The sequence below is a fragment of the Amycolatopsis sp. NPDC049252 genome (genome assembly GCF_043197175.1).
Lineage (GTDB): Bacteria > Actinomycetota > Actinomycetes > Mycobacteriales > Pseudonocardiaceae > Amycolatopsis.
Window position 1 is genome coordinate 1 of the sequence record NZ_JBICSQ010000010.1, and the last position, 56578, is coordinate 56578.

At 72.2% G+C, this 56578-nt stretch carries 51 protein-coding genes (1 of these 51 cut by a window edge); 16 read left to right on the forward strand and 35 right to left on the reverse strand.

The window, feature by feature from the left end; translation table 11 throughout:
• Positions 1-65 precede the first annotated feature (65 nt).
• Together ACGFMK_RS14900 and ileS are read right to left on the reverse strand one after the other, a co-directional pair.
• On the reverse strand, positions 66-1694 hold the full coding sequence (locus tag ACGFMK_RS14900) for a penicillin-binding transpeptidase domain-containing protein (protein ID WP_392762419.1): 1629 nt from the start codon (positions 1692-1694) through the stop codon (positions 66-68).
• A 133-nt stretch (positions 1695-1827) separates the two neighbouring features.
• Positions 1828-4995 carry an isoleucine--tRNA ligase gene (gene ileS, locus ACGFMK_RS14905; protein ID WP_392762421.1) on the reverse strand — a complete coding sequence of 1056 codons (3168 nt, stop codon included), beginning with the start codon at positions 4993-4995 and terminating at the stop codon, positions 1828-1830.
• A 377-nt stretch (positions 4996-5372) separates the two neighbouring features.
• Between ileS and ACGFMK_RS14910 the strand changes: the two genes are divergently transcribed.
• Both ACGFMK_RS14910 and ACGFMK_RS14915 read left to right on the forward strand, forming a co-directional pair.
• The gene (locus tag ACGFMK_RS14910) at positions 5373-7145 is read left to right on the forward strand and encodes an HSP90 family protein (protein ID WP_392762424.1); all 1773 of its coding nucleotides are present in this window, start codon (positions 5373-5375) and stop codon (positions 7143-7145) included.
• A complete protein-coding gene (locus tag ACGFMK_RS14915; RefSeq protein ID WP_392762426.1) occupies positions 7142-9850 on the forward strand; it encodes a hypothetical protein in 2709 nt (902 codons plus the stop codon). Before ACGFMK_RS14910 ends, ACGFMK_RS14915 begins: the two co-directional genes overlap by 4 nt.
• A gap of 328 nt (positions 9851-10178) precedes the next feature.
• Here ACGFMK_RS14915 and ACGFMK_RS14920 read toward each other — a convergent pair whose 3' ends face one another.
• The 11 genes from ACGFMK_RS14920 to ACGFMK_RS14970 form a co-directional block, all read right to left on the reverse strand.
• A complete protein-coding gene (locus ACGFMK_RS14920; RefSeq protein WP_392762429.1) occupies positions 10179-10859 on the reverse strand; it encodes a hypothetical protein in 681 nt (226 codons plus the stop codon).
• Between the two features lie 135 nt (positions 10860-10994).
• Positions 10995-11843: a DivIVA domain-containing protein gene (locus ACGFMK_RS14925; RefSeq protein WP_392762431.1), complete on the reverse strand. Its 849-nt coding sequence runs from the start codon at positions 11841-11843 to the stop codon at positions 10995-10997.
• Between the two features lie 52 nt (positions 11844-11895).
• Entirely contained in the window at positions 11896-12171 is a 276-nt protein-coding gene (locus tag ACGFMK_RS14930) for a YggT family protein (RefSeq protein ID WP_013224824.1), read from the reverse strand.
• Between the two features lie 115 nt (positions 12172-12286).
• The gene (locus ACGFMK_RS14935; protein ID WP_392762434.1) at positions 12287-12886 is read right to left on the reverse strand and encodes a cell division protein SepF; all 600 of its coding nucleotides are present in this window, start codon (positions 12884-12886) and stop codon (positions 12287-12289) included.
• Between the two features lie 97 nt (positions 12887-12983).
• Positions 12984-13712, reverse strand: coding sequence for a YggS family pyridoxal phosphate-dependent enzyme (locus ACGFMK_RS14940; protein WP_392762435.1), 729 nt, complete (start codon positions 13710-13712; stop codon positions 12984-12986).
• On the reverse strand, positions 13709-14413 hold the full coding sequence (gene pgeF, locus ACGFMK_RS14945; RefSeq protein ID WP_392762438.1) for a peptidoglycan editing factor PgeF: 705 nt from the start codon (positions 14411-14413) through the stop codon (positions 13709-13711). The genes ACGFMK_RS14940 and pgeF overlap by 4 nt, the downstream gene beginning before the upstream one ends.
• 83 nt (positions 14414-14496) lie before the next feature.
• The gene (gene ftsZ, locus ACGFMK_RS14950; protein WP_328451717.1) at positions 14497-15801 is read right to left on the reverse strand and encodes a cell division protein FtsZ; all 1305 of its coding nucleotides are present in this window, start codon (positions 15799-15801) and stop codon (positions 14497-14499) included.
• Positions 15802-16043: 242 nt separating this feature from the next.
• Complete coding sequence (locus tag ACGFMK_RS14955; RefSeq protein WP_392762830.1) at positions 16044-16793, reverse strand: anti-sigma factor domain-containing protein; 750 nt, start codon at positions 16791-16793, stop codon at positions 16044-16046.
• A gap of 11 nt (positions 16794-16804) precedes the next feature.
• Positions 16805-17413: an ECF RNA polymerase sigma factor SigK gene (gene sigK / locus ACGFMK_RS14960; protein ID WP_392762441.1), complete on the reverse strand. Its 609-nt coding sequence runs from the start codon at positions 17411-17413 to the stop codon at positions 16805-16807.
• Positions 17406-18140, reverse strand: a complete 735-nt coding sequence (locus tag ACGFMK_RS14965; RefSeq protein WP_392762833.1) for a DUF1365 domain-containing protein — start codon at positions 18138-18140, stop codon at positions 17406-17408. The genes sigK and ACGFMK_RS14965 overlap by 8 nt, the downstream gene beginning before the upstream one ends.
• On the reverse strand, positions 18134-19402 hold the full coding sequence (locus ACGFMK_RS14970) for an NAD(P)/FAD-dependent oxidoreductase (RefSeq protein ID WP_392762444.1): 1269 nt from the start codon (positions 19400-19402) through the stop codon (positions 18134-18136). The genes ACGFMK_RS14965 and ACGFMK_RS14970 overlap by 7 nt, the downstream gene beginning before the upstream one ends.
• Before the next feature lie 82 nt (positions 19403-19484).
• On the opposite strand from ACGFMK_RS14970, the gene ACGFMK_RS14975 reads away from it, so the two are divergent.
• The gene (locus ACGFMK_RS14975; protein ID WP_392762447.1) at positions 19485-20756 is read left to right on the forward strand and encodes a class I SAM-dependent methyltransferase; all 1272 of its coding nucleotides are present in this window, start codon (positions 19485-19487) and stop codon (positions 20754-20756) included.
• Positions 20756-21532, forward strand: coding sequence for a DUF1295 domain-containing protein (locus ACGFMK_RS14980; protein ID WP_392762836.1), 777 nt, complete (start codon positions 20756-20758; stop codon positions 21530-21532). The genes ACGFMK_RS14975 and ACGFMK_RS14980 overlap by 1 nt, the downstream gene beginning before the upstream one ends.
• On the opposite strand, the gene ACGFMK_RS14985 is transcribed toward ACGFMK_RS14980, so the two are convergent.
• On the reverse strand, positions 21519-22025 hold the full coding sequence (locus ACGFMK_RS14985; protein ID WP_392762449.1) for a DinB family protein: 507 nt from the start codon (positions 22023-22025) through the stop codon (positions 21519-21521). The genes ACGFMK_RS14980 and ACGFMK_RS14985 overlap by 14 nt on opposite strands.
• Before the next feature lie 82 nt (positions 22026-22107).
• Here ACGFMK_RS14985 and ACGFMK_RS14990 point away from each other — a divergent pair, with 82 nt between their 5' ends.
• Both ACGFMK_RS14990 and ACGFMK_RS14995 read left to right on the forward strand, forming a co-directional pair.
• On the forward strand, positions 22108-22566 hold the full coding sequence (locus ACGFMK_RS14990; protein WP_392762452.1) for a MarR family winged helix-turn-helix transcriptional regulator: 459 nt from the start codon (positions 22108-22110) through the stop codon (positions 22564-22566).
• Positions 22553-22987 (forward strand): OsmC family peroxiredoxin, encoded by a 435-nt coding sequence (locus ACGFMK_RS14995; RefSeq protein ID WP_323331393.1) that lies wholly within the window; start codon positions 22553-22555, stop codon positions 22985-22987. The genes ACGFMK_RS14990 and ACGFMK_RS14995 overlap by 14 nt, the downstream gene beginning before the upstream one ends.
• Before the next feature lie 47 nt (positions 22988-23034).
• Here the strand turns inward: ACGFMK_RS14995 and ACGFMK_RS15000 are convergent, their stop codons facing one another.
• Entirely contained in the window at positions 23035-23580 is a 546-nt protein-coding gene (locus tag ACGFMK_RS15000) for a CGNR zinc finger domain-containing protein (protein ID WP_392762456.1), read from the reverse strand.
• Positions 23581-23660: 80 nt separating this feature from the next.
• Here ACGFMK_RS15000 and ACGFMK_RS15005 point away from each other — a divergent pair, with 80 nt between their 5' ends.
• From ACGFMK_RS15005 to ACGFMK_RS15020, 4 genes are all read left to right on the forward strand, one after another.
• On the forward strand, positions 23661-24836 hold the full coding sequence (locus tag ACGFMK_RS15005) for an MFS transporter (RefSeq protein WP_392762458.1): 1176 nt from the start codon (positions 23661-23663) through the stop codon (positions 24834-24836).
• Positions 24837-24925: 89 nt separating this feature from the next.
• On the forward strand, positions 24926-25654 hold the full coding sequence (locus tag ACGFMK_RS15010) for a hypothetical protein (protein ID WP_392762460.1): 729 nt from the start codon (positions 24926-24928) through the stop codon (positions 25652-25654).
• Between the two features lie 116 nt (positions 25655-25770).
• Positions 25771-26754, forward strand: a complete 984-nt coding sequence (locus tag ACGFMK_RS15015) for a LuxR C-terminal-related transcriptional regulator (RefSeq protein ID WP_392762463.1) — start codon at positions 25771-25773, stop codon at positions 26752-26754.
• A gap of 78 nt (positions 26755-26832) precedes the next feature.
• A complete protein-coding gene (locus tag ACGFMK_RS15020) occupies positions 26833-26985 on the forward strand; it encodes a hypothetical protein (protein ID WP_392762466.1) in 153 nt (50 codons plus the stop codon).
• Here the strand turns inward: ACGFMK_RS15020 and ACGFMK_RS15025 are convergent.
• The 17 genes from ACGFMK_RS15025 to ACGFMK_RS15105 form a co-directional block, all read right to left on the reverse strand.
• Positions 26982-27806 (reverse strand): NAD(P)H-binding protein, encoded by an 825-nt coding sequence (locus tag ACGFMK_RS15025; protein WP_392762469.1) that lies wholly within the window; start codon positions 27804-27806, stop codon positions 26982-26984. The two genes, ACGFMK_RS15020 and ACGFMK_RS15025, sit on opposite strands and share 4 nt — an antisense overlap.
• Positions 27807-27910: 104 nt before the next feature.
• Positions 27911-28747 (reverse strand): cell division protein FtsQ/DivIB, encoded by an 837-nt coding sequence (locus tag ACGFMK_RS15030; RefSeq protein WP_392762471.1) that lies wholly within the window; start codon positions 28745-28747, stop codon positions 27911-27913.
• Between the two features lie 4 nt (positions 28748-28751).
• The gene (gene murC / locus ACGFMK_RS15035; protein ID WP_392762474.1) at positions 28752-30149 is read right to left on the reverse strand and encodes a UDP-N-acetylmuramate--L-alanine ligase; all 1398 of its coding nucleotides are present in this window, start codon (positions 30147-30149) and stop codon (positions 28752-28754) included.
• Positions 30142-31266, reverse strand: coding sequence for an undecaprenyldiphospho-muramoylpentapeptide beta-N-acetylglucosaminyltransferase (gene murG, locus ACGFMK_RS15040; protein WP_392762476.1), 1125 nt, complete (start codon positions 31264-31266; stop codon positions 30142-30144). The genes murC and murG overlap by 8 nt, the downstream gene beginning before the upstream one ends.
• Entirely contained in the window at positions 31263-32762 is a 1500-nt protein-coding gene (gene ftsW, locus ACGFMK_RS15045) for a putative lipid II flippase FtsW (RefSeq protein WP_392762477.1), read from the reverse strand. The genes murG and ftsW overlap by 4 nt, the downstream gene beginning before the upstream one ends.
• Positions 32749-34155: a UDP-N-acetylmuramoyl-L-alanine--D-glutamate ligase gene (murD, locus tag ACGFMK_RS15050; protein WP_392762480.1), complete on the reverse strand. Its 1407-nt coding sequence runs from the start codon at positions 34153-34155 to the stop codon at positions 32749-32751. Before murD ends, ftsW begins: the two co-directional genes overlap by 14 nt.
• 1 nt (position 34156) lies before the next feature.
• A complete protein-coding gene (gene mraY, locus ACGFMK_RS15055; protein ID WP_392762482.1) occupies positions 34157-35233 on the reverse strand; it encodes a phospho-N-acetylmuramoyl-pentapeptide-transferase in 1077 nt (358 codons plus the stop codon).
• Complete coding sequence (murF, locus tag ACGFMK_RS15060; RefSeq protein WP_392762485.1) at positions 35230-36732, reverse strand: UDP-N-acetylmuramoyl-tripeptide--D-alanyl-D-alanine ligase; 1503 nt, start codon at positions 36730-36732, stop codon at positions 35230-35232. Before murF ends, mraY begins: the two co-directional genes overlap by 4 nt.
• The gene (locus tag ACGFMK_RS15065) at positions 36729-38273 is read right to left on the reverse strand and encodes a UDP-N-acetylmuramoyl-L-alanyl-D-glutamate--2,6-diaminopimelate ligase (protein WP_392762839.1); all 1545 of its coding nucleotides are present in this window, start codon (positions 38271-38273) and stop codon (positions 36729-36731) included. Before ACGFMK_RS15065 ends, murF begins: the two co-directional genes overlap by 4 nt.
• Positions 38274-38559: 286 nt before the next feature.
• Positions 38560-40485 carry a peptidoglycan D,D-transpeptidase FtsI family protein gene (locus tag ACGFMK_RS15070; RefSeq protein WP_392762488.1) on the reverse strand — a complete coding sequence of 642 codons (1926 nt, stop codon included), beginning with the start codon at positions 40483-40485 and terminating at the stop codon, positions 38560-38562.
• Positions 40485-41234 (reverse strand): hypothetical protein, encoded by a 750-nt coding sequence (locus tag ACGFMK_RS15075; RefSeq protein ID WP_392762491.1) that lies wholly within the window; start codon positions 41232-41234, stop codon positions 40485-40487. Before ACGFMK_RS15075 ends, ACGFMK_RS15070 begins: the two co-directional genes overlap by 1 nt.
• Positions 41231-42184: a 16S rRNA (cytosine(1402)-N(4))-methyltransferase RsmH gene (gene rsmH / locus ACGFMK_RS15080; protein ID WP_392762494.1), complete on the reverse strand. Its 954-nt coding sequence runs from the start codon at positions 42182-42184 to the stop codon at positions 41231-41233. Before rsmH ends, ACGFMK_RS15075 begins: the two co-directional genes overlap by 4 nt.
• A gap of 210 nt (positions 42185-42394) precedes the next feature.
• Positions 42395-42826: a division/cell wall cluster transcriptional repressor MraZ gene (mraZ, locus tag ACGFMK_RS15085; RefSeq protein WP_247054593.1), complete on the reverse strand. Its 432-nt coding sequence runs from the start codon at positions 42824-42826 to the stop codon at positions 42395-42397.
• Between the two features lie 586 nt (positions 42827-43412).
• Positions 43413-44168, reverse strand: a complete 756-nt coding sequence (locus ACGFMK_RS15090; protein WP_392762497.1) for an ESX secretion-associated protein EspG — start codon at positions 44166-44168, stop codon at positions 43413-43415.
• The gene (locus tag ACGFMK_RS15095) at positions 44165-44668 is read right to left on the reverse strand and encodes a PPE domain-containing protein (protein ID WP_392762842.1); all 504 of its coding nucleotides are present in this window, start codon (positions 44666-44668) and stop codon (positions 44165-44167) included. The genes ACGFMK_RS15090 and ACGFMK_RS15095 overlap by 4 nt, the downstream gene beginning before the upstream one ends.
• A gap of 83 nt (positions 44669-44751) precedes the next feature.
• Positions 44752-45297, reverse strand: a complete 546-nt coding sequence (locus tag ACGFMK_RS15100) for a DUF3558 family protein (protein WP_392762500.1) — start codon at positions 45295-45297, stop codon at positions 44752-44754.
• The gene (locus ACGFMK_RS15105; protein ID WP_392762503.1) at positions 45290-45640 is read right to left on the reverse strand and encodes a hypothetical protein; all 351 of its coding nucleotides are present in this window, start codon (positions 45638-45640) and stop codon (positions 45290-45292) included. Before ACGFMK_RS15105 ends, ACGFMK_RS15100 begins: the two co-directional genes overlap by 8 nt.
• Before the next feature lie 303 nt (positions 45641-45943).
• Here ACGFMK_RS15105 and ACGFMK_RS15110 point away from each other — a divergent pair, with 303 nt between their 5' ends.
• Genes ACGFMK_RS15110 through ACGFMK_RS15120 form a run of 3 tightly spaced genes read left to right on the forward strand, consistent with a single transcriptional unit; the run spans position 45944 to position 50806 of the window.
• Complete coding sequence (locus tag ACGFMK_RS15110) at positions 45944-47017, forward strand: MoxR family ATPase (protein ID WP_323331416.1); 1074 nt, start codon at positions 45944-45946, stop codon at positions 47015-47017.
• Positions 47018-47045: 28 nt separating this feature from the next.
• Complete coding sequence (locus ACGFMK_RS15115) at positions 47046-48320, forward strand: DUF58 domain-containing protein (protein ID WP_392762506.1); 1275 nt, start codon at positions 47046-47048, stop codon at positions 48318-48320.
• Complete coding sequence (locus ACGFMK_RS15120; protein WP_392762508.1) at positions 48317-50806, forward strand: transglutaminaseTgpA domain-containing protein; 2490 nt, start codon at positions 48317-48319, stop codon at positions 50804-50806. The genes ACGFMK_RS15115 and ACGFMK_RS15120 overlap by 4 nt, the downstream gene beginning before the upstream one ends.
• 416 nt (positions 50807-51222) lie before the next feature.
• Here ACGFMK_RS15120 and ACGFMK_RS15125 read toward each other — a convergent pair whose 3' ends face one another.
• The 3 genes from ACGFMK_RS15125 to ACGFMK_RS15135 form a co-directional block, all read right to left on the reverse strand.
• Positions 51223-51627, reverse strand: coding sequence for a DUF3040 domain-containing protein (locus tag ACGFMK_RS15125; protein ID WP_392762510.1), 405 nt, complete (start codon positions 51625-51627; stop codon positions 51223-51225).
• A gap of 206 nt (positions 51628-51833) precedes the next feature.
• Positions 51834-53048, reverse strand: a complete 1215-nt coding sequence (gene dinB / locus ACGFMK_RS15130) for a DNA polymerase IV (protein ID WP_392762845.1) — start codon at positions 53046-53048, stop codon at positions 51834-51836.
• 208 nt (positions 53049-53256) lie between these two features.
• Positions 53257-53985, reverse strand: a complete 729-nt coding sequence (locus ACGFMK_RS15135; protein WP_392762513.1) for a class I SAM-dependent methyltransferase — start codon at positions 53983-53985, stop codon at positions 53257-53259.
• A 126-nt stretch (positions 53986-54111) separates the two neighbouring features.
• Between ACGFMK_RS15135 and ACGFMK_RS15140 the strand changes: the two genes are divergently transcribed.
• The 3 genes from ACGFMK_RS15140 to add form a co-directional block, all read left to right on the forward strand.
• A complete protein-coding gene (locus ACGFMK_RS15140) occupies positions 54112-55005 on the forward strand; it encodes a ParA family protein (protein WP_392762515.1) in 894 nt (297 codons plus the stop codon).
• Positions 55006-55008: 3 nt separating this feature from the next.
• Positions 55009-55818, forward strand: a complete 810-nt coding sequence (locus ACGFMK_RS15145) for a DNA-formamidopyrimidine glycosylase family protein (protein ID WP_392762518.1) — start codon at positions 55009-55011, stop codon at positions 55816-55818.
• Positions 55819-55939: 121 nt separating this feature from the next.
• A protein-coding gene (add, locus tag ACGFMK_RS15150) for an adenosine deaminase (RefSeq protein WP_392762521.1) crosses the window boundary here: on the forward strand, positions 55940-56578 show its 5' portion. It continues 408 nt past the right edge of the window; 639 of the gene's 1047 nt are visible here — the first part of the coding sequence; its start codon is at positions 55940-55942; its stop codon lies beyond the right edge, outside the window.

Here is a 56578-nt window from a genome sequence, read left to right on the forward strand (position 1 = left end):
GTGTCGTCCGTCCAGGTACGCGAGTCGTCCGTCCGGGTACGCGAGTCGTCCGGTTGGGGACGGGGTCAGACGCCCTTGAGGAACTTCGCGGCCAGCTGCACGGCCGGTCCCGAGTCGTTCGAGTTCTCCAGGACGACGGCGAAGGCGACGTTCCCGCGGTAGCCGACGAACCAGCCGGTGGCCTGCTGCCCGTCGCCGAACTGGGCGGTGCCGGTCTTGCCGAACACGCTCCCGGCGCCCGCCGCCGCCTTGCCGGTGCCGCTGGTGACCACCGCGCGCATCATCTTCCGCACCTCGCCGAGCACGGACGCGGGCGGCGGCGAGTACCCCTTGACGACGACGGTGTCGAGGTCGTGCCACAGCTTCGGCGTGATCGCCTTGCCGGAGGCGACCGTCGCGGCCATCATCGCGCCGCCGAGCGCGCTGGCCTGGATCCGGCCCTGACCGAACCCGTCCTCGACCTGCTCGTCCTTGCTCGCCGCCGGCTCGACCTTGCCGAGCTCGGTCTTGAGGCCCGGGATCTCGTAGTCGGCGTTGAGGCCCAGCTCGTTCGCCGCCTTGACCAGACCGTCCGCGGGCAGGTTCAGCGAGAGCTGCCCGAACGTGGTGTTGCAGGAACGCGCGAACGCGGTCTGCAGGGTGGTCGCGCCCAGCTCGAAGCCCTCGTTCTTGACCGTGCGCGTCCCGATCGTCGCGACGCCGGGGCAGTCGACCGGCGAGCCGGAGTTGAGGCCGCTCTGCTGGATCGCCGCGACCGACGTGGCGATCTTGAACGACGAACCGGGCTCGTACAGCCCGTTCAGGGCCTTCGGCGAGAGGCCGGCGGCCGCGTTCTGCGCGACGGCCAGGATGTCGCCCGAGCCGGTGTCGAGCGCGACGAGCATCGCGGAACCCGAGTAGCCGTCCACCGCGGCCTGGGCGGACTTCTGCGCGCCCAGGCTCAGGCTCGACGTCAGCGGCTTCGCGCCCTCCTCCGACGCCTTCCCGAACAGCGTCTCCAGGTTCTTGCCGCCGGTGTCGGTGCGGACGACCGCGAACCCGCCGCCCGCCGCGGCCGTGACCTGGCCGATCAGTGCGGACCGCAGCAGCGGCGCCGGATTGCCGTCGGCCGGGTGCACGCCACCGGCCCCGCTGATGAGCAGGGGCTTGCCGTCACGGTCGGCGACGGCGGTGCTGTCCTGGGCGGCGGTACTGATCGCCAGCCGCTGGCCCGCTTCGAGCTTCGGGTGCAGCAGCGTCGGCGCCCAGTGCACGAGCCACTTGCCGTTGGCCTGGGCCAGGGTGAACGGCACGTCGTAGGACCAGACCTGGCGGTCCTTCAACGTCCAGGACACGTGATAGGTCCCGCTCGTCTGCTTCGCCCCGGCCGGGGTCGGCTGCAGCAGGGTCAGCTTCGCGGCCAGCGTCGACGGCTGGAGCGTGTTCCGCGCGTCGCGCAGCGCCACGGCGGCCGCCGCGTTGTCGTCCGTGAGCCGCGCCGCGGCGTCCGGGTTGTTCTCGGCGAAGTCCTGCAGGTACTCGGTGATCGCCGAGTTCGGGTCGAGCGCGCCGGGGCGGTCGACGGCCGTCTCCCCCGAGCCCGCGGCGGCCTCGGGTGCGCTCCCGCCGTTCAGGAGGAAGAACGCCGCCACGACGACCGCGACCACGGCCAGCGCGCCGCCGATGAGAATGCCGCGTTTTCTGCCAGGACTCATTTCTCGCGTACCCCTCCCCAGTGCACGCCTCCCGCGCGCACAAGGGCCCAGCTTGCCGATTCCCGGCCCTTTCGGGTGAAAAAACCACCGGCCCGAAACCGATTCGTGATCGGTTCCGGGCCGGTGGGCGTGGTCAGGCCTTGGCGACCGAGACGGTCACCTTCGTGCCCTCACCGACCGCGCCGGCGAACCCGTCGGCCACCGCCGCGTAGGTCACCGACGTCGCCAGCGTCTCCGAGGCCAGGAACTCCTCGTGCCGCTTCGCCGCTTCCACGACGTCGTCCGGTGCGTCGATGGTCAGCACGATCCGGTCGGCGACGTCGAGGTCCGCGTCACGACGGGCCTGCTGGACGACGCGGATCAGGTCGCGGACCAGGCCCTCGGCGGCCAGCTCCGGCGTCACCTCGGTGTCGATCAGGACCAGGCCGGAGCCGCCGGGCAGCTCGGCGGCCGCGCCACCGCCCTTGGCGACCAGCCGGCGGTCGAACTCGCCCTCCTGCAGTTCGATCCCGGCCGCGACGACCTTGCCGCCCTGCAGCGACCAGTCCCCCGCCTTGACCGCCTTGATCACGGTCTGGACGTCCTTGCCCAGCCGCGGCCCGGCGGCGCGGGCGTTCACCGCGACCTCGAACCCGCCGTGCGCGGCGACGTCGGTGGTCAGCTCGACCGCCTTGACGTTCACCTCGTCACGCAGGATGTCCGCGAAGCCGCCGAGCTGCTCGGCGTCGCCGGCCGCGACGACCAGCGACGGCAGCGGCAGCCGCACGCGCAGCTTGTTGGCCTTGCGCAGCGACAGCGCCGACGACGCCACCTGCCGGACCCGGTCCATCGCCGTCACCAGCGCCGCGTCCGCGGGCAGGTCGAGGGCGTTCGGCCAGTCGGTCAGGTGCACCGAGCGGCCGCCGGTGAGCCCGCGCCAGACCACCTCGGTGGTCAGCGGCAGCAGCGGCGCCGCGACCCGCGACGTCACCTCCAGCACCGTGTGCAGCGTGTCGATGGCGTCCTTGTCGCCCGCCCAGAAGCGGTCGCGCGAGCGCCGGACGTACCAGTTCGTCAGGACTTCCAGGAAGTCACGGACGGTCTGGCACGCGCCGGCCACGTCGTAGTGGTCCATCGCGGACTCGACGTCGGTGACCAGCTCGTGCGTCTTCGCCAGCACGTACCGGTCGAGCACGTTCGCCGAGTCGGTGCGCCACTCGCCCTCGACCCCCTCGGCGTTCGCGTACAGCGCCAGGAAGTAGTACGAGTTCCACAGCGGCAGCACGGCCTGGCGGACGGCGTCGCGGATGCCCTTGTCGGTGACGACCAGGTTGCCGCCGCGCAGGATCGGGCTCGCCATCAGGTACCAGCGCATGGCGTCGGAGCCGTCGCGGTCGAAGACCTCGTTGACGTCCGGGTAGTTGCGCAGCGACTTGGACATCTTCTGCCCGTCCGAGCCCAGCACGATGCCGTGCGAGACGCAGGTGCGGAACGCCGGCCGGTCGAACAAGGCCGTCGCGAGCACGTGCAGCAGGTAGAACCAGCCGCGCGTCTGGCCGATGTACTCGACGATGAAGTCGCTCGGGTAGTGGTGCTCGAACCAGTCGGCGTTCTCGAACGGGTAGTGCACCTGGGCGTACGGCATCGAGCCCGAGTCGAACCAGACGTCCAGCACGTCCGGGACGCGGCGCATGGTCGAGTGCCCGGTCGGGTCGTCCGGGTTCGGCCGGGTCAGCTCGTCGATGTAGGGCCGGTGCAGGTTGTCCAGCCGCACGCCGAAGTCGGCCTCCAGCTCGTCGAGCGAGCCGTAGACGTCGGTGCGCGGGTAGGCCGGGTCGTCCGACTGCCACACCGGGATCGGCGTGCCCCAGTACCGGTTGCGCGACACTGACCAGTCGCGCGCGTTCTCCAGCCACTTGCCGAACTGGCCGTCCTTGACGTTCTCCGGGTACCAGGTGATCTGCTGGTTCAGCTCGACCATCCGGTCCTTGAACTGCGTCACCGCGACGAACCACGACGACACCGCGCGGTAGATCAGCGGGTTCCGGCAGCGCCAGCAGTGCGGGTAGGAGTGGTCGTAGGTCTCGTGCCGCAGCAGCACGGCACCCTGCTGCCCGGCCGATCCCGTGCCGTTCTTGAGGTCCCGCACGATGTTCGGGTTGGCGTCGAACACCTGCTGCCCGGCGTAGTCGGGCACGGTGTCGTCGAACTTGCCGTGCGCGTCGACCGGCGTGACCGGGACGATCCCGGCGGCGTCGGTGACGACCTTGTCCTCTTCACCGTAGGCGGGCGCGATGTGCACGACGCCGGTGCCGTCGTCGGTGGTGACGTAGTCGGCCGACAGCACGCGGTGCGCGTTCTCGGTGCCGGTGAAGTACGGGAACGGTGGCGCGTAACGGTTCCCGAGCAGCTGCGCGCCGGTGTAGCGCGCGACGACGGTCGGCTCTTCACCGAGTTCACGCGCGTACGCGGCGACGCGCGCTTCGGCGAGCAGGAACCGCTTGCCGGGCAGGTTTTCGCTCTCGACGACGACGTAGTCCACCTCGGGGTGCACCGCGGTGGCGAGGTTCGACGGCAGCGTCCACGGCGTGGTCGTCCAGATCAGCAGGTAGGTGCCGTCCAGCTCGTTGTCGTTGCCCTCCATGCGGAACCCGACGGTGACGGCCGGGTCCTGGCGGTTGCGGTAGACGTCGGCGTCCATGCCCAGCTCGTGGTTGGACAGCGGCGTCGCGTCACGCCAGCAGTACGGCAAGACGCGGTAGCCCTCGTAGACGAGTCCCTTGTCCCACAACCGCTTGAACGCCCACAGCACCGACTCCATGTAGGTGACGTCGAGCGTCTTGTAGTCGTTGTCGAAGTCGACCCAGCGCGCCTGGCGGGTGACGTACTCGCGCCACTCGCCGGTGTAGCGCAGCACGGACTCGCGCGAAGCCTCGTTGAACTTCGCGATGCCCATCTCTTCGATCTCGGACGTCTCGGTGATGCCGAGCTGGCGCATCGCCTCGAGCTCGGCGGGCAGGCCGTGGGTGTCCCAGCCGAAGCGGCGCTCGACCTTGCGGCCCTTCATCGTCTGGTAGCGCGGCACCAGGTCCTTGACGTACCCGGTGAGCAGGTGGCCGTAGTGCGGCAGGCCGTTGGCGAAGGGCGGGCCGTCGTAGAAGACGTACTCGTTGTCGCCGTGCTCGCCCGCGGGACGCGCGTCGATGCTCGCCTGGAACGTCCGGTCGCTCTCCCAGTAGGCGAGGACCTGGGTCTCCAGCTCCGGGAAGGACGGCTGCGACGGCACACCCGCGCTGTCGTCGAGCTTGGCCTGGGGGTACATCCGGGTGCTCCTCGGTTCGTCGCTCTCGTACGGACGACCGGCTCCCGGTCACCCACACGGGGACGAGACGCCCTGCGGCGTTCCGCGGTACCACCCCGCTTGCCCGGCGCTGTGCCTGCCGGGCCGCTCGTTCGACGGCTGTCACGGGCCGCACCCGTCCGGTTCTACTGCGAGCGGTGAGGCTCGGTTCTTCCGGAAGCTCCCCGGTGATGGCCGGATCGACGCTGTGCTGACACCAGGTTAACCGCCCCGCGCAACCGGGTTGTCACGAGGGGCACGACGGGAAATGGGGACGCCCGCGCGAGCCCGTCACCGTTAGCATGACGAGGCGCCGTATTCCCGGTCCGCGGCCGAAAAAACATGGGGGAACATTCACGGTGAGCCGTACTTTCCAGGTGGATCTTCGCGGGGTCGTCGATCTGCTCAGCAGGCACCTGTATTCGAGCCCGCGCGTGTACGTGCGGGAGCTGCTGCAGAACGCCGTCGACGCGGTCACCGCGCGGCGGGCGCAGGACCCCGCCTGCCCGGCGGCGATCACCGTCGTCGTCGGCGACGGTGTCCTGGACATCGCCGACAGCGGGATCGGGCTCACCGAAACCCAGGTGCACGAGCTGCTCGCGACGATCGGCCGCAGCTCCAAGCGGGACGAGCTGGGTTTCCAGCGCCACGAGTTCCTCGGCCAGTTCGGCATCGGGCTGCTCTCGGCGTTCCTGGTCGCCGACGAGGTCCGCGTCGTGACGCGCGCGGCGGGCGGCGGCCCCGCCGTCGGGTGGACCGGCCGCTCCGACGGCACCTACGCGATCGGCCCCGGCGAACGGGACGCTCCGGGCACCACGGTCACGCTGACCGCGCGCCCCGGCGCCGAGCAGTGGTTCGCGCCCGAGACGGTCGCCGACCTCGCCGCGCTCTACGGCTCGATGCTGCCGTTCGAGGTCACCGTCGACGGCCGCGCGATCAGCGGCGGCGGCCCGCCGTGGGCGCGCGACGACCGCGTTCCCGGGCAGCGGCAGGCCGATCTGGTCGGCTACGCCCAGGACACCCTCGGCTTCACCCCGTTCGACGTCGTCGAGCTCGACGTGCCGGCCGCCGGGCTGACCGGCGTCGCCTACGTGCTGCCGTTCCCGGCCAGCCCGGCCGAGCACGGCGGCCACCGCGTCTACCTCAAGCGGATGCTGCTGGCCGAGAGCGCGCCGGGGCTGCTGCCGGACTGGGCGTTCTTCGCGCGCTGCGTCGTCGACGCCGATGAGCTGCGCCCCACGGCCAGCCGGGAGGCGCTCTACGACGACGGCGAACTGGAGGCGACGCGCGAAGCCCTCGGCGACCAGCTGCGCGGCTGGCTCGTCGGGCTGGCCCGCACCGCGCCCGAGCGGCTGAACCGCTTCCTCGGGATCCACCACCTCGGCGTCAAGGCGCTCGCCCTGCACGACGACGAGATGCTGCGGCTGGTCGACCAGTGGTGGCCGGTGGAGACGAACGTCGGCCGGATGACCATGGCCGAGTTCCGCGGCCGCTACGGCGTGCTGCGCTACTGCGCCACCACCGACGAGTACCAGCAGCTGGCCGGGGTCGCCGCCGCGCAGGACATCGCCGTGATCAACGGCGGGTACACCTACGACAGCGAGCTGGCCGAGCGGATGCGGTCGCTGGAGCCGGACCTCGCGGTGACCCGGCTCGACCCGAGCGACCTCACCACCGCGTTCAGCGAGCTGGACAGCGCGACCGCGCTGGCCACCCGGCCGTTCGTCACCGCCGCGCAGCGCCGGCTCGACCGGCTCGGCTGCGAGGTCGTGCTGCGCGAGTTCGAGCCGGCGAACCTGCCGGTGCTGTACCTGCTGGACCGCGCGGCCGCGTTCGCGGGCGAGCTGCGGGCCACCAAGGAGCAGGTCGACGAGCTGTGGGCCGGCGTGCTCTCGGCGTTCGAGAAGCCCACCGACGACCGCCCGCAGCTGGTGCTCAACCACCGGAACCCGTTGGTGCGCCGGATTTCCCGGCTCGACGACGAAACGCTGCGCGGGCTGGCCGTCGAATCGCTGTACGGCCAGGCGCTGCTGTTCGGCAGGCACCCGATCCGGCCGGCGGACGCGGCGCTGCTCAACCGGTCGTTCCTCGGGCTGCTGGACCAGGCCGTGCCCGGCGAGGAGACCCGATGAGCGCGCCGGGCGCCGACGAGCAGGTGCTGTGGGACCGGCTGTGGGCCGCCTACCAGCTGCCCCGCGGACGAGCCCGGATCGGCGCCATGGAAACCGTGGTGCGCGACGCCGACGCCCACGGCTCGCCCGCCCTCCGGTACGCCGCGAGGATCTTCGTCACCAGCGCGTACCAGCAGGGCGGGGAACCGGCGAAGGCGTTCGTGCCGTTCGCCTGGTGCCTGGCCGTGCACGACCGCGGCGAGGCGGACCCGCACTGGGACGCCAACCTGTACTGGTACTTCAAGTTCATGGCCGGGTCGATGACCCGCTTCCCGGAGATGCCGCTCGAGCGGACCCACGCCGTGCTGGACGACATGGAGCGCCGGTACCGGCTGGCCGGGTACTCGATGAACCCGGTGCACCAGTACCGCGCCACGCTCGCGCGGCACGTCGGCGACCGGGAGACCGCCGCCGAGCAGTACCGGCTCTGGGCGGCCTCGCCCCGCGGCGAGATGTCCGACTGCGTCGGCTGCGAGCCGACGGCGAAGGTCCGGCACCTCACCGCGATGGGGCGGTACGCCGAAGCCGTCGAGGTGGCCGAACCGGTGCTGGGCGGCGAGTTCACCTGCGTCGAGCAGCCGCAGGACATCCTGACGTCGCTGCTGCTCCCGTACGTCCACACGGGACGGTTCGACGAAGCGGCGCGGGCGCATCGGCAGGCCTACCGCGCGATCCGGCACGACCGGGCGCAGCTGCGGGAGATCGCGAGCCACGTCGAGTTCTGCGCGCTGACCGGCAACCACGCGCGGGGCCTGGACATCCTCGAGCGTCACCTCGGGTGGCTGGACGACGCCCCGACGCCGTACGCGGAGATGGAGTTCGCCGCCGTGGCGGCGCTGAACCTGCGGCTGGTGGCCGAGGCCGGGCACGGTGACGCGCCGGTGGGCGGCACGACCGTGGCCGCGTTGCGCGACGAGCTGACCGGCCGCGCCTTGGCGCTCGTGGCCCGGTTCGACGCGCGCAACGGCACGTCCGCGCAGGGCGACCGGGTCCGTGCGTTGCTGGCCGCCGAGCCGCTCGTCGAGCAGCTGCCGCTGTCCGGGCCGGTCGCGCCCACCCCGGTCCCCGTCCCCGTTTCGCCGCCCGCGCTGCCGGCCACGGCCGCGGAACTCGCGGAGCTGGCCGAGCGGGAGTTCCTGCTGGGCCGGTCGACCGACGCGATCTGGGCCCAGTTCGACGCGCTGTGCCCGGCGCCCACGGGTGAGCTGCTGGCGCTGCGGCTGATGGCGGCGGCCGACCACGACGACCCCGAAGCGGCGTCGCGCGATCTCGGACGGGCCGCCGAAGCGGCCGAGGAAGCGGGCCATGCCGTGCTGGCCGAGTCGGCGCGGGGCGTCCGGCTCCTGGTGCTCGCGCGGGCCGGCGACGAGGCTGCCGGGGCCGCGCTCGAAGCGTCCGCGAGCCGGCTGGCGGAGCTGGGGGACGCCGCGGCGCACGGCTTCGCCCTGCTGCGGCTGGCGACCGCGCACTTCACCCGGGAGGACCTCGAGGCCACGCGCGAGGTTCTCGACCGCGCCGAAGAGCCGGTCCGGGCGAGCGGTTCGCCCGCGCTGGTGGCGTTGTGGCTCGAGCGCCGGGCGGTGGTGCTGGCCAACCAGGGCGACCTGCCGGCGGCGATCGACCTCGCCGGCGAGTCCGTGGCGCGCTACACCGAAGCCGGGTCGCCGGAGCGCGCGGCGCGCGTCCGGCTGCTGGGCGCGCGGTTCCGGCGCGGCATGGGCGACCTCGAGGCCGCGTTCGCGGCCACCACGGGGATCGACGCGGGCACGGACCTGCTCGTGCGGGCGCAGGCAAGCCGGTTCCGCGGGAACCTGGCCGGGCGGCTGGGCCGGCCGGAGGACGCGGTCACGGCGTTCCGGTCGGCGATCGCGGACCTCACGGCGGCCGGCCTGCCGGTCGACGCGGCGGTGGTGCGGGTCGACCTCGCCATGGCGTACTTGGACCTCGACCGGCCGGAGGAGGCGGCGGAAGCCGCCGAGGACGCGGAACCGGTGCTGGAGCGGGCGGGCGCCGAGCGGAAGCTGGCGCAGGGCCGGTTCATGCTGGGCAAGGCGTACTGGGCGCTGGACCGGCCGGAGCAGGCGGTGACGGTGTTCGGCACGGTGGCCGGGTACTTCGCCGGCGCGGAAGACCCGGCGGCGGCGGGCGAGGCGATGGAGGCCCAGGCGGACGTCCTCGACGAGCTGGACCGCGACGCCGAAGCAGCGGCCGGCTACACCCGGGCGGCGGAGTACTACAAGGCAGCCGGGCCGGCCACGTCCGAACTCCGCACGTTGCGCCGCGCGGTACTGTCCTGGCTCTGGGCCGGCGACCGCGAAAAGGCCCTGGAAGCGTTGACAGCAGCGGAAACCGCGGCGGCGACCGACGACCCGGACCTGGCCTGGGAGCGAGCCCTGACGTCCTACGACGGCGCCCGCCTGCTGGCCAACCTGGACCGCCCGGAGGAGGCGTACCCCCGAGCCGCCAGGGCGTCGACGGAGCTGCGAGCCCTCGGCGCGGAGCTGCCGGCTCTGGCGGCGGATGTCCTTTGTGGACGGCTACTGCGCGACCTCGGGAAGGTCGGGGAGGCACGGGAGATCTTGACGGCCGCGGCGGCTGGTCTGCCGGAGGACGCGGAGCGGCAGCGCGCGGAGGTCGAGGGGTTGCTGGCGGAGCTACCGGAATAAGGGGGCCTGGTTCCTGGGCCGGGCTCTCGGAGCCCTGGGCGAAGCCGGGCTTGGACCGATGGGCTGTCCGGACTGCCCACAGTGGATAGGGCCCCGCCAAACTCCCCCCGCCCATTCCCCAAGGCGGGTGCGCCCGGATAAAACCGGGCGGATTTCGGCTCCGCTGCGCGAACACCCGTACACGCTGGGTCCCCGGGCCGCCGACGTCTTCCACGAACTGGGTGTGGACGCCCCCGCGGCCGGACGCCGTCCGTTGCCGAAGTTCTGTTGGGACAGGGGTGAGCAGCGCCACCGCCCGGCGGGCGCTCGCAACCCACTTCGGCATGGCCTAACGGTGCGCGGCCACCAGGGTCGCGTCCGGGCCGCAGCGGGCGCAGGGGGTGAAGCCGAGCTGGCGGGCTTCGCCGATACCGATGGGGATCGTGTCGCGGGTGCCGACCCAGGAGCAGACGCGGAGGTGGTAGCGGGGGTGCTCGTCGACGACGACCACCTCGTCCTCCAGGTCGGCCAGCAACGCGATGTCGGACTCCGCCGTCGATTCTTCACCGGGTTCGGGTTCGTCGGCCGCGGCGGGCTCTTCTTCCGCGGCCGAAGCGGTCGAAGCGGCAGAAGAAGCCGACGACGCGGCAGCCTCAGGAGCCTCATCGGGCTCGGGTGACTCCGGAGTGAGGTCGGGCTCGGGCGTGTCGGCCGGATCACCCAGCTCTCCGGCGGCCGGGATCAGGACTGTTTGGTCCTCTTCGGCCGGCTTCTCGGGTTCGGTGAACAGGCTCGGCTCCGACGGAGACTCCTCCGACGACGAAGACGAAGAGGGCTCCGGAACCTCACGAGGTTCGGCGGCGGGCGTCGCGGACCGGCGCCGACGGCGCAGCCAGTCGACGACCAGGATCACCCCGGCGAGCACCGAGAGGCCGATGGAAACCCACGCCCACAGCGAAGAAGCCGTGATCAGCGCGGAGACGAGCAACCCCAGAGCCGCCAGTACCAGTACCAGCACGATGTAGAGCACGGTGAATTACAGCACGAACGGGCGTGGTTCGGTCCACGACCCGCCCACGTGCGGTACCGGATCGACTCCGAACCGTGGCACAACCCCGTCGGCGCCGCAGGAAAACCGGCGCCGACGGGGTGTGCCCGGAGAAACTCAGCCCGCTTCGGCCCGGGGGCCGAACGAGTAGCCCTGGCCGCCGCTCGACGATCCGGACGACTGCCCGGAGTTCGAGGAGGCCGAGGCCGGTGCGGCGGAGCCGCGGTCGTCGAGCTCACGCAGCTGGGACTCGAGGAACCCGCGCAACCTCGTGCGGTACTCCCGCTCGATCGTGCGCAGCTCTTCGATCTTCTTGCCCAGCCCGCCCTTCTCGGAGTTCAGGCTGTTCATCGTCTCGGTGTACTTGCGCTGCGACTCGCGTTCCAGCGTGGTGGCCTTGTCGCGCGCCTGGCGCTCCAACGTCTCCGCACGGGTCCGCGCGTCGTTCAGCATCGTGTCGACGCGCGTGCGCGCCTCGTTGACCATCGAGTCGGACTTCGCCCGGGCGTCCGAGAGCAGCTGCTCGGACTTGGTGCGGGCCTCGGCCAGCATCCCGTCGGACTCGGTCTTCGCCTCGGCGGTCAGCCGGTCGGCCATCTCCTGGGCGAGCCCGAGGACCTTGGCCGCCTGCACGTTGGGCTCGCCGCTGTCGCCCACCATCGAGTGGGCCTGGGTCTGCTCCATCGCGGACGCCGGCGGCGGCACCGGCGCGAGGCGCCGGGACGGCTCTTCGCGCATCGGGGGCTGCGCGGATTTGGCGTTGTCGAGCTCACTACGAGTCGATTCGAGCTCGGCGTCGAGCTGCTCCATCTGCTGGCGCAGCTCGTTGTTGTCCTCGATCAAGCGGGCCAGCTCGGTCTCCACCAGGTCGAGGAACGCGTCCACCTCGTCCTCGTTGTAGCCCCTCTTGCCGATGGGCGGCTTGCTGAACGCGACGTTATGCACGTCAGCGGGGGTCAACGACATCAGATCACCTCACGCACTCCATGGCCTGCAGGGTCCACCCAAGTCTCCCCGATCAACTTGGAGTCGCCAGTTGCATCGCGAAGAACACAACCAACAGCAGCACCATAATCGATAAGTCCAGTCCGACGCCGCCGATCCGCACCATCGGGATGATTCGCCTGAACAGGCGAACCGGCGGGTCCGTCACTGTGTAGATGGTCTCGAGCGTCACCGCAACCCCTCCGGCCGGGTGCCACTCCCGTGCGAAGGTGCGGACGAGTTCGACCACGATGCGCGCCGTCAGCAACAACCAGAATGCGAACAGCACGTACCAGACGACCAGCCACACAGCTTCCACGTACCTACTCTAACCGGGCGTCCGTTCTCCAGACGCAGTTGAGGGGGTCGACGCGGCATCGGGTCGACAAAATCACGTTTGCTTGCGCTCAGCGGTCCGCGCGACTTCAGCCGCGCAGAAACAATCCGCCCTCGGCAATCCGCCGACGGTCTTCGGCGGTCACGTCCACATCGGGCGGTGAGAGAAGGAACACCTTGTTGGTGACCTTGTCCATCGACCCGCGCAGCGCGAAGGCGAGCCCGGCCGCGAAGTCGACGAGCCGCTTGGCGTCCGCGTTCTCCATCTCGGTGAGGTTCATGATCACCGGGATGCCTTCGCGGTAGTGCTCGCCGATGGCCCGCGCCTCCGCGTAGCTGGTCGGGTGCAGCGTCGTGATCCGGCTCAACGGGTCACGCACCGGCTGGCGCACGACCGGCTCGGTGACCGGCCGGAGCCGCGCCACGGGTTCCGGTTGCCGGTCCATGGCCAGCGCGCCGTGGACCGCGGGCTCGGACCCCGCCACGGAGCGTGAACGGCTGCGGCTGACGGGCTCGTCGTACGTGTCCTCGACGTCGCGGTACCGTGAACGCGACCGAGGGGCCGGCTCCTCGTAGGAGTCGTAGTCGTCGTCCGCGTAACCGCGCCGATAGTCGTCTTCGACGTCGTAACCTTCGTCGTCAGCGGGCACCATCCCGAAGTAGGCCTTCAGCTTCTGCAGCGCGCTCATGCCTCTCCCTAGCCCTAGCCGCTCCCGCACCAACGATTCTCCACGCCGTCAGTGCCCCGTATGGCCGACCACTAAACGTGACGACCGCACGAGCTCCCTACGGCGAGGCTAAACCGCGCCCGCCGAGCAGCGCGGTTCCGACACGCACACACGTCGAGCCGTGCGTGATCGCCTGCTCGAGATCATGGCTCATCCCGGCGGACACGGCTGCGGCATTCGGGTGATCTTTTCGGAGCCTTTCCCCCGCCACGGCCAGGCGTTCGAAGGCGGCCGCCGGGTCGCCGCCGAGCGGCGCGACGGCCATCAGGCCGCGAAGCCGCAGTTCACCCGTGTGAGCTACCCGATCGGCGAGCGCGGCCAGCTCGCCGAGCGGGCAGCCGCCGCGCCCGGGGTCGTCGTCGAGGCTCACCTGGATGAGGACGTCGAGCGGTTCGTCACGTTTACCGGCGTAACGCGCGGTGTGCACGGCCTTCGCGAGGGCGTCGGCGAGCCGGGCCGAGTCGAGCGACTGCACTTCGTGTGCCCACTCGACCACCGACCGTGCCTTGTTCCGCTGCAGCCGGCCGACCATGTGCCACCGCAACGCGGCGCCGGGACGCAGTTCGGCGACCTCGGCTGCCTTCGGCCCGGCCTCCTGGTCGCGGTTCTCGCCGACGTGGGTCACGCCGAGGTCGGCGAGCAGCGCGGCGTCCGACGCCGGGAAGGTCTTGGTGACGGCGATCAGCCGGACCTCGTCGCGGGCGCGCCCGGCGGCGCGGCACGCGGCGGCGATCCGCTCCTCCACCTCGGCCAGGTTCGCGGCCAGCTCGACCTTGCGGTCGGTCATGCTTCGATCCACGTGATGCCGGCGATCCGCCCGGTCGTCCCGTCGCGCCGGTAGCTGAAGAGCGTCTTGTCCTCGTTCGTGCACCGCGGGTCGACGCCGATCTTGCCGACGCCGAGGTCGGCGAGCTGCCGCCACAACCCGGCGCGCAGGTCGAGGCCGGGCGTGCCCTTGCGGGTCTTGCACGCGGTGCCGGGGACGTGCTTCTCGACGTCGGCGGCCATCGCGGCCGGGACCTCGTAGCAGTCGCCGCAGATCGCCGGGCCGAGCAGCGCCTCGATCCGGGACGGCTCGGCGCCCGCCTCCGTCATCGCCGCCACGGCCGCCGGGACGACGCCGATCCGCGTGCCGACGCGGCCCGCGTGCACCGCCGAGACCACCCCGGCCTCGGCGTCGGCCAGCAGGATCGGGACGCAGTCGGCGACGAGCACCACCAGCGCGACCCCCGGCGTCGCGGTCACCAGGGCGTCGGTCGCCTCGGCGGCCCGGGTCTCCGAGCCGTCCACAGTGGTCGCCGTGCGGCCGTGGACCTGCTCCATCCAGGCCAGCTTGTCCTCGGCCAGGCCCAGCTCGGCCGCGAGCCGTTTGCGGTTCGCGCGGACGTGGTCCTCGTCGTCGCCGACGTGGTCGCCCAGGTTGAACGTGTCGTACGGCGGCCGGGACGCGCCGCCCGCCCTGGTCGTCACCACTCGCCGAACCCGCATAGCGCCCATCCTCCCAAAGCCGTGAAGGCCACCTCGAGGGACTCCAGGTCCCTCAAGGTGGCCTTCACGGACCACAGTGTTCGTCAGCGCCGCATGAACGGCGGCACGTCGACCTCGTCGTCCGACGGGTCGTCGTGCACCGGCATGGCGCGCCCGGGCAGGCTGCCCTGGGTCGCGTTGGAGCCCATCGGCGAGTAGCCGCGCGAACCGCCGCCGGGCTGCGGGAGCCCGCCGGTGTTCTGGCCGGACGCCGACGGCAGCGGCGTGTGCGACCGCGGCGGCGCGACCGGGTAGCCCGAACCCGAGGCGGACGGCACCGGGGTGGCCCCCGACGGCGGCCCCTGCTGGTTCGAGACCTGCCCGGCCGAGGCCGACGCCGTGCCGGAGCCCTGGCGCGAGCCGGAGCCGAACGTCGACGGGTCGAGCTTCTTGTGGGTCGGCGCGCCGGCGTCGAAGCCGGCCGCGATCACCGTGACGCGCACCTCGTCGCCGAGCGAGTCGTCGATGATCGTGCCGAAGATGATGTTGGCGTCCGGGTGGGCGGACTCCTGCACCAGCGACGCGGCCTCGTTGATCTCGAACAGACCCAGGTCGGACCCGCCCGCGATGGACAGCAGCGCGCCGTGCGCCCCGTCCATCGACGCCTCCAGCAGCGGCGAGTTGATCGCCTTCTCCGCCGCCTGGATGGCCCGGCCCTCGCCGCGCGCCGAGCCGATGCCCATCAGCGCGGAACCCGCGCCGGACATCACGCTCTTCACGTCGGCGAAGTCGAGGTTGATCAGGCCCGGCGTGGTGATCAGGTCGGTGATGCCCTGGACACCGGACAGCAGCACCTCGTCCGCGGAGCGGAACGCGTCCATCAGCGAGACGCCGATGTCGCCGAGCTGCAGCAGCCGGTCGTTCGGGATCACGATGAGGGTGTCGCACTCGTTGCGCAGCGACTGGATGCCGTCTTCGGCCTGCTTGCCGCGGCGCTTGCCCTCGAACGTGAACGGGCGCGTCACGACGCCGATGGTCAGCGCGCCCAGCTTGCGGGCGATCTGGGCCACGACCGGGGCGCCACCGGTGCCGGTGCCGCCGCCTTCGCCGGCCGTCACGAACACCATGTCGGCGCCCTTGATGACCTCTTCGATCTCTTCACGGTGGTCTTCGGCGGCCTTCTGGCCGACCTCGGGGGCGGCGCCCGCGCCGAGGCCACGGGTCAGCTCGCGGCCGATGTCCAGCTTGACGTCGGCGTCGGACATGAGCAGTGCCTGGGCGTCGGTGTTCACCGCGATGAACTCGACACCCTTGAGGCCGACCTCGATCATGCGGTTCACGGCGTTCACGCCGCCACCGCCGATGCCGACCACCTTGATCACCGCAAGGTAGTTGTGCGGGGGCGTCATCGAAGTCCGCCTTCCTGATCGTTGTGCCCGTACAGCCCGCCGGCCGGTGATCAACTCTCAACCTAAACCCCAGATTGAGAGTTATGTCAACCGCCGACGTTAGGCAGGACGGTAGGCACCAGGCAGGCTCTAATCCAGTAGGCACGCCGTGTGTCGCAAAGGTGTTTTGCCACAACACGTTCGTGCGCGCAAGAGCGAGGAGCCGGAAGCGGCCCCCGCACCCGGTCTGCTATGGCCGGAAATCAGGCGGGCGCGGGCATGCTCATGAGGACGTTCGTGGGCGCCCCGCTGGGCGATCCACCGGCCTGCTCCACGCTCACCGCGACCTTGTCGGCGTTGCCGACGCCGTCCGCCACGACCAGCCCGCTGTCGGTGGCCAGCACCCCGGCCGGACGCGGCGCTTCGGTGCCGGTGAGCAGCCAGGCCTCGTAGACCTTCCCGCCCGGCTGCGCCGGCAGGCCGGCGTCCATCACCATCAGGCGGTTCTGGGAACGGGACAGCACGACCGTCACCCCGCCGCCGGTCGGCGCCTCGCCGTGGCCGGTCTTCGCGTCCGGCGCGGCCAGCAGCGCCGCCACCGGGGCGTACCGCGCCCGTGCCTGGTCGAGCTGCGTCTGCGCGCTCTGCAGCTCCTGCTGCTGGGTCAGCGCGATCCCGCCGAACACCCCGCCCGCGGCGAGGCCGACGACGGCCGCCGCGGCCGCCGTGATCACCGCCCAGCGCGGGGCGCGCCCCGACCGGCGGTGCCGTTCGGGCGAGCCGGGCCGCGTCCGGGGCGGCAGCTGCCGGGTGGCGTGCATGGCCGTCATGACGCGGTCCTTGAACTCCGGCGGTGGCTCTTCGGCCATCGCCGCGCCCAGCCGGGCCGCGGTCGCGCGCAGCTCGGCGACCTCCTGCGCGCAGGCGTCGCACTGCTCGAGGTGGCGGGAGAACTCCGCGCGCTCGATGTCGGACACCGCGTCGAGCGCGAACGCCCCCGCCAGCGTGTGCATCTCCGGTGTGCTCACGCGGTCACCCCCAAACAGTCACGCAGGCGGATCAGGCCGTCCCGGAGCCGCGTCTTGATCGTTCCTTGCGGCGTCGAGAGCACTTCGGCCACCTCGCGATAGGTGTAGCCCTGGTAGTAGGCCAGCAGCACGGACTCGCGCTGCAGGTCGGTCAGGAAGGACAGGCACCGGCGGACCTGGGAGCGTTCCAGGCGCGCGGTGACGGATTCGGCGACCTCGTCGAACGGGCGGCCGCGGGCGGCCTCGAAGGTCGCCTTCTGCTCGCGCTCGGTGCTGGCCCGCGCCGAGCGGACCCGGTCGACGGCGCGGCGGTGCGCCAGGGTCATCGCCCAGTTCAGCGCGGAGCCCTTCTCGGGCGAGTAGCGCGTCGCGGTGCGCCAGAGCTCGACGAGCACCTCCTGCGCGACCTCCTCGGACTGCGCGGAGTCGCGCACGATCCGGCGGACCAGCCCGAAGATCGGCCCGGAGAACTGGTCGTAGAGCAGCTCGAACGCCCGCTCGTCGCCCTTGGCGACGCGCACCATCAGCTCTTCGGCGGCAGGGGCCGCCGGTACGTCGTCCGAGGGGACGGGAGCCATGTGGCGCTGGCGGGCCGCGTCATCCATGCAGCTGTCCTCCGGCGTTCTGCGGGGTGCGCGGGATGACCGGCGCCTTCCGCAGCCACAGCACGACGCCGTGACGGCGGATCAGCGCGGACACCCGCTGCGGCAGCAGGGGCCGGGCCAGTACCAGCCGGGCCAGCCACCGCGGGCTCGCCGGGCGGCGAACTCCCCGCAGCGTAGCGACCAGTGGCGTGGTGGTCCCGCGGCGCAACGCCACCGTGAGGTCGAGCAACGCTTCCGGGTGGGGCAGGCGCATCCGGTACTCGCCGTCCATCTCCTGGAACGGCGAGACGTAGAACTCCTTGGCCGCACGGGCGAGCCCGGCCTCGTCCGGCCGCAGCAGGTAGGCGTGGCGGCCGCCGTAGGTGTTGTGCACCTCGGCGACGACGCACTCGAGCCGTCCGTCCGGGCCGTGGCACCAGTAGACGCTGATCGGGTTGAACACGTACCCCAGCACGCGCGCGGCGGCCAGCATCACGACCTTGCCGCCGCGCAGGTCCACCCCGCGCTCCGCGAGCCACCCGTCGAGCTTCTCCCGGATCCCCCGCGCATCACTCGCGACGAAGTGGTCGCGGTGGTCGAAGCGGGCGAACGGGCGCAGCCACCACGGCAGCCGCGGCGGCGCGTCGAGGTCGACCAGCCACAGGTACACGCGGTGGGCGAAGGCGTGCGGCGGGTCGATCCGCCGCACGTGCGCGACGGTGGCGTCGTAGAGCGCGGTCGTCACCAGGCGACTCCCAGGCTGTCCGCCGCGCGGGCGCCGGACGAGCAGCCGTCCTCGTGGAAGCCCCAGCCGTGGTAGGCGCCGGCGTAGGCGAGCACGCCGTCGTTCAGCTCGGGCAGCCGTCGTTGCGCCGCAACGGCTTCCGGGGTGTAGACCGGGTGCTCGTAGCGCATCTTCGCGACGAGGGAGTCCGTGCCGGGGCCTTCGCCGGGGTTGAGCGTGACGACGTACCCGGTCGGCTCGTCCAGCCGCATCAGGCGGTTCATGTCGTAGCTGACCTGGACCGCGCCGGTCGGGGCACCGCACTCCGGGGCGCGGTAGTTCCAGCCCGCGCGGGCGTCGGCCAGCGACGGCAGCACGCTGGTGTCGGTGTGCAGCCAGGCTTCGTTCTCCGAGTAGCGGAACGCGCCGAGCACGTCGCGTTCGGCCTCGGTCGGGTTGGCCAGCAACGCGAGCGCCTGGTCGGCGTGCGTGGCGATGACGACGCGGTCGACGCGGTGCGGGGTGTCGGCGTCGTCGCGGATCTCGACGCCGCCCGCGGTCCGCAGCACCGACCGCACCGGCGTCGACAGGTGCACGGCGGTGAGCTGCTTCGCCGCGCGTTCGACGTATTCGCGGGAACCGCCGACGACGGTCCGCCAGGACGGCGAGTTCTTGACGCTCAGCATCCCGTGGTTGCGCAGGAACTCGAACAGGTAGCGCGCCGGGTACCGCAGGGTGTCGCTGCGGTCGGCGGACCAGACGGTCGAGACCACCGGCAGCATGAAGTGGTCGACGAAGTAGCGGGAGTAGCCGCCGATGGCGAGGAACGCGCCGAGCGTCACGTCGCCGGCGTCCTTCGCGTCCAGCAGCCGCTTCGCGTGCCGGTGGAACCGCTTCACCTCGGCGAGCATGCGCACGTAACGCGGGCGGACGACGTTGCCGCGCTGGGCGAACAGCCCGGGCAGCCCCTTCGCGCCGGCGTACTGCAGGCCGCAGCCGTCGCAGCGGATGCTCATCGACATCTCGGTGTCGCGGGTGCGCACCCCGAGCTCGCCGAACAGCTTGAGCAGCGTCGGGTAGGTGCGCTCGTTGTGGACGATGAAGCCGGAGTCCACGCCGATGGTGCCGCCGTGGGCGCTGGGCACGTCGTGGGTGTGCGCGTGCCCGCCCAGGCGGTCGTCGGCCTCGAAGAGCAGAACCTCGTACTTGCGTTGCAGCAGGTAGGCAGCAGTCAGTCCGGCCACCCCGCTGCCGATGACGGCGATGCGTTCTCCCGTGATCTCCACACCGGTACTTCGCCGCCGCCCCCGATGTGGATTGGATGAACGCGCCACCAATCCACCACGCAGGACGGAGCGAATCCCGGACATGCCGAACAGCACCGCGCACCGCCTCGCCTCGTTCGCCGAAAAGCTCCTCGGCGGGCAGCTCCCCATCGGCCTCCGGACGTGGGACGGAACCCGCGCCGGACCAGTGGACGCGCCCACCGTGGTGCTGCGCAACCGCCGCGCCCTCCGCCGCCTGCTCTTCGCGCCGGGTGAGCTGGGTCTCGCCCGCGCCTACGTCACCGGTGATCTCGACGTCGAGGGCGATCTCGCCGACGGCTTCCGCCGGATCTGGTCCCTCACCCGCGCGGGTGAGCTCAAGCGGGTGAAGCTCGGCCCGCGCGAGTGGGCGGAAGCCGCGTCGCTCGCCGGGAAGCTCGGCGTGTTCGGCCTCCCGCCCAAGCCGCCCGCCGAAGAGGCCCGGCTGTCCGGGAAGCTGCACAGCCTGCTGCGCGACAAGTCCGCCATCGCCCACCACTACGACCTGGGCAACGCTTTCTACCAGCTGCTGCTGGACGAGTCGATGGCCTACTCCAGCGCGTACTTCACCTCCGACGAGCCGGGGTACGGCCTGGCCGAGGCGCAGTCGGACAAGCTGGAGATGATCTGCCGCAAGCTGGGTCTGCGCCCGGGCATGCGGCTGCTCGACGTCGGCTGCGGCTGGGGTTCGCTGCTGGTCCACGCGGCCAAGCACCACGGCGTGCACGCCGTCGGCATCACGCTCTCGGCCGAGCAGCTGCAGCACATCCGCGGCCGGCTGGCCCAGCACGACCTCGAAGACCGCGTCGAGGTCCGACGCCAGGACTACCGCGAGCTGCCGGACGCGCCGTTCGACGCGGTGGCGTCGATCGAGATGGGCGAGCACGTTGGCGAGGTCAACTACCCGACGTACGCCGCGACGCTGCACAAGATGGTCAAGCCCGGCGGGCGGGTGCTGATCCAGCAGATGTCCCGCGGCAACGTCGCCCCCGGCGGCGGCGCGTTCATCGAGCGCTACATCGCCCCCGACATGACCATGCGCCCGGTCGGCCGGACCGTCGAACACCTCGAAACCGCGGGCCTCGAGGTGCGTGACGTCCACGCGATGCGCGAGCACTACGTGTGGACGGTGCGCGCCTGGGCCGACACCCTAGAGGAGAACTGGGCCGACGTCGTCGCGCTCATCGGGGAGACCGGCGCGCGGGTGTGGCGGTTGTACCTGGTGGGCGGGGCGCTGGCGTTCGAGGAGAACCGGATGGGTGTGGACCAGATCCTGAGTGTGCGGCCGGACGTCAACGGCGTCAGCGGCATGCCGGCGACGCGGGAGTGGAACTGATGCCCCTGGGCGGCACGCTGCTGGTCACCGCCGGCGTCACGGTCGTGGCGGTGGTGGTGACCTTCGGGATCGCGCGGGCGCGCAAGCGCTACGACACGATCGACACGTTCTGGGGGCTCGGCTTCGCGATCGTCGCGCTGGCCGCGTTCCCGTTCGGCGACGGGCCGCTCTCGCTGCGGCTGGTGGTCACGGCGCTGACGGTCGTCTGGGGCGTGCGGCTGTCGGCGCACCTGCACCTGCGCAACCACAAGCTGCCGGAGGACCCGCGGTACGTGCGGATGGCCGAGAAGGCGTCCCCGGCGAAGATGTTCGTGCGCGTGTACCTGGTGCAGGCCGTGGTGCTGTACTTCGTTTCGCTGCCGGTGCAGTTCGCGCAGTACGGCACCGGGATCGGCGTGCTGGGCTGGCTCGGCGTCGCCGTGTGGCTGGTGGGGTTCGGCTTCGAGACGATCGGCGACGACCAGCTGCGCCGCTTCAAGGCCGACCCGGCGAACAAGGGCAAGGTGCTCGACACCGGCCTGTGGCGCTACACCCGGCACCCGAACTACTTCGGCGACGCGTGCGTCTGGTGGGGCCTGTACCTCCTCGCGTGTTCGACGTGGCCGGGCGCGCTGACGATCCTCTCCCCGATCGCCATGACGTTCACGCTGGCTCGCGGCACGGGGAAACCGTTGCTGGAGAAGGGAATGGCCCGCACGCGCCCGGCGTACGCGCTCTACGTCGAGCGCACCAGCGGGTTCTTCCCGCTGCCGCCCAAGCGCGTCACTCCCCGGTGAGGCCGTCGGTCAGCTCGCGCAGGACGTCGAGGTGGCCGACGTGCCGGGCGGTCTCCTCGATCATGTGCGCGACGACCCAGCGGACGTTGAACGTCTCGGCCTTGTGCGTCACCTCGTCGGCGAGGTCGTGGGCGGCGGTGATTTGGCGGCTGCGGGCACACTGGGCTTCGTAGTCCGCGAGCAGCTGCTCCACCGTCGTCTCGGGGGCGACCCGGAACTCCGCGTCCGGATCGTGGGCCAGCTTCTCCTCCCAGGTGTCCGGCTCGCCGTCGACGACCACGGCGAACCAGAACCACTCGTCGAGCGTGAGGTGCGCGACCAGGCCGGCGACGGTCGTCAGCTCGCTGGGCAGGTGGACCCGCCGGGCCTGGTCCTGGCTCAGTCCGCCGCTCTTCCAGGCGACGGTGGCACGGTGGTGGTCGAGCAAGCTGGTGAGGATCTCCCGTTCGCCGCCGGTGAGTGGGACCTTCGGGCGGTCCGGTCGTTCGGTCATGTCCCGGGACTCTGCCACAGGGGTCCGACACTTTCCGGCTAATACCTTGTGCACGATGTAATCGTGGGCTAGTTTTGTGGACGTGCCGAACGAGTTCCTGCTGGACGAGCAAGCCTGCTTCGCGCTGTACGCGGCGCACCGGGCGGTGACGGACACGTACCGTCCGCTGCTCGGCGAGCTGGGCCTCACGTACCCGCAGTACCTGGTGCTGCTGGTGCTGTGGGAGTCCGACGACCGGCCGGTCAAGGAGATCGGCGAACGGCTGCACCTGGACTACGGCACGCTTTCCCCGCTGCTCAAACGACTCGAGGCCAACGGGCTGGTGACGCGGACACGCCTGCCCGCGGACGAACGCACCGTGGTGGTCAGCCTGACCGAGAAGGGCCGGGCGACGCGCGAGCGCGCTGCCGGCGTCCCCCCGGCCATCGGCTGCGCACTCGGCCTCGACGACACCGAGCGGCACCACCTGATCGAAACCCTGCGGCGGCTGACGGCGTCGGCCGCCGCGTACCCACCTGGAGGCCTTGATGCCCAGCCGTGACGCGACCACCCACTGGACCGGCGGACTGCAGAAGGGGAAGGGCGAAGTCACCCTGGACTCGTCCAACGCCGGCACGTTCTCCGTCTCGTTCCCGACCCGCGCGGGCAACCCGGACGGCCAGACGAGCCCCGAAGAGCTCATCGCCGCGGCCCACTCGTCGTGTCTCGCGATGAACCTGTCGGGCGTGCTGGAGGCCCAGAAGCTGACGGCGGACTCGATCGACGTCAGCGCCGAGGTCACCCTCGGCCCGGCCGCCGGCGGCGGCTTCGAGATCAGCGGCATCGCGATCACGCTGCGTGCTGCTTTGGAAGGCGTCACCGCGGAGCAGTTCGCGGAGTACGCGGAGACGGCCGAGAAGACGTGCCCGGTGTCGAAGGCCCTGGCCGGCACGACGATCACCCTGGACGCGGCCCTCGTCTGAGGCGCTTTTGCATGGCCGCCCCGCTTCGGCGGGGCGGCCATTCGTCGTCAGTGGGCCGCTTTGGCTCGATAAGTCGACTTCTTCGCCTGGTTCCCGCAGACGTCCATCGAGCACCACCGCCGCGTGCCCGGCCTCGACGTGTCCAGGAACAACGCCCCGCACCGCGCGCCCGCGCAGTGGCGGACCCGGTCGTACGCCGGGGACGTCACCAGGTCCAGGGCGTCCCGGGCCAGCAACGAGAACATCGCCGACACGGGATCCGAAGCGTGCCAACGAAGTTCGCCCGACGGATTCAGTGAAGGCGCCGGGACCGGCGCCGCCGCGAAGCGGTTCAGGCGCCGGCGGGTCGCCGGGCGGCATGAAGTGGTGCCGTCGGAGATCAGTTCGTGGATCGCCTCGCGCAGCGCCCGGGCGTCGCGGACCGCGGATTCCGGCACCACGGCCTCTCCGAACTTGCCGAACTCCTCGATCCACGCGCGCAAGGAAGCCCCGTCCGGCAACTCCTCCGTAGCATCGGACGTACCCCGATACCGCAGCGTGCGCACGAAATCGAGGCACAGCGTGCCCGCGCCCGACCGGAACCGCTCTGTCATGCACGTCACCATACCTCGGGAACCGGTTTGACTGGTACCTTCGGAACCGATCAAACCGGTGCCGATGTTCTGGGGTGAAGATGACCGAGACGAAGCCGCAGCAGCAAGCACCGCCCGGCTGGCTCGTGCTGCTGCTGGCCGTCTCTTGTGGACTGACCGTCGCCAACCTGTACTACGCCCAGCCGCTGCTCGCGGAGCTGCGGCACACCTTCGGCGTCGGCGAGGCGGCCGCCGGCGGAGTCGTCACCGCGACGCAGATCGGGTACGCCGCGGGCATGCTGCTGCTGGTCCCGCTGGGCGACCGGCTCGAGAACCGCACCCTCGTCTCCACCCTGCTCGGCGTCGCCTGCGCGGGCCTCGTCGTCACCGGGCTCGCGCCCGGGTTCGCCGTGCTGCTGCTGGCTTCCCTGCTCGTCGGGACGACCTCGGTGGTCGTGCAGATCCTCATCCCGTTCGCCGCCGACCTCGCCCCGGACCACATCCGCGGCCGGATCGTCGGGCGCGTGGTCAGCGGGCTCGTGTTCGGCATCCTGCTCTCGCGCGTGATCGCCAGCTTCCTCGCGGAGGTCACGAGCTGGCGCGTGGTCTTCCTCCTCTCCGCCGTGGCGATGGCCGTGCTCGCGCTCGTGCTGCGGTTCAGCCTGCCGAAGCGGGCGCCCAAGACCGACGTCGGCTACGGGCAGCTGATCCGCTCGACGCTGGCGATGGTGCGGAAACACCCCGCGCTGCGCCACCGCGCGCTCTTCCAGTCCGCGATGTACGGCGCCTTCAGCGCTTTCTGGACGACCATCGCGTTCGTGCTGACGGCCCCGCCGTTCAACTACTCCCAGCTCGGGGTCGGCCTGTTCGCCCTCGCCGGCGCGGGCGGGGCCCTGATCGCGCCGCTCGCCGGGCGCTGGGCCGACCACGGGCACGGCCGGCGGCTCACCACGACCGCGTTCATCGTGTGCGCGGCGGCCTTCGCTCTCGCCGGGTTCGGCGCGCACAGTGTCGTCCTGCTCGCGATCGCCGCGATCGCGATCGACGCGGCGGTGCAGGCGACCCTCGTGGTCGGGCAGCACACGATCTACCAGCTCGACCCGTCGGCGCGCGCCCGGATCAACAGCATCTACCTGGCGACGTTCTTCGTCGGCGGCGCGATCGGCTCGCAGGCCGACTCGATCGCCTACCACCTCGGGGGCTGGAGCGCCGTCGCCGTCTTCGCCGGCGTGCTGCCGCTGCTCGCCCTGGCCGGGATGACCCGCACCCGGGCGTGAAACTTCCTGCAGCGCGGCTGCAGGAACCTGACCGGCGGCCGGCCGCCGCACCCGCCGCCCGGCTGCGACGCTGGGTTCCGGAGGGTGCCATGACCGCACACGGCGGCTTGACCAGCATCGACGGCGGCGCGACCGCCCGCGCTCTCGCGCGGCCGATCGGCCGGCTGCGCAGCGTGGACACCGGCCGTGACCGGGTGCCCGGCGCCGCCGAGTTCCTCGTGCTGGTGGGCGGTGATCGCGCGGGCGACCCGAGCACGTTCGGCGCGCTGCGGGAGCACGCCCACGTCCTGTCGTTCGACCAGGCGCTGCTCGGCCCCGGCCAGGAGCTGATCACCCGGCTGCACCGCGAGCTCGACACCCGGGTGCTGCCCGGGCTCGGCGCGACGTACTCCCCCGACTTCCTCGCCGCGCTGCTGCAGACCGCGGTGATCCACCTGCGCGACCGGCTGCCCCAGGTCGGCGACGGCCGCCCGGTCGTCGTCGACTCGTACTACTACAAGGTGCTCGCCCAATGCCGGCTCTCCGGCGTCGCGGACAACCCGATGTTCGGCTGGTGGCGGAGCTTTCCCCAGCCCGCCAAGGTGTGCTACCTCGACATCGCGCCGGAGAAGGCGTGGCGGCGCGGGTACGGCTGCGGGCTCGGCCCGCTGTCCCACTACGGCGCCCGCCCGACGCGTGACGGCTTCGTCGCCTACCAGAAAGACCTGCGGGACCTGATGTTCGCCGAGTTCGGCTCCCTCGACGTCCGCGTGCTGGACGGCACCGCCGACGTCGCCGACACCGTCCGGGAGGTCCGCGCCGAGTTCCGGCGGCACTGACGGAGCGTCACCGAAATACGTACCGTTTCCCCCGTTCTCGCCCTGGTATGGCCGCTGCCGGGGTAGTCCGAAACTGCTACCGTACGCCCTGGGGCAGCTACCCAGGGGAGCGATCCATGAGCCTCGCGGACCTCGGGCTCGACGAAACCGCCGAGCTGGCGTACCGCCGTTGCCTGCGGGAAAAGACCGTGACGGTCGCCGGTCTCGCCGAATCCCTGCACCTCGACCGCGCGGAAACCGCCGGGATCGTCCGCGAGCTCGTCCGGCTCGGGCTGGTGCGGCAGGCCGACACGCAGACCTTCGACGCGCTGGACCCGGCGATCGCGCTGGAGAACCTGATCGCGGTCGAGATCAGCCGGCTGCGGGAGCAGGTGTCGCGGCTCGACGCGTGCCGGAGCCGGATCCGCTCGCTGAGCGAGGACTTCACCGCGACCGCGAGCCGCGCGTCCCGGCCCGAGATCCAGCACATCCAGGGCATCGGCAACATCCGCGAGAAGCTCGACGAGCTGTCGTTCTTCGCCCGCACCGAAATCATGGGCCTGCAGCCGGGCGGGCCGTGGACGCCCGAGACGATCTCCGCCGCCCGGCCGCTCGACCTGCGCTGCCTGCGCCGCGGCGTCCGGATGCGCACGGTGGTGCGGGCCGAGATCCTCGAGGACGACCGGACCCGCGCCTACCTGCTCGACCTGTGCGCGCACGGCGCCGAGGTCCGCACCGCCGAGGGCACCGACCTCGAACGGCTGATCCTCTACGACCGCTCGGTGTTCGTCGCCCCGATCGACGTCGCGGACAGCAAGAGCGGCGCCGTCGTCGTCGCGCAGCCGGGGCTCGTCGCGAGCATGGTGAGCCTGTTCGAGCGCGTCTGGCGGCAGGCGACGCCGGTGGGCGCGGCCGACACCGCCGCGCGATCCGGGTTGAGCACCACGGAGAAGCAGGTGCTGGCGATCCTCTGCCAGGCGGACAAGGACGAGCTCGGTGCCCGCGAAATGGGCGTGTCGGTCCGGACTTTCCGCAAGCACGTCGCCGACCTGATGCTCAAGCTCGGCGCGGGCAACCGGTTCCAGACGGCGCTGCTGGCCAAGGAACGCGGCTGGATCTGAGCAATCCCGGGTTTCTGCCAGTGCCGCGGCGGTCACAATCGGTACGTCCGTACTCCCCCGCGCACCCAGGAGCCGACCGTGGCCACGCTCGCCCGCATCACGCTTCCCGTCGTCATGGCGATCGCCGCCGCGTTCACCCTCGCCTCGGCCACCGCCGAAGCCGCCCCGCCACCGGCCCGCACGGCCTGCCCCGACAACAACATCTGGGACCGCGTGCCCTGCGTCGGCTAGGCGAAGTGCGCCCGGCGTTTGCCGGCCCACTCGGCGTAGGTCGTTCCCGGCCGTCCCAACAGGTCTTCGACGACCCCGGTCGGTACCTGCGGATGCCGCGTGGTTGCCGCGAAGCCGGTCAACAGCCAGTCGGCGACCTGCTCGGGGAGGCCGAAGCCGAGCCACTGCGCGCGTTGCTCGTCCGGCGTCAGCTCGTGGAACCGGATGTCCTTGCCCAACACGGCCGCGAGGATCTCGACCTGGCCGCGCAGGCTGATCGCCTCCGGTCCACTGAGGACGTGCGTGGCGCCGACGTGCCCGCCGGTGGTGAGCACGCGGGCGGCGACCGCGGCGATGTCACCGAGGTCGATCGGCGTCTGCGTCGAGCCGCCGTAGGCCAGCCGCACCTCGCCGGCGCGCACCATGCCCGCCCAGTCGAGGGTGTTGTCCATGAAGGACCCGGGACGCAGGAAGGTCCACGCGAAGCCGGCCTTCTCGACCTCGGCTTCGACGACGGCGTACGCGTTGCCGCTGGAGGCTTCGTGGCCGTCACCGACACTGCTGCCGGAGAGCGCGATGACCCGTTCGACACCGGCGTCGGCCGCCAGCTCGCAGAACCGCCGCACGGTCCGCGCCATCGGTGCCAGGTAGACGGCGTCGATCCCCTTGAGGGGCAGCGTTTCCGGCTTCGCGAGAGACCCGACGACCACCTCGGCCTCTTGGGGGAGCTTCGCGCGGTCCGGGTCGACGGTCAGGGCCCGCACGGCCTTGCCCGCGGCCAGTAGTTCGTCCACGACCAGCCGTCCGACGCTGCCGGTCGCCCCGGTCACCAGGATCGTCATGACACCCTCCTCGGTTTCGTATGCCGTACGAGATCGTACGGCATACGAGAACTCCAGGCACATGTTTCTCGGAGGAGACCCCCGCTATCGGCCCCGGCCGTGAGTCAGGAAGTGATCGTCGGCAGCTCGGGTGCCGCGACGTCGTAGACCTTGCCGTCCTGGGTCAGGAGCGCCGCCAGGACCTTGGCCTTGCGGTCGGTCTGCTCCGCGGTTCCCCAGCGGACGATCTTGCCGCTCGACAGCGTGAACTCCACGCTCGCCGGGGTCTTCGCCGTCGCCGTCGTGACCTGCTTGAGCAGCTGCTCCGGGATCACGCCGAGGACCGCCGTGACCGCGCGGGTCACCGGGTCGTCCGCCGAGACCTTCGGCAGCTTCAGCTCCGGGAGACCCGCGGGGCGTGCCGGCACCGTCTTGAAGACCACGCCGCCGCCGTCGACCAGGTGGACTCCGTCGCCGCCCGGGCCGCTGTCGAAGAACGCGATCGCCGTGCGCTCGGTGACCGTGATCTCGACCGTGCTCGGCCACGAGCGCGACACCTCGACGGTCGCGATGCCCGGCATCGCCGCGACCCGGTCGCGAATCTCGTCGGTGCTCAGCCGCAGCAGCGGCTTGTCGATGGGGACGGCCGCCGCCGCGCGGATCTGGTCGGCCGTCACCGTGCGCGAGCCCGTGACCGAGACGTCCTTGGCTCCGAGCATCGAGCTGAAGAACAGCAGGTACACCAGCGCGATCACGGTCAGCAGGCTGAGCAGCGCGACCCACCGGCGGCGGATCTCGACCTGGCGGTTGGGCCGGTTCCGCGCGGCCGGCTTCGGCCGGGTGGCGGCGCGGGTCCGGCGGCGCTCCTCGTCCGAGCGCCGCCCCCGCCGCTCGCGCGCCAGGGCAGCACGATCCCGTTCGTCCTCTTCGGACGGACGGCGGCGCTGGCTGGTCGAACTCATGGTCTCAGCGCTTGTCCAGCTCGGCGAGGATCTCCGGGCCCAGCTGCGTCACGTCGCCGGCGCCCATGGTGACGACCAGGTCGTTGCCCTTGACCAGCCCGGCGACCAGGCCGGCGGCGACGTCGAACGCGGGCTCGTAGTGCACCGGCACGGTGACGGCGTCCGCGATCAGCGCGCCGTTCACGCCCGGCTCCGGCTCCTCGCGCGCGCCGTAGACGTCCAGCACGACGACCTCGTCCGCCAGGGACAAGGCCGCGGCGAACTCCGCCGAGAACAGCTTGGTCCGCGAGTACAGGTGCGGCTGGAACACGACGACGACCCGGCCGGTGCCGGCCGCGGTCCGCACCGCGCGCAGCTGCGCGGCCACCTCGGTCGGGTGGTGGGCGTAGTCGTCGTAGACGCGGACGTCGCCGGAGCGGCCCTTGAACTCGAACCGGCGGCGCACCCCACCGAAGGCCGCGAGCCCATCGGCGAGCTCGAGAGCGGGCGCGCCCAGCTCGAGCCCGGCGAGCAGCGCGGCGACCGCGTTGAACGCCATGTGCTCACCCGGCACGGCGACCCGCACCGAAAGCTCCGAACCGTCGAGGGCCAGGCGAACGACGCCGCCGTCCGGGGCAGGCGTGTAGTCGAGGATGCGGGCGTCACCCTCGCCGGTGACCGTCCGGCCGTACCGGCGGACGCGCACGCCCAAGTCCGCGGCCTGGTTGCCCAGGTCGTCGGCCGCGGGGTCGTCACCGCAGACGATCAGCAGCCCGCCCGGCACGATCCGGCCGACGAACTCGGTGAACACCTTGGTGTAGGCCTCGGCGGTGCCGTGGTGGTCCAGGTGGTCCGGCTCGACGTTGGTCACGACGGCGACCGACGGCGAGTAGGTCAGGAACGAGCCGTCGCTCTCGTCGGCCTCGGCGACGAAGACGCCGCCTTCACCGTGGTGGGCGTTGGCGCCGGACTCGTTGAGGTCGCCGCCGATGGCGAACGACGGGTCGAGCCGGCAGTGCTGCAGCGCCACCGTGAGCATCGACGTCGTCGACGTCTTGCCGTGCGTGCCCGCGATGCAGGCGACGCGGTGCCCCTCCATCAGCCCGGCCAGCGCCTGCGCCCGGTGCAGCACCGGGATCCCGGCGGCGCGGGCCGCGGCCAGCTCGGGGTTGGTCTCCTTGATCGCCGTCGAGACGACGACCGCGGACGGCGGCTCGGCCAGCTCGGCAAGGTTCTCGGCGCGCTGGCCGATGAACAGCTCGGCGCCCTGGGCCCGCAGCGACAGCAGCGCGCGGGACTCCTTGGCGTCCGAGCCCGAGACGAAGGCCCCGCGGGCCAGCAGGATCCGCGCGATGCCGGACATGCCGGCGCCGCCGATCCCGATCAGGTGCGCGCGGCGCAGTTCTTCGGGGAGCTCAGGCACCAGCGGCCTCCAGGACGATCTTGGCGAGGATCTCGTCGGCTTCGCGGTGGCCCATACCGACCGCCGCCGCGCCCATCTTCGCGACCCGGTCGGCGTCGACGGTCAGCGGGACCACCAGCTCGGCGATCTTCGCCGCGGTGAGGTCGGCGTCTTCGACCATCAGCGCCGCGCCGGCCGTGACGGCGGGGCGGGCGTTGGTGGCCTGCTCGCCGTTGCCGTGCGGCAGCGGGACGAACACCGCGGGCAGCCCGACCGCCGTCACCTCGGCGACGGTCATCGCGCCCGAACGGCACACGGCGACGTCGGCCGCCGCGTACGCCAGGTCCATCCGCTCCAGGTAGGGCACCGGCACGTACGCCGGCTTCCCCGGGAACTCCTGCACGACCAGGGTGTTCTTCGGGCCGTGCGCGTGCAGCACGCCGATGCCCGCGTCGGCCAGCTCCTTCGCCGCGCCGGACACCGCGCTGTTGATCGACTGCGCGCCCTGCGAACCGCCGAACACCAGCAGCGTGGGTGCGTCCGGGTCCAGCCCGAAGTGCTTGCGGGCCTCGGCGCGCAGCGCGGCCCGGTCGAGCGACGTGATCGACCGCCGCAGCGGGATCCCGACCACTTCGGCCTTCGGCAGCGGCGTGCCGGGGACGGCGACCGCGACCCGCGCGGCGAACCGCGCGCCGACCTTGTTGGCCAGGCCCGGCGACTGGTTGGCCTCGTGCACGACGATCGGGGTGCGCCCGCGCGCGGCCAGGTAGGCCGGGAGGGCGACGTAACCGCCGAAGCCGACGACGACGTCCGCGCCGACCCGCTCCAGGACTTCGCGGGTCCTGCGCACCGAGTCGCGGACCTTCAGCGGCAGCCGCAGCAGCTCCGGCGTCGGCTTGCGGGGCAGCGGCACCGGCGGGATCAGCTCCAGCGCGTACCCGCGGGCGGGGACGAGCTTGTTCTCCAGGCCGCGCTCGGTGCCGAGCGCGACCACCGTCGCGTCCGGGCGCAGCCGCATGACGGCGTCGGCCAGGGCGAGTGCGGGTTCGATGTGTCCTGCGGTGCCACCACCGGCGACCACGACCACGGGCGCCTTGCCCGCGGCGGCTCGCTCGGTTCCCTTGACGGGCTTACTCACCAATGACCTCTCCGGTTCGCGGTACTCCGGGTACCACGGCTCGCTGTTGTCCGCGCGGCCCCGCGAGACGTGGCCGCGCTCGTCCGTGCCGCGCTGCGGCGCACCGGCTCGCGGACCGACTTGCGCCGTTCCTGCGCCGGGGCGGGCCGCGCCGCACGGGGCGCGGGCCTGGCCGCCTTCGCACCGGCGCGCGCCGCCCCCTTGCGCGTGGCGGGCGGGCGGTACGGGTCGGGCGCGGGCAGCCGCAGCAGACGCCCGAATTTACCCGGCCCCTGTGTCCGCAGCGCGGCCACCGCCTCCGGTTCGTGCCGGGCGGCGTTCGCGAGCACGCCCATGATGAGCATGGTGATCACCAGCGAGGTGCCGCCGTAGGAGATCAGCGGCAGCGTGACGCCGGTGACGGGCAGCAGGCCGACGACGTAGCCGATGTTGATGCCGGCCTGCGCCACGAGGAACACGGTCAGCGTGCCGGAGACGATCCGGATCCACGGGTCGATGTTGCGGGTGGCGATCCGCAGGCCCACGACGGCGACCCCGGCGAACAGCGCGAGCACGACGACGCAGCCGACCAGCCCGAGCTCCTCGCCGATCAGGGCGAAGATGAAGTCGTTCTGCACGTTCGGCAGGTAGCCCCAGTTGGACGCGCCCTGGCCGAGGCCCTTCCCGAGCAGGCCACCGTCGGCGAGGGCGAGCTTGGCCTGATTGGCCTGGAAGCCCGCGGCGCTCGTGTCGGGGTCCGGCGAGAGGAACGACATGACGCGCACGAGGCGGTAGGGCGCGATCAGCGCCAGCACGAGGACACCGGCGAGGCCGCCCGCGAGGATGACGCCGAACAGCCGTTTCGGCGCGCCGGCGAACCACAGCAGGGCCAGCAGCACCACGGCCAGGGTGACCGTGCCGCCGAGGTCGGGCTGCAGCATGACCAGGGCGAACATCAGCAGCGCGATCGGCACCACCGGCACCAGCAGGTGCCGCCACTGGTGGATCACGTTGTACTTGATCACCAGGATGTGCGCGCCCCAGAACGCGAGCGCGACCTTCGCGGCCTCGACCGGCTGGAAGGTGAATTCGCCGAGCCGGAACCAGCCCTGCGAGCCGTTGACCGTCGAGCCCAGCGGGGTCAGCACCAGGACCAGCAGGCCGAGGCAGATCACCGTCGCGGTGGCCGACATCCGCCGGATCCGCTCCAGCTTGACCCGCATGCCCAGCCAGAACACGACACCGCCGAGCGCGACGAACACCAGGTGCTTGGTGAACTGCGCGTACACGCCGCTGCCGGTCTTCGGGTTGTAGGAGTCGACCGACGAGGCCGAGAGCACCATGACGACGCCGATGACGGTGAGCACGCCGGTGAGGGCGAGCACGAGGTGGAACGAGGCCAGCGGGCGCGAAAGCCACGCGGTCAGCGCGGTGCGGACGGCGACGAAGCCGCTTTCCTTGCGCTCCCGGCGCGGCCGCTTCGGGGCGGCCGAGGGCTTGGGCTCAGTGACCGTCACGCGGCGCCCCCGCTGCGTCGTCGCGGAGGACGTGCACCGCCGCGGCGAACGCGTCGCCGCGTTCGCCGTAGTTGCGGAACATGTCCAACGACGCCGCGGCGGGTGCGAGCAGCACCACGTCACCTGGCCGGGCCATCGCGCTGGCCGCACTCACCGCCGCAGTCATGGGTTCATGGTCACCCGGACGGAGGCTGTTCACCGGGACATCCGGCGCGTGTCGCGCAACCGCGGCGGCGATCACGGGTGAATCGACACCGAGTAGCACAACTCCGCGCAACCGGCCGGCGATGCTGATCACCAGTTCGTCGACCGAAGCGCCCTTGAGCTGGCCCCCGGCGATCCAGACGATGCTTTGGTGCGCGCGCAGCGACCCGGCGGCCGCGTGCGGGTTGGTCGCCTTCGAGTCGTTGACGTACCGGACGCCGGCCACCTCGGCGACCTCGACGGCCCGGTGCGGGGCCGGCTGGTACTCGCGAAGGCCCTTCACCACGGCGTCGGGCGTGACGCCGTGGGCGCGGGCCAGCGAGGCCGCGGCGAGGGCGTTGGAGACGTTGTGCGGGCCGGCCGGGCGGACGTCGGCCAGCGTGGCCAGTTCCTCGGCGCTGGTCGCCGGGTCGGCGACGAAAGCGCGGTCGACCAGCAGGTCTTCGACCAGGCCCAGCTCGCCGACGGACGGCGTGTCCAACCGGAACGCGACGCGCCGGGCGTCCTCGGAGGCGTGGTCGTCGGCGATCTTCGCGGACCACTCGTCGTCGGCGTTGTGCACGACGATCTTGGCGTGCGTGTAGGCCCGGCCCTTGGCCGCGGCGTACTCGTCCATCGAGCCGTGCCAGTCGATGTGGTCCTCGGCCAGGTTCAGCACCACCGCGGCGTCCGGCGCCAGCGTCGAGGACCAGTGCAGCTGGAAGCTCGAGAGCTCCACCGCCAGCACGTCGTAGCCCGCCCGGACGGCGTCCAGGGCCGCGTAGCCGATGTTCCCGCAGGCCACGGCGTTGGCGCCGCCCGCCTTGAGGATCGACTCGAGCATGCCCACGGTGGTCGTCTTGCCGTTCGTGCCGGTGACGACCAGCCACGACGGCGGGTGCTCGCGCAGCTGCCCGACCCGCCAGGCCAGCTCGACGTCGCCGATGACCTCGACCCCCGCCTCGGCGGCGGCCACCAGCAGCGGCGACGTCGGCCGCCAGCCGGGGCTGGTGACGACCAGCGCGGTCCCTTCGGGGGGCTCGGTCAGGCCGGGCACCAGCTCGGCGCCCAGGCCCTCCAGCTCCGCGAGCCGTTCGGCGTTGCCGTCGGTGACGGTGACGCGCGCGCCCAGCTCCGTCAGCACGGGGACGATCGACTTGCCGGTGACCCCGGCACCGGCGACCAGGACATGGGAACCGGCAAAATCCACGTCAGCCTCCGAGCTGCTCGCTGTAGAACAGGCCGAGCCCGAACATGCAGCAGATCGCCGACAGCAACCAGAACCGGATGATCACCGTGGTTTCGGCCCACCCGGCGAGCTCGAAGTGGTGGTGGAAGGGCGCCATCCGGAACAGCCTTCGCCGGGTCGTCCGGAAGACCGCGATCTGCGCGACCACCGAGATCATCTCGACCATGAACAGGCCGCCGATGACGATGGCGAGCAGCTCGGTGCGGGTGGTCATCGACAGCCCGGCGACCAGGCCACCCAGGGCCAGCGAACCGGTGTCGCCCATGAAGATCTTCGCCGGGGCCGCGTTCCACCAGAGGAACCCGACACACGCGCCGGTCGCCGCCGCGGCGACCACCGCCAGGTCCAGCGGGTCTCGCACGTAATAACAAGCTTGGGCCGGGCCGTTCGCGCAGGACAGCCGCTCCTGCCAGAACGAGATGACCACGTAGGTCGCCAGCACCATCGCCGCCGAGCCGCCCGCCAGGCCGTCGAGGCCGTCGGTGAAGTTCACCGCGTTCGACCAGCCCGAGATCACGATGTAGCAGAAGATCACGAAGATGATCGACGGGAACGTGATCAGCGCGAGGTCACGGGCGTAGGAGAGGCTCTCCGACGCCGGCGTGATGCCCTGCTCGTTCGGGAAGTTCAGCGCCAGTACCGCGAAGGCGACCGTGACCACCAGCTGGCCGACCAGCTTCGCGGTCTTGTTCAGCCCGAGGTTGCGCTGCTTGCGGATCTTGATGAAGTCGTCGAGGAACCCGACGATGCCCAGCCCCACGGCAAGCATCAGCACGAGCAGCCCGGAGACCGTCGGCGCGCCGCTCTTGGAGTTGACCATCCAGTTGATCAGGTGCGCGGCGAAGTACCCGACGACCATCGCGACGATGATCGCGACACCGCCCATGGTCGGGGTACCGCGCTTGGACTTGTGTCCCTGGGGGCCTTCCTCGCGGATCTCCTGCCCGAAGCCCTGCCGGGAGAAGACCCGGATGAGGTAGGGCGTGAGCATGATGGAGACCAGCAGGCCCGCCGCGGCCGCGATCAGGATGCTGATCACGCGTCACCACCGTTCGAGCGTGTTTCGGAGTTGTCGGTTTCCCGGGGTTCGAGCAGGGCTTCGGCGACACGCCAGAGACCGGCGGCCTTGGAGGCCTTGACCAGCACGACGTCCCCGGGACGGAGCTGATCATGCAGCAGGGCGGCGGCGGCCTCCACGTCGGGTACCAGGATCGATTCCTCGCCCCAGGAGCCCTCCTGGTGCGCCCCCTGGTGCATGGCCGCCGCCTCGGGGCCGATCACCACGAGCTTGGCGATGTTGAGCCGCACGACGAGCCGGCCGATCTCGTCGTGCGCGGTGATCGCGTCCGCGCCGAGCTCGCCCATCACGCCGAGCACGGCCCAGGACCGGCGGCCGCTCTCCCGCGTCATCGCGGCGAGCGCCTTCAGGCCGGCCCGCATCGACTCGGGGTTGGCGTTGAAGGAGTCGTTGAGGATCGTGACGCCGTCTTCGCGGGTGACGACCTCCATGCGCCGCGCGGACCGCCGTTCGAGCGCCGAGAGCCCCGCGGCGATCTCCGCCGGGGTCGCGCCCAGCTCCAGGGCGACCGCGGCGGCGGACAGCGCGTTGCCGACGTGGTGCTCGCCGTGCAGCGGCAGCGTCACGTCCGCCTCGCCGGCCGGGGTGACCAGCCGGAAGGACGCGCGGGCCTCGCCGTCGAGGGTGATGCCCTCCGCCCGGACCTGCGCGGAGGGGCTTTCGCCGACGAACACCACGCGGGCCTTCGTCCGGCTCGCCATGGCCGCGACCAGCGGGTCGTCCAGGTTGAGGATCGCGACGCCGTCTTCCGGCAGCGCCTCGACCAGCTCGCCCTTGGTCTTCGCGATGCCCTCGCGGGAGCCGAACTCGCCGACGTGCGCGGAGCCGACGTTGAGCACGACACCGATCTTCGGCGGGGCGATCTCGGCGAGGTGGGCGATGTGCCCCGGCCCGCGCGCGGACAGCTCCAGCACCAGGTGCCGGGTGTGCGCGTCGGCCCGCAGCGCGGTCCACGGGTGACCCAGCTCGTTGTTGAACGACCCGGGTGGCGCGACCGTCGGGCCGAGCGGCTCGAGCAGCTGCGCGATGACGTCCTTGGTCGACGTCTTGCCCGACGAGCCGGTGACACCGACGACGGTCAGGGTCCCCTCGGCCAGGCGCTGCACGACGAACCGGGCGAGCTTGGCCAGCGCGGCCAGCACCGCGGCGCCCGAACCGTCCTTGTCGCCGGTCAGCGCGACCGACCGCTCGTGCGCCTCGCCGGGGGCCGGTGGCGGCACGACGATCGCGGGCGCGTCGACCTCACGGGCGGCGAGCACGGCGACCGCGCCGGCCTCGACGGCCTTGGCCGCGAAGTCGTGACCGTCGACCTTCTCCCCCGGCAGGGCCACGAACAGGCCGCCGGGGACGAGCTGCCGGGTGTCGAACTCGACGCTGCCGGTCACCTGCGCGCCCGGGTCGGCGCGGTGCAGCCGGCCGCCGACGACGTCGGCGATCTCGGCCAGGCTGAGCACGATCACACACTCACCTCGAGTTTGTTGCGGATGGCCGCGGCCAGCTCGTCGCGGTCGGAGAACGGGTGCACGACGCCGCCGGCCGCCTGGCCGGTCTCGTGCCCCTTGCCGGCGAGGAAGACGATGTCGCCCGGCCCGGCCAGCGCCACGGCGTGCGCGATGGCCTCGCGGCGGTCGCCGATTTCGACGATCTCACCGCCCTCGGCGGGACCGACGCCACGGGCGCCGGCCAGCATCGCGGCCCGGATGGCCGCGGGGTCTTCGGAACGCGGGTTGTCGTCGGTGACGATCAGGACGTCACTGCGGCGGGCCGCCGCCTCGCCCATCATCGGGCGCTTCGCGGTGTCCCGGTCGCCGCCGCAGCCGAGCACGGTGATGATCCGGCCCTCGGTGCGCGCCCGCAGCGCGTCCAGGCCCTGCGCGACCGCGGCCGGCTTGTGGGCGTAGTCGACGACGGCGGTGAAGTCCTGGCCGACGTGCACCCGCTCCATCCGGCCCGGCACCTGCACCCGCGCGAGCCCGGCGACGATGTGCTCCAGGCCCACCCCGGCGGTGCTCAGGATCGCGGCGGCGAGCACGGCGTTGGCGACGTTGAACTCGCCGGGCAGCGGGATCCGGGCGGGCGCCGAGACGCCGTCCGGGCCGTGCAGGGTGAACGTCTGCTCACCGTGCGGGGTGGCCTCCAGGTCGGTGGCCTTCCACGCGGCGTCGGTGCCGGGATCGGTGGTCACGGTGATCGTCTGCGGGGTGAGCAGCGCCTGCCCCCACGCGCTGTCGACCACGACGACTTCGGTGGTCGAGCGGCCGTCGAACAGCAGCGACTTCGCGGCGAAGTACTCCTGCATGTCCTTGTGGAAGTCCAGGTGGTCCTGGGAGAGGTTGGTGAACGCGCCGACCGCGAACCGGGTGCCGTTGACCCGGCCCAGCGCGAGCGCGTGGCTGGAGACCTCCATCGGCACGTGCGTGACGCCGCGTTCGAGCATCACCGCGAACAGCGCCTGCAGGTCCGGGGCCTCCGGCGTGGTGAACCCGCTGACCAGGCGTTCGCCGGCGATCCGGGTCTCGACCGTGCCGATCATGCCGGTGGTCAGCCCGGCGGCCTCGAGCCCGGCGTCGACCAGGTAGGAGGTGGTGGTCTTGCCGGAGGTGCCGGTGACGCCGAGCACGGACAGCCGCAGCGACGGCTCGCCGTAGATCCAGGCGGCGATCTCGCCGAGGGCCGCGCGCGGGTCGGCGTGCACCAGGATCGGGACGCCGGCGTCGCGCAGCGCGGGCCGCTCGGCCCCTTCGGCGTCGGTGAGGACGGCGACGGCGCCGGCGGCGACCGCCTGGTCGCTGAAGTCGGCGCCGTGCGCGCGGGCGCCGGGCAGCGCGGCGAACAGGTCGCCGGGCAGCACGTGCTGCGCCCGCAGGGTGGTGCCGGTGACGGTGAGGTCGGCGGCGTCGGGCGACTCGGCGATCAGCCGGGCGTCCGCCCTGGCGAGCAGCGTCGCCAGCGGGACCGGGACGATGCGCGCCGGGCGCGGCGGTGCGGGGACCGCTTTCACCGGGCTTTCCGGCACCGGGGAACTGGACGAGGACACGGACACGGCCAAGAGGCTACCGGCGGCCGGTTCGGGGGCCCCCACGCGGTACGGCGATTGCGTGCGGGTCCGGCACATGTGCTAAACGGCGCCGCGGACCCCCTTGCCCCGCAACACTTTCCCGCGCGCGTCCGGCCGAAGTGGACGATGACCGGCGGAAAAGCCGTGAAGGCCACCTTGAGGGACGCTACATCCCTCAAGGTGGCCTTCACGGACCACAGAGCGGTAAGGGGGCCTTCACGGATCGTGCTCACGGCACGATGAGCGGGACCTCCGGCGCGGGGCCGTCGGACAGCGGGATCTGGAACCGCTGCGTCAGGTAGGACGCGATGGTGTGGAACAGCGGCGCGGCGGAGTGGCCCACCGGCAGCGTCGTGTCCGGCGCGTCCAGCCGGATGCCGACCACGAACCGCGGGTGGTCCGCAGGCAGGATGCCGGCGAAGGTGATGTTGTAGAGGTGGTCGCTGTAGGCCTTCGTCCGCGGGTCGACCTGCTGGCCGGTGCCCGTCTTGCCGGAGATCTGGTAGCCCTCGACCGCCGCCGTCGGCGCGGTGCCCTTCTGCAGGCCCTTGCCGTTCTGCGCGACCGCGCGCATCATGTCGCGCACCGTCTTCGCCGTCTGCGGGGGAACCACCTGCACCGTCTTCGGCGCGGGCTCGGGCACCGTCGTGCCGTCCGGGTTCACCTTCGCCTTGACGATCCGGGGTTCGACGCGGAGGCCGTCGTTCGCGATGGTCTGGTACATCCCGGCCATCTGCAGCACGGTCATCGACAGGCCCTGCCCGATCGGCAGGTTGCCGAACGTGGTCGCCGACCACTGGCTCTGCGCCGGCACCACGCCCGCGCTCTCGCCGGGCAGGCCGACGCCGGTGCGCTGGCCGAGCCCGAACTTCTTGAGCAGGTCCGAGTAGCGGTCCGGGCCGATCTTCTGCGCCAGCAGCAGCGTGCCGATGTTCGACGACTTGGCGAAGATGCCCGCGGTGGTGAAGTTCTGCGTGCCGTGGGTCCAGGCGTCGTGCACGGTCTTGTCGGCCACCTGCAGGGCGCCGGGCACCTGGATCGTCGACTCGGGCGTCGCGACGCCGTAGTCGATCGCCCCGGTGGCGGTGACGATCTTGTTCACCGAGCCGGGTTCGAACGGCGTGGTGACCGCGGGGTTGGCCAGGTCCTCGTTCGTCCAGGTCGACTGGTCGTTGGGGTCGAACGTCTTGTCGTTGGCCAGCGCGTAGACCTCGCCGGTCTTCGAGTCCATGACCACGGCCTGCCCGCCCTTGGCGTGCGACTGCTGGACGTAGTCCGAGAGCTGCCGCTGCACCTCGTACTGCAGGTCGGAGTCGATCGTCAGCTCCAGGTCCGACCCCGGGACGGCGGCCTGCAGGTCGCGCTCGGTGCCCGGGATGACGACGTTGTCGCTGCCGTTCTTGGTGTTGACCAGCATCCGGCCCGGCGTGCCCGCCAGGTCGTTGTCGCGGACCAGCTCCAGCCCGACCAGGCCGTGCAGGTTGTGCTTGGAGACGTCCTTGTCCTCGGAGCGCCAGTTCGCGGCGCCGACGATGTTGGACGCCAGGCTGCCGCCCGGGTACTCCCGCAGCGCCCGCTTCTCGACGCCGATCCACGAGAAGTTCTTGACGATGTCCGCCGCGACCGACGGCTCGACGTTGTTCTCCAGGTAGGTGAACGACGCCTGCTTGTGGAACAGGTCCAGCAGCTGCTGCTCGGTGAGCTGGTTCGGCACCTTCGCCGCGATGTACTTCGCGGCCGCGGCGACCTCGCTGTCGAACGTCTTCTTGGTGCCCGGGTTCTTCGCGGCGAAGTCGGCCATGCTCTTGTGGAACGCCTTGAGGTTCACCGACAGCGTGCGGACCTCGACGCTGAACGCCAGCTTCGCGCCGTTGCGGTCCACAATGGACCCGCGCTGGGCCGGGATGTCGATGGTCTGGGTGCGCTGCTTCTCCGCGGCCAGCGACAGCTCGCCGGCGTCGAACCACTGCACCTGCACCAGTTTCACGCCCGCGACGAGGAGCACGGCGACCAGGATGAGGCGCACCGCGGAGAACCGGCTGCGGTGGCCGCCGTTGCCGCGGCGCGCGGCGGCGCTGCGGGTCCCGGCGGCGTAGGTCCGCCGCGCGCTGCCCGCGGCGCGTGCCCGGGACTGGCCACCCCGGCTCGAGGCCATCACTGGCCCCCGGGCTGCGCCGCCGGCGGCGCGGGCTGGTCTTCGGCGGGCACCGCGGGCTGGTCGCCCTCGATCGGCGCGCCCTGCTCCGACTGCGTGCCCGCGGCGGGCGCGGCGGGCGGCGCGGCCGGCACCGGCGGGGTGTCCGCCTTGGCCTTCTTGGGCTCGCCGACCAGCGACGTCTTCCCGTCCGGGCCGACGAGGATCCGCGCCGGGTCGCCGCCGGGCACCATGCCGAGCTGCTGGGCCGCGGGGGCCAGCGACGCGGGCGATTCGGCCTTGGCGACGTCGCGCTGCAGCTGCTCCTTCGTCTCCGCCAGGTTCGAGTTGGTGGTGCGCAGCTGCTCGAGGCGGTAGGAGTCGGCGATCGCCTGCGTGGTCAGCCACAGCGTGGTCGCCACGCCGGCGGCCAGCAGCGCCATCATCAGCAGCACGAACGACGCCCGCGACTTCGGCAGCCGCAACTTCAGCTGCAGCTTGGGCTTCGGCACGTCCTGGTCGCGCTCGGCCGGCACCCGCGCGGCCTTCGGCGCGGGACGGGGATCGCGCTCCTTCAGCAGGTCGGCGCGCTGGGCGCGGCGCGCGTAGGCGCGCTCGGCCGCGGACGTCCGCCCGCGCGAGGCGCGCCGGGGCGCGGCCTTGCCCGGTTCCGCCGTCTGCGGCTCGGTCTCGACGGTGGTCCCGCGTGCGGGCTCGGCACGCTTGCGCGTCGCGGGCCCGCCGGCCCGGCGCTTCGTGGGAGCGGTCATCGCGGCTCTCCGATCCTCTCGGCGGCCCGCAACCGCACCGAAGCGGCCCGCGGGTTGTGTTCGATCTCCTCTTCGCCGGCCTTTTCGGCCCCTCGGGTCAGGAGCTTCAGCTCCGGTCCGTGTCCCGGCAGCTCCACCGGAAGTCCTTCCGGCGTGCGGGACTTCGCGAGCTCGGCCAGCGCCTGCTTGACCAGGCGGTCTTCCAGCGACTGGTAGGACTCGACGACGATCCGGCCGCCGACGGCGAGGGCGCCCAGCGCGGCGGGCATGGCCCGGCGCAGCACCTCCAGCTCGCCGTTGACCTCGATCCGCAGCGCCTGGAACGTCCGCTTGGCCGGGTGCCCGCCGGTGCGCCTGCTCGCCGCCGGGACGGCGTCGTAGAGCAGCTCGACCAGGCGCCCGCTCATGGTGAACGGCTCCTTCTCGCGGGCGTTCACGACCGCGCGGACGATCCGCTGCGCGAACCGCTCTTCGCCGTAGTCGCGCAGGATCCGGATCAGCTCGCCGGGGGTGTAGGTGTTGAGGACGTCGGCGGCGGTGAACCCGGTGGTCGGGTCCATCCGCATGTCGAGCGGCGCGTCCTTCGAGTACGCGAACCCGCGTTCGGCGCGGTCCAGCTGCATCGACGAGACGCCGAGGTCGAAGAGGATGCCGTCCACACGGGACAGTCCCAGCTCCTCGACCGCCTCGGGGAGTCCGTCGTAGACGGTGTGCACGAGGTCGACGCGGTCGCCGTGGCGGGCCAGGCGTTCACCGGAGCGTTCGAGCGCGGCGGGGTCGCGGTCCAGCGCGACGAGGCGCAGGCGCGGGAAGGCTTCGAGGAGGGCGTCGGAATGCCCGCCGAGCCCGACGGTCGCGTCCACCAGGGTCGCGTCGCGGTCGGTGAACACGGGAGCGAACAGCTCGACGATCCGGTCGAGCAGCACCGGTACGTGCTCGGGTGCCGTCATGTCCCTCCCCCCTTTCTGATGGCGACTCGGGGGAAAGACAGCGGATGCCGTCAGGTCCCTGTCCGCCCGCTGCTGACCTGGTACCGGGGAAGGTGCACCAGGGCCATTGAGCGGACAGAGGCCTCACGGCATCCGGGTGGGCGTCGGCGAGGTGCGCGGGCGTGGCGTACCCCCGTCCCCCGACGACGTGGGTGCACCGCGTCCACGCGCCTAGAAGACGCCCGGCAGTACTTCCTCTCGAGCCTTCGCGTAGCTGTCTTCGTGTTCCTCCAGGTAGCCCTGCCACGCTTCGGCGTCCCAGATCTCCAGCCTGGTGATCGCCCCGATCACCACGCATTCCTTGCTGAGCCCCGCGTAGCGGCGGAGCTCGGGCGCGATGCTGATGCGCCCCTGCCCGTCAGGGCGTTGCTCGTCCGTCCCGGCGAACAGGTAACGCTGGTAGGCCCGGACGGCCTCGTTCGTGAACGGGGCCTCGGCGACCTTGCGCGCCATCTGCTCGAACTCGGCGCGGGGGAAGACGAAGAGGCAGTGGTCCTGCCCCTTGGTGAGCATCAGCCCGCCGGCCAAGGCGTCGCGGAACTTCGCGGGCAGCGCGAGCCGCCCCTTGTCGTCCAGCTTCGGGGTGTGGGTGCCGAGGAACACGGCCTCCACCTCCCTACCGCATCCGGTGGCGGACCACTGGCTGCGGCTCCGGGGCTTCCCTTCCGCCCCACTGGCCACCACCGTACCCCACTTTTCACCACAGTCAACGCGTCAAACGCGCGCCTCACTCCGTAGTGTCAGACGTTTGCGCAGGTCAGCAAGGTGGGGCCTGGTGGGGGGCATGGTGGGGCACCGTGGCCAAGATCCCCCACCGTGGTGGCCGGAAGCAACCTCAGCTGTCCCCGAAACGTCCGCATAACGGCCGCGAAAGAACCGGAACCACCCGCCGTGGGGCCGGGTGGGGACCTCGGTGGGGGGCCGGTGGGGATCCGGGTGGGGTCGAGTGGGGGCGCGGGTGGAGCGGTGTGGGGAGCCCGGGTGACCAGCACAACACCGGGACGGAACCCGTGACTCGCGTGAGCACGGCCGTCACCCGCGTGACCAGACCCGTGACTCGCGAGTTCCGGCCTCGATCACGCGAGTCACGGCCTTCGGCCCGTGACTTCCGGTCTCGATCACACGGGTCCCGGGCTCGATCACGGGTCCTGCCCGTCCGGACACGCTTCCTGCCCCTTCGGGCAGCGGGTCAGGCTCCGGGGGTGACCAGGGCGGCGACGCGGGACGCCAGGCGGGCGCTGTCGACCGGGGTGACGTTCACCCAGTCCTGCCCGCCGCGGCCCGCGGTCCTCGTCGCGCAGTACGCGCCGACGTCGGTGTCGAACCACGTCAGCCCGCCCGTGCGCTCGAGCCGGCCGGACGCGCCCCGGCGGCTGACGCTGAACTGGCCCGCCGCGTACACCGGGCGCGCCTGGATCGCCAGGACCTCGCGCAGCTGGGCCGACGACGACGCCGACTGCGCGCCCCGCTCGGCGAACACCGGGTCCTCGACGCCGGCGCCGAGAGCGGCCGCCGCGAGGCTGACGCCGTATCCCGGGCCCGCCGTCAGCTCCGGCAGGACGTCGACGATCGCCGTGCACAGCTCGCTTTCGCGGATCCCGTCGAGGCTGATCGTCTGCTCCGGCTGGGTCGCCAGGACGCCGCGGCGGCCGCGGACGGCCGTCACCGCGCGGAAGGGCACCTCCGCCGTCATGTCGGCCAGCGCCTCGCAGGCGACGTACACCTCCCCCGCCGCGAGCAGCTCCAGCCGGTGCGCCAGCGCGGGTTCCAGCCGGGACCCGTCGTAGAGCCCGCGCCCGGCGAGGTTCTCGTACACGGCCTTGCGCACCTCGGCGCGCTTCTCTTCGGTCCCGCCGACGCTGCGCACGCTCAGCGGCTCGGGCGGGTGGTCGTGCCCGAGGTCCGTCCAGAGGATGTCGAACGCCGACGCGGAGACGCGGATCAAGCCCGCCCCAGCGACGGCGGGGCGGCGAACGTCTCGCCCGGCACGTGGCCGCGCAGGGCCGTGTCGCGGGCGCGGAGGACGTCGATCGCCTTCTGCCGCGCGGCTTCCGCCTCGGCGCGGCGGGCCTCCATCTCGTCGGCCAGCCCGGCCAGCACGAGGATGTTGCCGGTGCCGGCGGCGTCACGGATCATCGCCGCCGGGTCGTAGGTCACCGGCGGCGGCATGTCCGCCCGGGCCCGCGCGGCCGTCTCCGCCTGCGCGCCGACGGCGGTGCCGACCGACGCGGACACCGCGGCGGAGTGCGACAGCCACCGCGCGGCGCGCTCGAGCGAAGCGCGGGCGGCGTCACCGGCCGGCCCCTGCCAGGTCTCGTGGGTGCCGGCGATCAGGGCGGCGACGTCGGCGGTCGACTCGTGCAGCCGCTTCGCCAGGGCGTCCCAGCGGGCGCCCGCCTCGCCCGCGGCGACGGGGTCGTTGTCCCGCTCGACCTCGGCGGCCATCGCCTCGTGGCTGTAGGACTCGTACCTCGCGGTGGAGACGGGCGGCTCGGCGTCGGGCACGGCGTTACCTTCCGGTCGTCGGGTCAGGGCAGCTTGGGTTCGACCAGCCCGGCCACCGTGGCCGCGCGGCGGCAGGCGAGCGCGGTGTCGGTGAAGGCGGTGTTGCTGACGTCGACCTGGACGCTGCCGGAGTCCCCCACCCCGAGCAGCACGGAACAGGTGCCGTCGGCGGCCTTCTTGTCCGAGACGCGCAGCGCCGGGTGCGCGCCGACCGTCGTCCTGGTGGCCGTCTTCTTCGCGACGTCGAGGTCGGCCAGGCCGTTGTGGTCGTCGAGGGTCACGGTGACGCCGAAGGTGCCGGGCACGGTCCAGTCGCAGGCCCGCGCGCCGGCGATGTCCTTGGCCTGGCCGAGCACGCTCACCCCGGCCGCCGAGCGGTCCTGCGGCGAGAGCAGCGCGCACGGGTCGAGCGCGGCCAGGGTGCCGGGCGCGGCCGACGGTGGCGACGATGAAGGCGCGACGACGGAGGCGTTGCCCGCGACGGCCGGCAAAGCAGGTTGCGATCCGCAAGCCGCGAGGAGCAGGAGGGCCGGCGCCCACAAATACTTCTTGTGCACGCCCTCAGCCACCCGTGCAGTCCACGCCGTCGGCCGCCTGCTCGTCGGCGTGCTGGTACTTCGCCAGCGCCTGGCCGATCCGGTGCTTGAGGGTCTCGAGCTCCTTGCCGAACGCGGTCAGCTGCTGCACGGCCGAGCCCTGCCCGCCGATGCCGTACTCGGCCATGAACTTGCCGATCTCCCCGGCGTACCCGCCGCCGAGCGGGACGCTGCGGCCGAGCACCTTGGCCTCGCGGACCATCTCGCCGACGACGTCCTGCAGCTGGCCGAGCTTCGCGTAGGCGTCCGTCGCCAGCTCGGGCGCGACCGCGAACCCGCGCACGTCGAACGGCGGTTGCGTTCGCACCTCGCTCATAAGCGGTTACGCCTCTCAGTAGCGGAGCGACCTCGAATCGCAGCATACGACAGTGCGGGGCGTCAGCGGGAGCGCCCAGAACCGGGTGACAGGACACCCGATCGGGGTATCGTCCCTGCTTGCGCAGTGTCATCGACCGCCCTGACGACCGTCAGCACCGGGGCTTCGCGGGGTTCCGGCCCCCGGTTCGCCCGGGTTTGACACACTGGATGGAAGGCTGGTCGCTGCGTGGACAGCAGCCAGGGGGCCGATCGGCCCGGCTGTGCGCACAGTGCGCCCAGTCATGCGCCACCAGGAGGTCGAGTGACGTCGAGAATCCAGTCTGCGACGCCCGGATCGGGCGAGCAGGCATCCGGGCGGCCGCCCTATCCGGCGGACGCCTCGGGCAACGGCCGGGCCCACGGCCGTCCCGGCAGAGTGTCGCTGGACGAACTGCACGAGGTCGCCCGGCGGATCGCCGCCAACATCGAACGGGTGCTGGTCGGCAAACCCGACGTCATCCGGATCGCCCTGGTCACCCTGCTCGCCGAAGGCCACCTGCTGGTCGAGGACGTGCCCGGCGTCGGGAAGACGTCGCTGGCCAAGGCGCTCGCCCGGTCCATCGACTGCACGGTCAGCCGCATCCAGTTCACCCCGGACCTGCTGCCGAGCGACGTCACCGGCGTCTCCATCTACAACCGCCAGTCCGGCGAGTTCGACTTCCGCCCCGGCCCGGTGTTCGCCAACATCGTGGTGGGCGACGAGATCAACCGCGCCTCGCCGAAGACGCAGTCGGCGCTGCTCGAGTGCATGGAAGAGCACCAGGTCACCGTCGACACCACGACCTACCGGCTCGAAGAGCCGTTCATGGTGATCGCGACGCAGAACCCGATCGAGATGGAAGGCACGTACGCGCTGCCCGAAGCCCAGCGCGACCGCTTCACCGCGCGGGTCTCCATCGGCTACCCCGACCAGCAGGCCGAGCTGGCCATGGTCGACGAGCACGCCGGGCACAACCCGATCGAGGACCTGCAGCCGGTGTCCGACGGCGAGACCGTGCACCGCCTGATCGAGACGGTCCGCGGCGTGCACCTGGCCCCCGAGGTCCGCCGCTACGCGGTCGACCTCGTCTCGGCGACGCGGCAGCTGCCGGAGATCCGGCTCGGCGCGTCCCCGCGCGCGACGCTGCACCTGGTCCGCGCGGCGCGCGCGCAGGCGGCGCTGTCCGGCCGGGACTACGTCGTCCCGGACGACCTGCACACCGTCGCGGTCCCCGTGCTGGCACACCGCCTGATGCTCACCACCGAGGCCCACGCGGCCCGCCGCTCGGCGACCGACGTCGTGCGGGCGGTCCTGCACCGCGTCCCGGTGCCCCAGGGCTCCGGCCCGCGCCAGTAGTCCCTTCGGCGAAGGTGAAGAGAACCGCATGCTGCGTGCCCTGTCCGGCCTGACCACCCGCGGCCGCTGCCTCTTGGCCGCGGGGCTCGCGGCCGCGGTGTGCTCGTTCGTGCTCAACGAACGCGACCTGCTGCGGGTCGCCGTCTTCGTGGTGGCCCTGCCGCTGCTGGTCGCCGCGTTCATCTCGGCGACCCGGCTCCGGATCGGCGCCACCCGGGCGCTGCACCCCCAGCGCGTCGCGGTCGGCGCGAACGGCGAGGTGCAGCTGGAGCTGTGGCGCAGCGGGCGGCTGCCGGCCGGCGAGGTCCTGCTCGAGGACGGCGTGCCGTACGCGCTGGGTTCGCGGCCGCGGTTCGTCGTCGAACGGCTCCCGCACGACCGGCGCGTCGCCCTGCGCTACCCGCTGCAGCCGGTGCTGCGCGGGATCCAGCAGGTCGGGCCGCTGCGCGCGACCATCACCGACCCGTTCGGGCTGTGCGAGTTCGAGCGCGAGCTGATCGGGCACTCGCGGCTGGTCGTCGTCCCCCGCGTGGTCGCCCTGTGGGGGCTGCCGAGCGGCGCGGGCATCGGCGTCGGCGACGACGGCACCGTCCGGCTGCACGCCGGGCAGGGCGAGGCCGACGTCATCGTCCGGCAGTACCGCCAGGGTGACGACCTCCGGAAGGTGCACTGGCGCTCGACCGCCCGCCGCGACGAGATCATGGTGCGCGTCGAGGAACGGCCCTGGCGCGGCGGCACCACGGTGCTGCTCGACCACCGCGCGGCCGCGCACCACGGTGCCGGTCCCGCCGCCAGCCTGGAGTGGGCGGTGTCCTTCACCGCCTCCGCCGCGCTGCACCTGCGCCGCGCCGGGCACCGCGTCCGGCTGGTCAGCGAGCACGGCGCCGTCCTGGCCGACACCCCCGGCGACGGCGGCGACCACTACGACCACATCGTGCTCGACGCGCTCGCCGCGCTGCAGCCCGCGCACCAGCGCGACATCACGCTGGCCCGCGACCCGGCCGACGGCCAGGAGCTGATCGCCGTGCTCGGCACGGTCAGCACCGAGGCCGTGCACGAGCTGACCCAGTACCGCCCGCGCGGGATCCGCAGCCTCGCCGTCCTGCTCGACACGCCCACGTGGTCGGCCGGGGTGAGCGCGCCCGAGAAGCGGGCCGCGGCCACCGAGGACTCGGCCGCGCTGCTGCGCGCGGCCGGCTGGGGTGTGGTGATCGCCGGCCCCGGCTCGCCGATGCCGCAGGTGTGGGCCGAGCTCTGCCAGGCGGGCGCCCGCCGCGGCACGCTGATCGGCGGCAGCCGATGAGCACCGCCGCCCCGCCGCGCCCGTCCGCGACGCCGCCCCGGCGTCCGCCTTCCCAGCACCCGCTGTCCGCCTGGCGCGGCAGCCTCCTCGCCCCGGCCTGCGCCGGGATCGCGACGCTCTGCGCGGCGACGTCGGTGACGAGCGTCGTGTCCGGCCTGGCCTGGTTCGGCTACCTGTTCGTCGCCGTCCTGCTGATCGGCGCGAGCGGGCTCGCGCTGCGCTCGCTGCAGGTGCCGACCGTGCTCGTCGGCCTCGGCCAGCTGCTGGTGCTGCTCTTCCTCATCACCGGCGCCTTCACCACGCACGGGATCCTGCTGATCATCCCGGGCCCGGACGCGTTCGGGGAGCTGGGCAGCACGCTCTCGGCCGCGGCCGACCAGATCCGGGTCGGGCTGCCACCGGTCGAGGGCAGCCAGCCCATCCTCTGTCTCGTGACGATCCTGGTCGGCCTGGTCGCCGTGCTGGTCGACACGCTGACGGTGGCCGCCGCGGCACCCGCCGCGACCGGGCTGGTGCTGCTCTGCGTCTACGCCGTGCCGGCCGCCTTGTCCGAGGAAATGCTGCCCTGGTGGACGTTCCTGCTCGGCGGGGCCGCGTTCGCCGGCCTGCTCGCCGTCGACGGCAACCACCGCCATCAGCGCTGGCGGACCCGCGAGGCACCCGGGCGCAGCGGCAAGCCGGGGGTGCTGTCGGCGCCGGTCGCCGTGGTCTGCGCGGCGATCGTGCTCGGCCTGTTCGGCGGGGCGATCACCTGGGTCGGCACGGTCGGCCGGATCCCGTTCGGCAACAGCGGCGACGGCCCCGGCGCGGGCGCCGGCGGGTTCGGCATCCAGCCGTTCACCGAGCTGCGCGGCATGCTCGACCAGGGCGCGAACCGGGAGATGTTCAAGGTCCGTGGCCTCGGCACGGACCGGCGGCTGCTGCGCGCGATGACGCTCGACACCTACTACCCCAACAAGGGCTGGGGCCTGCACGACGACGGCCGTTCGCAGCAGGGCAGCCCGATCGGGCCGCAGCTGCCGCCCGCCCCGGGCGACGACGGCAGCGGCACGGCCCGGAAGGTCGACGTCGAGCCGACGAGCTGGCGGGACAACTGGCTGCCGGTGTACGGCGCACCGCGCGTGATCGACGGCGCCGGCAACGGCTACCTCTACGACCAGGTCAGTGGCACGGTGTTCACCACGCGCAGCGAGGTCCCGCCGTCCTACACCGAGTACGCGTCGCTGAAGGAGCCGACGGCGCAGCAGCTGCGCGTCACCGAGAAGGTCGACGACCTCCCGCCGCGCTACACGCAGATCGACCGGGTCGACGACCGCGTCCGGCAGAAGACCGAGCAGCTGATCGCGGGCAAGACCAACGACTTCGACCGGGCCAGCGCGATCTGGCAGTACTTCACCGCGCAGAACGGGTTCGTCTACGACACCCAGACCGCGCCGGCGAACGACGCCGACGCGCTCGCCGACTTCATCCTCAAGGGCAAGCGCGGCTTCTGCGAGCAGTTCGCGTCGGCGATGGCCGTGATGCTGCGGGTGGCGGACATCCCGTCGCGGGTGGCGATCGGCTTCACCCCGGGCGTCCCGGTCAACGACTACATGTCCATCACCACCCAGGACGCGCACGCGTGGGTCGAGGCCTACTTCGGGGACAAGGGCTGGGTCACGTTCGACCCGACGCCGCTGTCCGACGGCCGCGGCATCACCCCGTCGTACCTGCAGGCCGGCAGCGAGAACGGCAACCAGCCGGACGACACGCAGATCGCGCCGAGCACGGTCCAGTCGAGCGCCGCGCCGACCGGCGCGCCCCGCGACACCGAGCAGAACACCCAGGCGCAGGGCCCGCAGCAGTCCGACGAGGGCACGCCGACCTGGGCCTGGATCCTGGTGATCCTTCTGGCCGCGCTGGCGATCGTGGCGACCTCGCTGGTCGTCGTCGGCGGGCGCCGGCGGCGGCCGGAGAGCGCACCGGCGTCGACGGGGCTCGGCGCGGTGCTCGTGAACTGGCTGCCGCTGATAGCCGCGGTGCTGTGGGTGGCCGTGCTCGGTGTGCTGTCGTGGCTGGTGGCCTGGTGGTTCAGCCTGATCGTCGTGCTGCTGCTGGCCGGGCTGCTCGGGCCGTCGGCGGCCCGCGACGTCGGCCGGCGGCGGCGGTTGCAGGAGATCGTCGGGCAGCGGCCCGGCGCGGCGGACGCGGCGTGGTCCGAGCTGCGGGCCGAGTGCGCCGACCGCGGGCTGCCGATCCCGCCGAGCGACACGGTCCGGGTGGCCGGCCAGAAGCTGGCGCAGAAGCACCACTTGGACGACGAAGGCCGCGAAGGCCTGCGCACGGTCATCGGGGTCGTCGAGCGCTCCTGGTACGGCGAAAACGCGGACCCGGACCCGACCCTGCCGACGGCCTTCGACCACCTGCGCCGGAGCCTGCACCGCAACGCGCCGATGTCCTGGAAAGGCCGGCTCTTCCCCCGCTCGATCTTCCGCAACCGCGACTGACCCGCCCTCCAAGGGGCACCACCCGTGGCCCGACAGGCATCACGCGTGTCCCGGCAGGCATCACCCGTGATCCAGCGGGCATCACCCGCGATGCCCCTCCAATCACGAGTGATGCCTCTTCAATCACGCGTGATGTCTCCCCGATCACGAGTGATGCCCCGGGGATCACGCGAGTTCCGGGTTCGATCACGAGTTCCGGCTCTGATCACGTCGGATCCGGGTCCGACCACGAGGGTTCCGGCGCTGGTCACGTGGGATCCGGCGCTGGTCACGTGGAGCGCGGGGTGGGGCTCACCCGTCCGAGGGTCACCCACCGTTGTCACCGGGGCGGGCGGATCCGCGGCGGCGGGTGAGCACACAAGAAGATCCGCGTCCCACCGGAGGGGGCGGGACGCGGATCTCGTGGTCTTGCGGCGCTACTGCTCTTCGAAGCGCTGGCGGAAGCGCTCCTCCATCCGCTGGGTGAAGGAGCTGCGGCGGCCTTGCTGCTTGCCACCCCGTGAGCCCGCTCCACCGCCCTTGCCGTCCGCTTCGGCGCCGTGCCGAAGCGATGTGACGGCCAACATGACCCCGAAGAACATCACGAGGAACCCGAGCACGCTGATCAGCGGGATGTCGGCCACCCGGAACTGCGGCACCACCACGCCCAGCACCAGCAGGGCCACGCCCACTACGAACAGGGCGATGCCCTGAATACGCCGTCGGCGAGCGGGGCGACGCAACCGGGTGCCACGCACCGTGGATGCGAACTTGGGGTCCTCGGCATAGAGCTCGCGCTCGATTTGATCGAGCAGCCGCTGCTCATGCTCGGAGAGTGGCATCTTTCCTCCTCCGGCACAGCTGTCGCGGGCGCCGGGCCGCGCAACGTCCTGGACCCAACAGCCAACCCCAGGCGGGGTGGCACTGTCCAGGATACGAGGCCCGCGCCCGGACGACTACCCGATCCCGCATCCAGAAGGGATCGAATTGGGGTAAATCCGGGCCGGGGAGGGCTGACGGACCGTCACCGTCGCCGATCGTGACCGGTTCAGGGGTCCCGCGGGGTCAGCAGCGACGCCGGCCGGACGGCCGCGAACCCGAACTTCGAGCGGGCGACGTCGGCCGCGACCTCGGCGTCCCGCCACCGCGGCGCCGGCGAGTCGAACACCAGCTGCTCGCCCGCTTCGCCCGTTTCGAGGCCCTCGACCCGGACGCCGATCAAGCGGACGGCGCCGGTCGGCGCGTGCTCGGTGAGCAACGCCACGGCGACCGCGGTGATCTCGCGGGCGACGTCGGTGGCCGAGACCAGCGTGCGGGCGCGGGTGATGGTCCGGAAGTCCGCGAACCGCACCTTGATCGAGACGGTCCGGCCGCGCACGCCCCGCCCGCGCAGGGTGGCGCCGACCCGCTCCGCGAGGCGCAGCAGCTCGAGGCCGATCTCCGCCCGGTCGTGCCGGTCGACGTCGAAGGTGTGCTCGGCGCCGAACGACTTGTCCGGCGCCTCGGTGACGACCTCCCGCTCGTCGACGCCGTGCGCGAGGCGGTAGAGGTGCTCGCCGGCGGCGACGCCGAGCGACTTCTTCAGCCGTTCGGGTGGGAACGCGGCGACGTCGGCGATGGTGTCGAGGCCGAGCCGCCGCAGGTTCTCCTCGGTGCGGGCGCCGACGCCCCACAGCGCCGAGACGGGCAGCGGGTGCAGGAAGGCGAGGGTCTCCGCGGCGGGCACGACGACCATGCCGTCCGGCTTCGCCATGCCCGAGGCCAGCTTCGCGACGAACTTGACCTTCGCGACGCCGACCGAGCAGGTGATGCCGTGTTCGGCCGCGACGCGCTCGCGGATCCGCGCGCCGAGCTGGGCCGGGGTCGCGCCGAGGCGGCGCAGCGCGCCACTGACGTCCAGGAAGGCTTCGTCGAGGCTCAGCGGTTCGACCAGCGGGGTGAGGTCGCGGAAGATGCCCATCACGCCGCGGGAGACCTCGCCGTAGAGCCCCGAGGTCGGCGGGATGTTGATCAGGTGCGGGCAGAGGCGTTTCGCGGTCGAGAACGGCATGGCCGACTTCACGCCGAACTTGCGCGCCGGGTAGTTCGCGGCGGCCACGACGGCCCGCGGCCCGCCCCCGGACACGACGACGGGCCGGTCGGCCAGCTCGGGCCGGGTGCGCAGCTCCACGGACACGAAAAAAGCGTCCATGTCGACATGCAGCATCCCGCAGCCGGTGTCGTCCGGCGGCGGTTCCCCCGGCCGGACCCGGAACCGGCCCATGCCGCCGGGAAGTTCAGCGTTTCGCCCCACGAGGGGGACGCTACCGGCCACCACCGACAGTTCCGGACGCCGAGGCCCGCACCAGGGTGTGACACGAACCCCAAGTCGGAAACCCGCCGGCTCCGCACGTCACTTTCGCCGAGAAAGATGCGCCTGGACGACAGGAGACGTCACTTCGGGAGCCTGAGAAGTCGCGGCGGTACAGCGGTCAGGCCGGGCGGTGGGCCACCGCGTGCAGGCGGCCCGCGATCGCCCGCAGGGCCGGCGACGAGGCCGCCGCCTGCTCGAACTCCACCAGGTCCTCTTCGCGGACGTCGCCCGGGACCAGGTCCGCGATCACCCGGTCGCCCTGCAGCAGGGTGACCTCGAGGCCCGCCGCCTCCAGCTGGGCCTGCAGGCCGTCGCCGTCGAAGCGGCGCAGGACCGTGTCGCCCGCGGCGATCCCGGCGGCGCTGGTGAGCAGCTGCCGGGCTTCGGCCACCCGGCCGGCCAGCGCGCGGTGCAGCACCGCCGCGTGGCGGTTGGCCACCAGAACCGACACCGCCCCGCCCGGGGCGACCGCCGCCGCCAGAGCCGCGAGCACCGCGGCCGGGTCGTCGACGATCTCCAGCAGGCCGTGGGCCAGGACCAGGTCGGCCGAACCGTCCGGGATGTGGCGGCCCAGCGCGTCGGCGTCGTCGGCGATCACCGTGATCCGGTCGGAGACGCCCTCCTCGTCGGCCCGGCGCTTGAGCGTGGCGAGCGCGTTCGGGCTCGGCTCGACGACCGTCACCCGGCAGCCGGCCGCCGCGAACGGCACCGCCCAGCCACCGCTGCCGCCGCCCACGTCGACGACGCCGGGGTGCTCGGCGCCCCGCGCGCGGGCGGCCTCGATCTCGGCCTCGAGCACCCGGCGGACGGCGCCCGAACCCCGGGCGGCCACGGTCTCCGTCTTCATGTCGCACAGAGTAGTGCCCGGTCCGGCTTTCCTCCCGGCTGGTCCCTTCGGGTGAACAACCCCGTGGGAGCGATCACGGCGGCTGGCCCGGTGGCCCCGCTGGCCCTCACCCGTAGGCTGGACACCGTGCACACGGTCGCCGTACTCAGCCTCAAGGGGGGCGTCGGCAAGACGACGGTCGCCCTCGGTGTGGCCTCCGCCGCCCTGCGTAGGGGCACGCGGACCCTGGTGGTCGACCTGGACCCGCAGGGCAACGCCACGACCTCGCTCGACCCGCCCTACACCGACGCGACCCTCGCCGACGTGCTCGAGGACCCCACCCGCGAGACGCTGAAGCGCGCGATCGCGCCGAGCGTGTGGAGCGAAGACGTCGACGTCCTCGTCGGCGCCGAGGAGCTGGAGCTGCTCAACGACCCGGACGCCGACAGCGACCGGCTCGCGAACTTCTCCCGCGCGCTGGACGAGCTGCACCGCGAGCCGCTGCGCGAAACGCCGTACGAGCTGGTGATCCTGGACTGCCCGCCGTCGCTGGGACGGCTGACGAAGTCGGCGCTGGTTGCCGCGGACAGCGCGCTGATCGTCACCGAGCCGACGATGTACGCCGTCGCCGGGGCCCGCCGGGCGCTGGAGGCGATCGAGAACATCCGCAAGGAGCTCAACCCGGACCTGCGCCCGATCGGCGTGCTGGTGAACAAGCTGCGCGTGCGCTCCTACGAGCACCAGTTCCGGATCGCCGAGCTGCGCGAGAACTTCGGCTCGCTGGTGATGCCGACGGCGATCACCGACCGGCTGGCCGTGCAACAGGCCCAGGGCGCGTGCAGCCCGATCCACGAGTGGCACTCCCCCGGCGCGCAGGAGATCGCGCTGACGTTCAACATGGTGCTGGCCAAGGTCCTGCGCTCCAACCGCGCGGGCCGCCACCGCGTCCACGGCGAGGAGCCCGAGGGCCCGGACTGGCCCGAAGGCCCGGCACCGGAGACCCCGGCGGCCCCGGCCGAGGTGTCCGAAACCGCGGGGTGAGCCATGCCCGAAGGTGACACCGTCTATCTCGTCGGGAAGCGCTTCGACCGGGCCATCGCCGGGAAGACGTTGCTGCGCGGGCAGTTCCGCGTGCCGCAACTGGCCACTGTGGACCTCGCCGGGCGCGACGTGCTCGGCGTCGGCACGGTCGGCAAGCACCTGTTCACGCGCTTCTCCGGCGACCTGACCCTGCACTCGCACCTGATGATGGACGGCATGTGGGACGTCTACGCCGCCGGCGCGAAGTGGCGCCGGCCCGGGCACCACGCCCGCGTGGTCCTGACCGCGGCCGACGTCCAGGTGATCGGGTTCCGCGTCCACGACCTCAAGCTCGTGCCCACGGCCAAGGAACGCGACCTCGTCGCCCACCTCGGCCCGGACCTGCTCGATCCACAGTGGACGGACGAGCACGCGGCCCGCGCGGCGTCGGCGCTGGCCGCCGATCCGGCGCGCGAGCTGGGGGCGGCCCTGCTCGACCAGCGCGTGATGGCGGGCGTCGGGAACCTCTACAAGTGCGAGATCTGCTTCCTGCTCGGCGTGACGCCGTGGACGCCGGTGTCCGAAGTGGACGCCGGAACGACGGTCGCGCTCGGCCGCAAGCTGCTGCTGGCCAACGCCGCGTCCGGGCGGTTCGACCAGAGCACCACCGGTCACCTCGACCGCAACCGGAAGAACTGGGTCTACGCCCGCGAACGGCAGGGCTGCCTCCACTGCGGCGGCCGCGTCCTGGTCCGCAACCAGGGCCACGACGTCCAGCGGCGGCTCACGTGGTTCTGCCCGAAGTGCCAGTCCGGCCCGGCTCCCCCGGGCTAAGCTGACCCCGTGACGTCGTTCAAGCTCCCGCTCTACGGGACCGACACCGAACGCGGCGACCTCGCTCCCTGAGCCGCGCGCGCAGCCACGTCACCGCATCCGCACGTCAGGGAGTTCCGTCATGCCCGAAATACCGACCGGGCCGGCGCTGCGCGCGTTCGCCCGCGCCCTGCCCAAGGTCGAACTGCACGTCCACCTGGTCGGCTCGGCGAGCCTGCCGACCGTCCTCGAGCTGGCCCGGCGCCGCCCGGAAGCCGGTGTCCCCACCGAAGAACGCGAGCTCGCGGCGTTCTTCACCTTCCGCGACTTCGACCACTTCCTCACGGTCTACTTCGCGGTCACGTCGCTGGTGCGCGACCGCCACGACGTCCGCACCCTGGTGGCCGGCCTGGCCGCCGACCTCGCCGCACAGAACTGCCGCTACGCCGAAGTCACCGTGACGCCCTACAACCACCTCCTGGACGGCATGCCCGGCGACGACCTGCTCGCCGGGCTCGAGTCCGGCCGGGCCCGCGCCGCCGAACTGGGCGTGGAACTGGCCTGGTGTTTCGACATTCCCGGCGAAAAGGGCACCAAGGCCGGTGCCGAAACCCTCGTGTTCGCGCTCCGCGAACGCCCCGCGGGCCTGGTGTCCTTCGGCCTCGCCGGGCCGGAGCTGGGTGTCGGGCGGGCACAGTTCGCGCCGTTCTTCACGCGGGCGCGGGAAGCCGGGCTGCACAGCGTGCCGCACGCCGGCGAGACCACCGGGCCGGCCACGATC

Excerpts from the sequence above, each read along its gene's own strand:
- ACGFMK_RS15125 (WP_392762510.1), bottom strand. The coding sequence starts at position 51,627 with ATGCCACTCTCCGAGCATGAGCAGCGGCTGCTCGATCAAATCGAGCGC.
- ACGFMK_RS14915 (WP_392762426.1), top strand. The coding sequence starts at position 7,142 with ATGAGCGCGCCGGGCGCCGACGAGCAGGTGCTGTGGGACCGGCTGTGG.
- ftsZ (WP_328451717.1), bottom strand. The coding sequence starts at position 15,801 with ATGACGCCCCCGCACAACTACCTTGCGGTGATCAAGGTGGTCGGCATC.
- ACGFMK_RS15025 (WP_392762469.1), bottom strand. The coding sequence starts at position 27,806 with ATGACGATCCTGGTGACCGGGGCGACCGGCAGCGTCGGACGGCTGGTC.
- ACGFMK_RS15070 (WP_392762488.1), bottom strand. The coding sequence starts at position 40,485 with ATGGCCTCGAGCCGGGGTGGCCAGTCCCGGGCACGCGCCGCGGGCAGC.
- ACGFMK_RS15115 (WP_392762506.1), top strand. The coding sequence starts at position 47,046 with ATGCTGCGTGCCCTGTCCGGCCTGACCACCCGCGGCCGCTGCCTCTTG.
- sigK (WP_392762441.1), bottom strand. The coding sequence starts at position 17,413 with ATGGATGACGCGGCCCGCCAGCGCCACATGGCTCCCGTCCCCTCGGAC.
- ACGFMK_RS15095 (WP_392762842.1), bottom strand. The coding sequence starts at position 44,668 with ATGGCCGCCGAGGTCGAGCGGGACAACGACCCCGTCGCCGCGGGCGAG.
- ACGFMK_RS15005 (WP_392762458.1), top strand. The coding sequence starts at position 23,661 with ATGACCGAGACGAAGCCGCAGCAGCAAGCACCGCCCGGCTGGCTCGTG.
- ACGFMK_RS14985 (WP_392762449.1), bottom strand. The coding sequence starts at position 22,025 with ATGACCGAACGACCGGACCGCCCGAAGGTCCCACTCACCGGCGGCGAA.
- dinB (WP_392762845.1), bottom strand. The coding sequence starts at position 53,048 with ATGGGCCGGTTCCGGGTCCGGCCGGGGGAACCGCCGCCGGACGACACC.
- ACGFMK_RS14975 (WP_392762447.1), top strand. The coding sequence starts at position 19,485 with ATGCCGAACAGCACCGCGCACCGCCTCGCCTCGTTCGCCGAAAAGCTC.
- ACGFMK_RS14955 (WP_392762830.1), bottom strand. The coding sequence starts at position 16,793 with ATGCACACGCTGGCGGGGGCGTTCGCGCTCGACGCGGTGTCCGACATC.
- ACGFMK_RS15120 (WP_392762508.1), top strand. The coding sequence starts at position 48,317 with ATGAGCACCGCCGCCCCGCCGCGCCCGTCCGCGACGCCGCCCCGGCGT.
- ACGFMK_RS15145 (WP_392762518.1), top strand. The coding sequence starts at position 55,009 with ATGCCCGAAGGTGACACCGTCTATCTCGTCGGGAAGCGCTTCGACCGG.
- pgeF (WP_392762438.1), bottom strand. The coding sequence starts at position 14,413 with ATGCGGGTTCGGCGAGTGGTGACGACCAGGGCGGGCGGCGCGTCCCGG.
- ACGFMK_RS14900 (WP_392762419.1), bottom strand. The coding sequence starts at position 1,694 with ATGAGTCCTGGCAGAAAACGCGGCATTCTCATCGGCGGCGCGCTGGCC.
- ACGFMK_RS15075 (WP_392762491.1), bottom strand. The coding sequence starts at position 41,234 with ATGACCGCTCCCACGAAGCGCCGGGCCGGCGGGCCCGCGACGCGCAAG.
- ACGFMK_RS14940 (WP_392762435.1), bottom strand. The coding sequence starts at position 13,712 with ATGACCGACCGCAAGGTCGAGCTGGCCGCGAACCTGGCCGAGGTGGAG.
- ileS (WP_392762421.1), bottom strand. The coding sequence starts at position 4,995 with ATGTACCCCCAGGCCAAGCTCGACGACAGCGCGGGTGTGCCGTCGCAG.
- ACGFMK_RS15000 (WP_392762456.1), bottom strand. The coding sequence starts at position 23,580 with ATGACAGAGCGGTTCCGGTCGGGCGCGGGCACGCTGTGCCTCGATTTC.
- ACGFMK_RS15015 (WP_392762463.1), top strand. The coding sequence starts at position 25,771 with ATGAGCCTCGCGGACCTCGGGCTCGACGAAACCGCCGAGCTGGCGTAC.
- ACGFMK_RS15105 (WP_392762503.1), bottom strand. The coding sequence starts at position 45,640 with ATGAGCGAGGTGCGAACGCAACCGCCGTTCGACGTGCGCGGGTTCGCG.
- ACGFMK_RS14980 (WP_392762836.1), top strand. The coding sequence starts at position 20,756 with ATGCCCCTGGGCGGCACGCTGCTGGTCACCGCCGGCGTCACGGTCGTG.
- ACGFMK_RS14925 (WP_392762431.1), bottom strand. The coding sequence starts at position 11,843 with ATGTCGTTGACCCCCGCTGACGTGCATAACGTCGCGTTCAGCAAGCCG.
- ACGFMK_RS14995 (WP_323331393.1), top strand. The coding sequence starts at position 22,553 with ATGCCCAGCCGTGACGCGACCACCCACTGGACCGGCGGACTGCAGAAG.
- ACGFMK_RS15010 (WP_392762460.1), top strand. The coding sequence starts at position 24,926 with ATGACCGCACACGGCGGCTTGACCAGCATCGACGGCGGCGCGACCGCC.
- ACGFMK_RS15030 (WP_392762471.1), bottom strand. The coding sequence starts at position 28,747 with ATGAGTTCGACCAGCCAGCGCCGCCGTCCGTCCGAAGAGGACGAACGG.
- ACGFMK_RS15135 (WP_392762513.1), bottom strand. The coding sequence starts at position 53,985 with ATGAAGACGGAGACCGTGGCCGCCCGGGGTTCGGGCGCCGTCCGCCGG.
- rsmH (WP_392762494.1), bottom strand. The coding sequence starts at position 42,184 with ATGACGGCACCCGAGCACGTACCGGTGCTGCTCGACCGGATCGTCGAG.
- ACGFMK_RS14935 (WP_392762434.1), bottom strand. The coding sequence starts at position 12,886 with ATGAGCGCGCTGCAGAAGCTGAAGGCCTACTTCGGGATGGTGCCCGCT.